The organism is Desulfogranum marinum (assembly GCF_963675105.2).
Classification (GTDB): domain Bacteria; phylum Desulfobacterota; class Desulfobulbia; order Desulfobulbales; family Desulfobulbaceae; genus Desulfogranum; species Desulfogranum marinum.
On record NZ_CAXXRO010000004.1, the window covers coordinates 2,624,803 to 2,682,039 of the forward strand.

Below are 57,237 nucleotides of genomic sequence, written 5' to 3' on the forward strand. Positions count from 1 at the left end.
ATAGGGGAGGAGGGCATGAAGATGGAAACGAGCAGCTCATAGCAAAGCCTCGCGTCGAGGCGGAACCCTGTTTCAATGTAGTCCCGCAAGCCTGTCTCTCGCTCAATGACAAGCAGCGCGCCAATTTTGCGCTTGGCCATATAGGTTGCGGCCCGTACAATTTCCTCTATGTCTTGCAGAGCTACATCATCTGACTTTTGGAAAGGAGCTTTGCCTACCTGGGTAAGCGCACGCCTGATATCTGCCTGAAAAACAATGATAATGAGGAGCAGGATGGAACTGAGGAAGGTTTTGAACAACCAGTGCAGGGTCTGGAGTTCGAGTTTGCCGGAAATGAAATAAACAATAATAATAACAGCTATACCTGCCAGCATCTGCACAGCTCGGGTACCACGGATCAGCAGCATTATACGATAAATGAAAAAAGAGACTATCAGGATATCGGCAATATCCTGCCATCGTAGTAATCCAAGAGTATCGAGCATAATTTAGGTGGTAGAGTGAGTGTGATTATTTAATACTAAAAATTTAGCATGTTAGCGTGTAAATGAACAGAAGAAACAGAAACTGTGTTGAAAAAAGGAAACCATGCACAGTTTGTGACAGATGGGTGGTGTGTGTGGTAAGAAAGATCCGGTAGAAAAAGCAGTGCCTGAAAAAGAGCATTGCATTTAATTTTTTTTTTACAGGGGAGACAAGTGATGGCAATCGAAGAATTGGTTGGGCAAACCAGGACAGTTAGAAGATTTACAGAAGACAAGCCGGTGCCGGTGGAATTACTCAAAGGGCTTGTTGATACGGCTAGATTGAGTGGGTCTGCCCGTAATGGGCAAGTGCTCAAGTATATGCTGGTGACCGAGCAGGAGCAGCGGGACCTCGTGTTTCCGCTGCTTGGCTGGGCAGGTTATCTCAGCGATTGGAAAGGACCGGAACCTGGAGAGCGACCTGCTGCCTATATTCTGTGCTTACTCGACAAATCGCTTTTGAAAGGCACTGAAAATGAGGCGCATTTTGATTGCGGGATAGCCACTCAGAGCATGCTGCTTGCAGCTGCAGAGCAGGGCGTGTATGGCTGCCGTATCGGAGCCTTTGCTAAAAATATAGATACGGTGCTCAATGTTGCAGAGCCCTTATCTGTGATGCTCGTGCTTGCCTTGGGCTATCCGGCAGAGACCGTGGTGCTGGAAGAGGTTGGTAACGATGGGAAAATACAGTACTGGAGAGATGAGCAGGGTGTGCATCATGTGCCCAAGCGAAGCCTTGAAGAGGTGTTGGTAGAGAGTACCTTTTCAGCGCTGTAACCAAATATGACGACTGTTTTTTTACTTGAGGTGCTGGGGGTTGTGTCACTGCTTACATTTATCGGCAGCCTGATTGCTGTCCCTTGGCTGGTTAACCGTATGCCGGCTGATTTTTTTGTGCGCCACTGGCAGCAGTTGGCTGTAAAAAGGCAGACGCACCCGGCTTTAACAATCCTTATATTTATCGGGCGTAACACGCTGGGGATGCTGTTGGTTGCTGCTGGGATAGCGATGCTTTTTTTGCCGGGGCAGGGATTGCTCACCATTCTGATCGGTTTTTGTACTATGGATTTTCCGGGTAAACAACGAATGCTGCAATACCTGATCAGCAAGCACAGCATCCAAAGGGGACTGAACTGGATTCGACTAAAGGGTCGTAAACAACCTTTTTCCTTTTCCTGAAGGTAGCTGCTCACAGGGCATCAGACTGCTGGCGAAAAATCCAGGCACCCTGCAAGCAGTTACCAATGTACTCGTTTGACGACCTTTGTCGCTTACCCTGTAAGTAGTTACCCTTACAGGGTGGTGTTTTTCTCCGTTTTGCTGGAAGTTGGTTGAGAATTGCCACTCATCTCAGGAGAGAATGGCTGATACAGCGGATCGCCGATTAGGACCATCTGCCAGCTAAGAAAGGGCAGGCTGATCAGATATGTCTCTCCCAGGGTGAGGTAGCCCTCTGTGAGTTTGCTGAAAAAAAGATCCGGCAGGGGGAATGCCTGCACATAGGGCTCATACACGGGGCCGACAGTCGCTGCCACGCCTTGTTCCAGCATCCTTTTGCACCAGCCCTGTGATTTTTCCTGCTTTAAAGTGGCGCATTCGCCACTGGCAATATGAAATCCCACAGCGCCCTGCACCCAGGTAAAGGCATCGATATATTTTGACAAACTATACCAGCCGCAGTACAGCGCAGCTTCCGGACAATCACCGGCTGTGAAAAGAGCGCTTTTATCGTTGAGCAGGACCTCCAACCCTCTCTCTTGCTTGACCAGTTCCGCCGCTTTATGAATGGCAGCATCATACAGGGCGTAGCCGCTGAGCTTTTTTTGGGGATCAGGCCTGGCCCAACGGGCATCAAAGTAGGCTTTGCCCTGCAAGCCTTTTTGTTCAACCGCGATGGAATCATCAATGATTCTGCGAACAATGTCAGGGGTTGGGCCGTCCAAACGACTGACCATCAGCACCGTATCGCGCTGAAGAAGGGTCTTTTGTCGTTGGAATCCTAAAAAATATGGGTTAGGCAGCCAATTTTCGAGCGGGTAGGTGTCTGTGAGAACCAGGGCTAACTCAGAATCAACGGCAGCTCTGGTGTCAGTTTGCTGGAGCAGCTTTATTTGCAGTTTCAGTGAATCGATCAGGTTCTTCAGTTGTGAGTGCTCATTTTTTTGCGCTGCCTTGAGTTTTTCTTGTTCCTGGCGTATTTGTTTCTTCAGTTGTTTGACCTGTTCTTCATCATCAAGATCGAGCACAGGGGCCCGTATTTTGAGTGGTACGCCGTACATGGTTACCAGACATCGAATGCGTTTGTTTTGCTGCAGTTTTTGGACGGCTTTTTTTACCGGCTCGGCTATGTCTTCCTGGTATTGTTGCCTGTTGCAGCTCTCTTTCCAGGTTGTTCGGATCTTGATGAGGTTTTCGGCGGGAATAGCGCGTTGCTGCATATAGTATTTTGCCAGCGAGAGGCTATCATTGGCTCTGGTGTTGGCAATTACAACCACCTCATCGGGAGTGAGCGCTAACACGAGATTGGGAAGCGAAAAAAACACATTCATCACAAGGAAGAGTGAGAGAAGGCTGCTCTTGGTATATGATGTGTTCATGAATAGCGTATTTTAAGGTTGATGGCGTCGTAAAAAGTGCGATCTACGGTGTTGCAGGTTTTTCCCGAGGCCTTGACATACCATATGTATAGTCAAGGCCTCGGGAAAAACACTGCGCCTTGTATATCGAACTTTTGTCCTTAGCCATCTTTAGTGTGTGATGGACTTTTTACGAGTCCATCAAGGTTAGCAAGAAAGCAAAACACGCTCATCTTTCATCTATAAGGGAACAGGGAACGCTGTACTGTCGGTTAATGAATGGTCTCATTGTAGACCTAGAAGTTGAAAAAGTCTACCTGTGTAGATAAGTGATACGTATAGGCAGACAAGACGAAGAGAGTATATTGAATTTTATTTGCGCAACACAGCAGTCGAATTTTCAAGATCTATTGTTAACGTGGTTCCACGCCCATATGCGGAGCCTGCCATGGAGAGAAGAGTATATCCCCTATCATGTGTGGATCTCAGAAATCATGGGGCAGCAAACCCAGATGGAGAGAGTGGCAGACTATTTTTTACGGTGGATTGCTCGATTTCCCTCTGTCGCTGCGGTAGCTGCAGCACCTGAGCTGGATATTCTTAAAGCCTGGGAGGGACTTGGCTATTATTCAAGAGCGCGTAATATTCAAAAAACCGCACAGCTTTTAATGGAAGTTTACAATGGTGATGTGCCCGCATCCCACAAAGAGTTGCTTAGTCTCCCCGGTATTGGGCCGTATACAGCGGCCGCTATTCTGTCCATCGGGTTTAATCTACCATGGCCGTTGCTCGATGCAAATGTGGAAAGGGTGTTTTCCAGGCTGGCCGATATAGACCAGCCACTCAAACAAAAAGATACACGCAAAGCATTGGAAAACATGGCAACGGAACTCCTTTATCGAAGAGATCCCAGAAATTGGAACCAGGCATTGATGGAGTTTGGCGCCCTTGTGTGCACACCCAAAAATCCACACTGCGCCCAGTGTCCGGTGCAGCCTTTTTGCCTGGCCAATAAACGCGATACCGTTGACTGGCGACCAGTTCCCAGGGAAAAGAAAAAAATAATCGATATCACCATGGCCTGCGGGATACTGCGCAGAGGTAATCTGTTTTTTATTCAGCAACGACTGGATGATGACATCTGGGGCGGTCTGTGGGAATTTCCAGGTGGCCGTCTTCTGGAAAACGAATTGCCCGAGCAAGCTGTGATTCGGGAAGTGGCAGAGGAAACCGAGTGGCAGGTAACCAATCCTGTCCCATTTCGATCAGTGGTTCACTATTACACCCGTTACCGGGTTACTCTGCATAGTTTTTGGTGCCAGTTGCCTCCAACCCCTGTGCAACCGGTCCTGCATGCAGCAAAAGATGCAAACTGGGTAACGCTTGAAGAGCTTGGAGAGTATCCCTATCCGGCTGGTCACCGGAATTTAGTGCAGCTCTTGCAGCGACAATAATTCCGGAAAATAGGTAAAAATACCTAGTGGGTATTTTTATTGTTTTTTTAGGTTGATATGATCTGCTTTTTGATTTTTTTTCGATTTACCGGAAAAAAAATTGTGCGTTACTGTAAATAGTGCTAACGTGAGGGTTAATGTGTATCTATTATTCACCCCTTGCAACGAGCCTGGTTTGCCTTGACCAATTCAATCCTGAAATCCACAAGTATCCAAGATGAGGTAAATCGCCTCTCCACAAACTGGCGTTCCCTGCTTGACGCCATGCCGGAAATGGTTTTGCTGCTAAGCGAACACCACTCTGTTGAATACATGAACCCGAGTGCGCAAAAACATTTCGGCAAGAAGTGTTCACCCAAGGTTGTTGACGATTTATGCCGGATTGGCGTGGGGTTTCAAAGAAAACAGGCCATTGAGGCCGGCCGACCCCAGACTGTTGCCCAGGAAGCCGTGATCGGTGATATCCCTGTAGAATATTCTTCTGTTCCGTTTGCCGGTTATACCGGCGAACGACTGACCATGTTTGTGATGCGGGATATCTCCAGGCGAAAGGCCAGGGAAGAAGAGTTACGGCTTTTTAATACCAATATCGAAGATATCCTCCAGCAGAAAATTACCGAACTGCAGGAAAGCGAGGAGATGCGGCAGCGGTTGTCTCGTCAGGTAAACAGCCTGAAGAGCCAGCTGGGACATCGGCACAAGGCCGATAAGATGATAGGCTCCAGCCGTAAGATGCGTGAACTTCGAGAGATGATTCATCAAGTCGCCGGTTCAGATGCCACCATTCTTATCACCGGTGAATCCGGGACAGGCAAGGAGCTGGTCGCCAACCTGATTAAAGCGACCAGCGGACGAGACGACAAACCCTTTCTCAAAATTAACTGTAATGCGATCAATGATTCCATCCTCGAATCTGACCTGTTTGGCTATGAAAAAGGTGCCTTTACAGGCGCAAATGCCAGAAAAATAGGTAAATTTGAAGTCGTCAATGGTGGGTCCATTTTTCTTGATGAGATAGGGGATATCAGCCCGCGGATGCAGGCCTCCTTGCTGCGAGTACTGCAGAATGGTGAAATTGTCCGGGTTGGCGGAACAGAACCGGTCAAAGTGGATGTACGGGTTATTGCCGCCACTAATGTGGAGCTTGCTAAAGCCGTCAAAGAAAAAGAATTCCGGCTTGATCTCTACTACAGACTCAATATCATCAATATCGATATGCCCCCCTTGCGGGACCGTAAAGAAGATATTGTTGAACTCGTCTCCCACTTTGTCAACCACTACCGGGTAGCGTTTAAAAAGGATATCGATTTTGTGCCCAAATCGATTATTAATCGTTTGCTGCTCCATGACTGGCCGGGCAATGTTCGCGAATTGGAAAACTTGATTCAGCGCGCGGTGCTGATGACTAAAGGCAAAATGATCACTGAAAAAGACCTCTTTTTTGATCAAAACCTCGGCGAGCAGCAAAAAGAAAACGGCAACATCAATATCCAGAATAAATTGGGAGAAGAGTCTCTCAAAATCATTCTCTCCGAATTCGAAGGTGAGATCATCACCCAGGCATTGCGTAAGTTCAATGGCAATGTCGCCATCGCTGCCGATAAACTCCAGGTCGGCAAGACTGCGCTGTATGATAAGATGAAGCGGTATAATATCTCTGCTAAGTCGATCAAGAAGGGGTTGTAGGTTTTTCCGGTTTTCAGATCACCGAAAAAAGCTCTTTATTCGATTGATTGGAATGTTTTTTGCTAGTCTTAAGCTATGCAAAAAGTAAAGGCCAAACAACCTGTTATTTCACCTGATGGTGAGTCTTGCCCTGGTGAAGCGATCTCCTGTCAGTACTGGACCGTTACCACCAAGAGTTGTTCTGTCGTCCAGGATGGTCTGTATCTTCCCTCCCCCGAGCACTTAGCTACCTATTGTACCTCCCGTTTTTTCGCCTCATGTAGTTTGTACCAGGAGTTCCTTGAGCAGCAGGATAAAGGAAACGTTACTTTTCAAAGTCTTTGAAAAGGTTATGATTTTTTAAGGAAAATTCCGGATTAAAATTCATTTTTTCGGAAATTCGGAAGATTTTGGATGGTGTTTTTGAGTTGTTCTGGAGGATCCCGAAAAGGAAATTAGCATACCTTATCCTGATGCACGCTGTTTTGATTTTTTTCTGCCTGTGATTTTATACTTTTTATTATCCCACAAAAAATAGGGGACAGACCTCGGTTAATTGTTGAAAAGATAACAATTAAACGTGGTCTGTCCCCTATTTTTCGGAATTCCGGAGGTGAGTCGGGGGCGTTTGTAGTTTGGTTTTGGGAGTGGGGGATAGATAGCTGATGTGGCTTCCAAGAAGAGACTTGGTAGGTCTTGGAACGGCATTGAGAATGTTTTATCCTGAAGTTTCTATCTATCTGTTTTTGTGTTTATTTGTTGTTGCCCATGTCTAGGTAATGAAAACGTGATCTGTCCCCTAGTGTCCCCTAGTAGTACGGAAGATCGGTTGAGGGTCCATCTGATGAAACGCCATAAGGTCAGGGACAGGAAAGCGGCTCGGAATAAAAATCGGTTTTTCGGAAATTTGGAAGGGTGTTAAGGAGTGAGCTGGAACGCTTTGTTTTAAAGTGGTTTGCCATGTTGTTCTCATGTCCTCCTGTTTACTGCACATTTTTTAAGTTCGTATAATTGCTATTTGTAGGGTTTTAATCAGTTCTAAAAAGGTAAAGCTGCTTTTTGAGAGGTAATTGAAGGGTAGGTGTGGCTTTTTTTAGGGGTGTACTTCCGGATTAAAAAACTGTTTTTCGGATTTTTGGAATCTCGGAGATTGTGAGGGGGGCGCTTTGGGTCTGGTATGGGGGGCTTATGTGGCTTTAGGTTTAGCTGGATGTTATGGATGGGAGAATCGCTTTTTCTATCAATTTTTGTATTATTTTACTGTTCGTTAGGTTTCTGTGGTTGAAATGCGGTCTGTCCCGTGTTCGGTAAAAATTAAAAATTGCAGTCTGGCGTCATTGTTGCATGAAAAGTTTATTGAATTTTTAGTGGGATAAACTGTTTAGTAAAAATTGGAGAATGCAATGAGAAAAATTTTAGGAAAAAGCGCGTTGTTTTCAGTTTTAAGTGTAGGATTGTTAGTGGGAGCTGCAAATGCCGACATGACTGATTATTTTAACAATATACATGCGAGTGTTGCTATAGAGGTCTTAGACAATGGAGCTTTGACCAACCCTATCGACTTAAGCAATTTTGATCTTGGCATATATTGGGTTGATGATATTGCCACTGCTGACGATGCCGCAGACGTGAATTCTTTCCTTTATGCTACATTAAACCCTGACCAAGTGATAGGAACTACAGTAGTGTCATATTATGGAGGTTTCACTTTTAATTCTCTTCTTAATACCGTTACGGATGATTTAGGAGGGGGAGAAGTTGCTGACCCAGGTGATCCTTTTGGTTTTTTCTTGACTGTTGGTGGGCAGGATTATTATGTTGATGAAAGACTTAATGGAGGTACGGATTACTTTGATTATAATCCCACTGGAACCTCTGATACATATAGATTCACTTTGAATAATGGAGTTTCTATTTCCGTAGACGTTGAATTAAAAGCACATGATATAGCACCTGTTCCAGAGCCAACAACCATGCTCTTGTTTGGCACAGGATTAGTAGGTCTTGCAGGGATTGCTCGGCGTAAAAGAAGTTAACTTAGTACTATTTGTTGTTAAGTAACTATATAGTTTTCAACCCGCTGGATTTGCCCAGCGGGTTTTTTATTGTGATTACCAACGTAGAATTAGGGGACAGACCACGTTTTTTTAGTTGTTTTCGAAAAAGGTAGCCGTTACGTGCAATAAAAACGTGGTCTGTCCCCTAATTTCGTGTCCCCTAATTTCGTAATTTCTTGGTTACTGGAAAAGACGGTTAAGCATGACTAAGCAGGAAAAAGCACGTTTTTACCCTTTGACCGGTTCAAGTTCCTGGGACAGTATACCTATCCTTTGACCTTCTTTTGAGGGCCTGGTTTTTGCGGTCTTAACCTCCGCCCAGGTTCAACCTCTGGTTCATCTATAAAATCTCCTTTCCCTAAAGGGCGACCGGTTCGTTCATGGAGATGGAGCAGGTCAACTTCATCAGACGAGGGCAATTTCAAAAAACTGCACCAATCGGGAACCCGTTCAAGTAAGGGCGCTACCTTTCTCAGCTGGTCATCCTTTACAAGTAAGAAATTAAGCAACCACTTCTACCGAACCATGTAGGAATATGTTCATCTACCTCCTAAAAACAATAACTACATGAAAATAGGGGCCAGTCTAAACCCTGCTGCCTTTGCACGGTTTAAGTAATCATCGACTGTCGCCCTGCCTATACCGCAACTTCGACTGATTTCACGATTGCTACAATTACAACCGTATTTGAGACGCAATATCTCTCGTATCTTTCGCATAGATAATCTCTTTTTGGGCATGGAAATCTCCTTGAAGTAGTCGTTCAAAAAGATTTCCGCTACCATCTGTTTCTATGCGTCGCTACCCTCCCTAAAACGACGGGCGGAATCCTCTGGAATCAGTGGCCGGATTGCCTTGGAATACTCAACACTATACCCAGATTGGTCAAAAGCCAGACCATTGTGATTCTTCCCTCTGAAGTACTGGCATCATAATTTGAACCAAATGCCTCGCCTTACCTTACCGTTGGAAACCCCTGATAGCCCTACAGTAATGACTCTTTTTCTGTGTCTTAAGTTGCAAAGAAAGAGAAAATTACCCTTTCCTCTTTACCCGCCTTCCATAATCGTCCCTTAAAACTAACACAATTCCGCAAATAAATCCTCTTTTTCGGAATTTCGGAAGAACTGGGAGGCGCAGATGGATAACACTAGCAACGCCTTTGAGTGGGCAGAGACAGATTTTTTTCCCATTGCGAAATCCACTTTGTGGCACTTAAGTGGCCTACATTGTGGTACTTATGTGGGGTGGTAATTTGAGAAAGAAATTACAGGTTAGAGAGCATTTTTTATTTGGCACGATAGATGAAAATGTAATAATAGCAGTACTTAGGGGATTGTTTAACTAGGTTAGGATTCATAATATGCTAGCCAAAACCCTTGGAGATAAAAAATGAAAAAAAGAATGCTAAAATCAACTATTATTGGTTTCTTTATTTGTAGTATCACCGCAGGCAGTGCACTGGCACTTCCCGGGTATACAGGATTCGACGAGTTTGAACTGTTAAACCCCGACACGGTAGCGAATATAGATCCATTTAACATCGCTCAATTACCTTTTGATGCTACAGACACTGACGCAGACGGCTTTTATATCTGGACTAATAGCACAAGATCAGAAATGACCATTTTGTGGACAGGTGATCAAGTCAATGGTGACACCCGGTTTAAAGGGGAAGTCAGCCTGCTAGGACTCACAAGTACTCCTGCTAGCAAAATTCGTTTTGAATCTGGTACTGGTACAAACCAAGACGACCTTAGTCAATTCGGTAACGCAATTGATTTTAGAGCTTGGGCAGGTTCGAGTGGCAGTAGATGGTATGATGGGTTCAGTATCGCTGTTACGCAAAATATGACCCCTTCTTATATTGCTTTTGATTTACAAACAAGTAAGGATCATCCCATTAGTTTTTCACATGAAGAGACTAAGATTTTCTTTGGTGAGTCAGGAAAAGCAATTGGATTATATGATTCAGACACAGATGGTACATTTGCTATTACGGCACCCATTCCAGAACCGACAACCATGCTTCTTTTTGGTACGGGACTTGCTAGTCTTGCGGGAATAGCGCGACGTAGAAGGAAATAAGAGAGAAATTAGGGGACAGACCACGTTTAACGGTTTTAAAAAAACCGTTAAACGTGGTCTGTCCCCTAATTTAATTTCAAACGGCAAACATTTCTTTCAGTGTTTGAAGTGTTTTTTCTTGAGTATTTTTGTTTATCGTACCAAGTTTCTTAACAAGCCTTTTTTTATCTACTGTTCGTATTTGATCCAGTATTATTTGACCTTTTTTTCCTTGAAATGAACAAGTAATCCTACTTTGGATATTTTCTGCCCTTTGTTGTCATGGGAGCAACTATAACTGTGGAAATATGATGATTCATTTCATCAGGGGAAATAACGAGACAGGGACGAGTTATTTTTATTTCATGCCCAAGTGTAGGGTCCAGGTTAATGAGATAAACATCAAATCTGTTTACTACCATTCCCACTCCTTATTGTCCCACTCAGTTTCAATTGGATCTATAAGGGTATCTTCTCCATTTTGTGCCATTTCCTGAAATGATTTTGCCCAGTTTTTTCTTGGATGTTTAGGACTTCTGATTATCAATTCTTGATTGTGTATTTCCAGCTCAACTTCCGCGCCAAAACCACATTGGTCAAGAATAGGTTTTGGTATTCTAACTCCCCGAGAATTAACAATTTTTATAATCGCAGCTTTCATAATTAACTCCCTTTTGAATGTGGTTACATTGTATGTACATGTGGGTGATAAGGGACAGACCACGTTTAATGTGGTATGGTCAAGACAATTTAATCCTTTAACCAAGAAATTGAGCGACTATCATGCCCAGACGCCCCCGAATAGTAATGGCCGGAGTGCCGCTCCATATCATCCAGCGAGGTAACAATCGACAGGCCATCTTTTATGCAGATGAAGATTATTCATTTTATCTGGAATGGCTGCAGGAGTATGCTATTTTGGCTGGATGCGAAATACATGCCTTTGTTTTAATGACAAACCATGTCCACCTTTTATTGACCCCGAAGAAAAAAGAGAGCGCTGCCCTGCTGATGAAAAAACTAGGGCAGCGGTATGTTCAGTATGTCAATCGCACATATAAAAGAACAGGGACACTGTGGGAAGGGCGGTTTCGGTCATGTATTGCTCAAGAAGATAACTATTTGCTTACCTGCCAAAGATACATTGAGCTCAATCCTGTTCGTGCCGACATGGTAGAACATCCTGGGGAGTATCGATGGTCGAGTTACCGTGCTAATGCTGATGGGGAAACCATGGAATTATTAACACCTCATCCTCAGTATATGGCACTTGGCAAAATAGCAACCGATAGGCAGCATGCTTATAAAGAATTGTTCCGGTATCAGTTGGAGCCAGGGGTAATTGATGAAATACGTAAAGCCACAAACGGTAATTTTGTACTCGGTAACGATCGATTTGCAGATGAGATCGCATCCAAGCTCGGAAGGCGGGTAACTAGAAGCCTGCCTGGAAGACCACGAAAAGGGGATTGAAATACCTGTTTATAAAGTGGTCTGACCTCATTTAACAATTACTAAACTTATACAGCTTCTTTAAGTTTCTCAGCTATCCAAACTTTTACTAGAGCTTGACGACTTATACCAAGCCGTTTTGAATGTTTATCAAGGTCTTCTACTACCCAGGTAGGAAAATCGATGTTTACTCTCTTAGGCTCTTGGTTTACTCTTCTAGCTTTTGAAAAATCTAGGTCGTTGGTCAAATCCTCGCCAGATTCAAATTTTTCGTCAAATTTTTTAGCTTTCATAATAATAGACCTCCTTGCTTCTTGAACGTCTTACTGAAATTATTCTAACAGTCTCATTTCGATAGGTTATTACTGCCGACCAGTGTTTTCTCCCAATCTTACCTATGAAAAGATATCTATTTTCGTCATCCACATTTTTAGCGGGAATCTCAAGTAAATCAGGATCATTCCAAAGGGCTTGAGCCTCTAAGAAGTCGATCCCGTGTTTTTCCTTGTTGGACTCACTTTTATAGGGGTCAAATTCAAATTTCATAAGGATAATATATATCAAACAAGAACTTTTGTGAATATTAAATATACCATTTTTATACCTGTATCGCTTTTTGTTCGTGGGGAGATCACGCTAAAGCAATATGGGTAAGAAATAATTTTTTATTAACCAAGAGATTGAGCGACTATCATGCCCAGACGCCCCCGAATAGTAATGGCCGGAGTGCCGCTCCACGCTAGAATTAGAGAATTAGGGGACAGACCACGTTTAACGGTTGTTTTTAAAACCGTTAAACGTGGTCTGTCCCCTAATTCTTTGGCAAAACAGCAACCCATAGGCAGCATGCTTATAAAGAACTGTTCCGGTATCAGTTGGAGCCAGGGGTAATTGATGAAATACGTAAAGTCACAAACGGTAATTTTGTACTCGGTAACGATCGATTTGCAGATGAGATCGCATCCAAGCTTGGAAGGCGGGTAACTTGTCAGGGGCGTTCTGAAAGTGTAGCCTCCCGGGCGGTTTGATAATGCCCCCATCTTCTTCCTTTTCTTTCCTACCCTTTTTTTAAAAATCTTTTCTTCCCCCCCTCCTTTTTCTTCTTTTTTCTTTTCTGTTTTTACTCCTTAGCTGAGAGCATATATCTGAGGAGGAACCAGGTGTATGTCAAAACCAAGAAAGCGTAAGTGTCTACATTGCTGGGATTTTTTCTCCCGGACCACAGGAACGTCGGGAAGCAGAAATACTGTTCAAAACAGGGATGCCGCAAGGCAAGCAAGGCAGCCAGCCAAAGGAAGTGGTTGGGCAAGGAAGAGAATGCCGACTACTTCAAGGGCCCTGAGAATACAAAACGCGTACAGCAATGGAGAGAGTGCAACCCAGGTTATTGGAAAAAACAAAAAGCGTTACAAGAAGACTCAACTCCAGTAACGACCAAAGAACAATGTGATGCAGTACAATTAGGTGATAGTGCGTTACAAGATCTCTTCGAGTCGCATCATGCCGTATTTGTGTGCTTATTGGCACAGTTAACTGGTTCATCGTTACAAGATGACATCGTCATGACCGGGCATCGTCTGCGACAATTGGGGCAGGATATTCTCTTCTCACCTCACCCCAACAACGGAGGACAGTATGACCATCAAGAAACACCCCCTTGTTCCGCACATGGTCCGCCAGGTACCTGATCAGTTCAGCTGGGTGGACCATCGCCTTGTACGTGAACGCTACATCGACCATATCAGCCACTCGGCAGCCTGTCTGTACCTGTTTCTGGTCACGGTCAGTGATGCTCAGGGTGTAAGCTACTACAGCGACCAAACTCTGCAGCAACGCCTTGGCATGGATGGCAGCGGGTTGGCCTCAGCACGCAATGCGCTGATGGAACAACAATTGATCGCCTTTCGTAAACCGCTTTACCAGGTCCTGGCGTTGGATTATCGGCGGGGAGGTTACCATGATCAGCTATGAACAGTTTTGTCAGATAAAACACTACCGTGAAGAAGGGCTGAAGGCTGGCCAGATTGCAGCTAAAATTGACCTTGATACCCGTACGGTCAGGAAATGGATGGAGCGGGATGCTTTTCAACTCCGTCTTCCCGGTAACCGTCCGAGCAAACTCGACCCGTATAAGGACTCCATTATCAGTATGCTGGAACGGCACCCCTATACCGCCAGGCAGGTTTTCCAGCAGATAAGTGAGCAGGGTTTTGACGGCGGCTATACCATTGTCAAAGACTATGTGCGCAAGGTCAGGGCCAAACGGGAAAAGGCCTATTTGAAACTTGCCTTTGCTCCCGGGGAATGTGCCCAGGTTGACTGGGGTTCCTATAAGTCTGTCGCTGTGGGGAGCACCCGCAGACGGCTGAGTTTTTTTGTCATGGTGCTGTGCTATAGCCGCATGATGTATGTGGAGTTTACCGTATCCCAGACCATGGAGCACTTCCTCGGCTGCCACCAGCGGGCACTGGAATACTTTGGCAGGGTACCAGCCAAAATCATGGTGGACAATCTCAAGTCAGCGGTACTGCGCCGAACACCTGGTTTTGAGCCGGTTTTCAACCCAAAATATCTCAACTTTGCCAACCATTACGGCTTCCATATTGTCCCGTGCGCAGTGGGCAAGGGAAACGAAAAAGGTATTGTTGAGAATGCCGTTGGCTACGTTAAGAAAAACTTTTTAGCCGGGCTGGAGCCAGGTGAGTTCAAGATCATGAATCCGGCTGTAGAGAACTGGCTTGCCACCATAGCCAATGTGCGGACTCATGGTGAGACGCGAAAACAGCCAAAGGAGATGCTGCGCGATGAACTCGCCAGCCTTTTACCCCTGCCGTCCATGCCGTATGACATCGCCAGAGTATTGCAGGTGCGGGCAAGCAGGCAGTTCCGGGTCACTCTGGATAGCAACCGCTACTCAGTGCCGGCTGAATATGCAGGAGTTGGCCTGACAATGAAGGTATATCCCGACCGGATATGTATTTATCACGACAACACCCTGGTTGCCAGGCACACCAGGAGTTACGACCGTTACCAGGACCTCGAAGACCCCGACCACCCCAAGGCGTTGCTGCAACAGCGAAGGAAAGCAAAAGATCAGAAAGCCATGCAGCGCTTTCTTACCTTGTCCGCCAAAGCAGAACTATATTACCAAGGGCTGCGTGAACGAAAACTGAACCTTATGCACCATATCCGGCAGATCGTCGGCCTGAGTGATATTTACGGTGAAGAAGAGGTGGCCAGGGTCCTGGAGGATGCACTCGAGTTTCAAGCGTTTTCCTGTGAGTATATTGCCAATCTACTGGAGCAGAGGAAGCATATCAATGCGCCCCCTGGAGCCCTGCACCTGACCAGATCCGAAGATCTGTTGGAGATCGAGCTCAAAGAACCTGACATTTCTATCTATGCAAAAAGGGGGAATCATGAAGAACAAACCGCAAAAGGTTGAAGAGCAGATTGATTATCTCAAGTTGCGTTTCATGGGGGAGCAATACACGGACTTTGCAGCCACAGCCGCTGCAAAAGGGTGGGGGCATGCAGAGTATTTTGAACGCCTTCTCCAGGGAGAAACCGACATTCGCTGGGACAATGCCATCCAGCGCCGAATTCGAATGGCTCGTTTTCCTGTTATCAAAACCCTGGAACAGTTTGTATGGAACTGGCCCAAGAAGATAAATCAGCAACAGGTCAAGCATCTGTTCAGGTTGGACTTCATTGCCGACAAAGCCAACGTTATCATGCTCGGTGGCGTTGGTCTGGGGAAAACACACCTGGCGACAGCTATCGGTTACGAGGCATGCCTGCGGGGGTATCCAGTACTTTTTACCACTGCCGTTGACGTCATCAATACCTTGTCTGCGGCACAGAACGCCGGACAACTGAAAAACGGCCTGAAAAAATACCTCAAGCCTTCCCTGCTTATATTAGATGAGCTGGGATACCTCCCTATTGATAAACGGGGAGCTGATCTTCTTTTCCAGGTGATTAGTGGCCGCTATGAAAAGGGTTCTTTACTGATTACTTCAAATCGCGCGTACAAGGACTGGCCGGAAATATTCAACAATGACGCGACACTGACTTCAGCCATGCTGGACAGATTACTGCATCACGCGGATACGGTGGTTATTGAAGGGAAAAGCTATCGGATGAAAGAACAGGTCGATATCTGAAAACAAAGGTAGACCGTCGCCATGGGGTCTCTCCCGGGCGGCGGAATAAGAAACGAACAAAGGGGAAGAAAACAAGCATTTTCAAAACGCCATTTTTCTACACTTTCACGCCGCCGCTAACATAACTCGAAGCCTACCAGGTAGGCCCAAAAAAGGGGATTGAAATACCTGTTTCTATAGTGGTCTGACCCCGTTTTCTTCATTCCAAAAGCGCAAGTGGGATGCGCCCTATGTATTGGTGATGATAGCTTGATTAAGACATGAAATTAACTCTTTATTTCCTGCGTCATTGTAGTAGACTGTGTTGCCGTTTATCCCAAGAATTATGTATCCGAATTTCTCTATTCTTATATCCTTTAAATCAGAAAACGAGATGATCTCTTCATGGTCTGCTCTAAACATAGATATATTTATAGTTTTGCTAGAAAAATTTATTTCAATTTTGTGAGCAAATTTTCTCATTATAAAAACAAGTGCTATGCATGATATGCAAAGCAAGGTACAGGATATGGGAATCGCAATAAATCTAATATTTTCTTGGTTAAATAAATAAACTATCACCAGCATAAATATTAAAGCTAGTGTGATTTTAATTGAATTGTTCACAATACAAACTATAAAATGAGGTTGTTGAAAAATACAATTTGATTTGTTTTTTTTATTCATGGCTACCAGGTATAAAGCAATTTTCTATAGAAAAAGATAGCGCTCCACTGCCTAGGTCTGTTACAGCAGCGTTAACCCTCAGTGACAGTGCTCCTGTCTTGTAAAGACCTCCTGCTGCTCCAGAGGTTGCTCCAGCAAGCATGCCTTTTCCAGTATTATACAAAATATCATTTGCAGAATTATTGGGATTCGCTAATGAAGTTACAAAAGAACCCGCGCCACCTCCATACATTCCCGAAACAGCACCAGCCAACGCGCCTCCAGCATAACTACCTGCGACTCCGGAAAGTTGAGGCATTGCCAAGCCTGTAATACCTCCTACCGTCGCACCCACAACCCCACCTATTATTCCTGAGCCTGTTCTAAAGTGGTCTGACCCCTATTTCTATGCATTTTACTCCCTCCTCGTTATGGGAAAATTCATGCTCTTGTCCTGACTGCTAATCTTGTTTTTTTTGGATTTTAAATCCTTTATTCATCAGTACAATTCCAACCGCTAATAGTAAAAAGCCGATAGAGGAATAATTATTATTCATGAGAAAAATTGAAAATAGGCCTAATATTAAACCAAAAATTATTAAATACATCTCAGCATATCTCTCTTCTGGAATTGTTTATTTTCATATAATAACCAAGAAGTTTACTTGTAACCTTCTTGGTTATTCACATTGATTCAGCTGATTGATAACTTCTCCAAAAATCAAATCTAAAGGGTTGCCCAAACTGCAAACTGACCCCACACATGATTGAACAGTATCGCGAAGTTTGTTGACACTATACAATGAAATGTCGAGCCCTTCTGCTCCAGCAGCAATAGCACCAAATACAACAGGGCCTGCGAGACTCTCTGAAGAAGCCATTGCTGCAATTGCTGCACTATTTCTTGTTATCACAAGCGTTTGGTGCCCCCCTGCACTATCAACTATGTCCCTCACTGTGACTCTTTGTAAAGGTTCTGGACTATAAATAATTGCTTCAGAACCAGTCACTGTGCCATTTGTATATATTATTGCAATCGCAGGAACTGACCCAGCAAAGGGGACTGTCTCCAACCCCCACGGATCAATCGTATTAACCGGATCATTTTGAACATACACATAAAGATCGATACCTCCAGCTAGCCCAATCGGATCGGCGGTAAGATACCGTCCAGTTTCAGAATCATAATACCGATTCCAATTATAATGCAAACCGGTTTCTTGATTAAAGTATTGACCGGGAAACCGGATATTGTTGGTAATTGTCTCGTTTGTTACTTGAGCCTTTCCAAAGGGCAGGTAGTTTGCTTGCCAGACAATAGAACCTGTATCTGTAATCAATTGCTGAGGTGTACCAAGATGGTTGTTGAGATAGTAGTAGATGCCAGGATTGATTTCATACTCTTTGAGTGCCACAGGCTCGTTGTCTAGGTAAATATATTCTCGTAACGAGGTGCCATTAGCATCTGTTTCGGCGATGAGCATGCCGTTTATATCGTAATGATAAAATGTGGTTAAACTATCCGCTATTTTATAGATTCTTCTGTTTTCTGTGTCGTACCCATATTCGGCGATGATGGTTTCGCCTTGTTTTACCTCAATCAGTCTGTTGAGGGCGTCAAAGGTAAAGTCGAAGGTGCCGTCTGAGATAATATTGCCGACCGCATCGTGGGTATAAGTTTTGGGTGCGTTACCTGTTTTACTGTGAATTTGGTTTGTCCCTGCTTCATAGTTGTAGTTTGTTGATTCTGGAGTAACTGCTGGCGGCGATATATTGTCTATGCCTGTGACGTGACCTTCAGCGTCGCGGCTATAAATGTATTGCATAGGCCCGGCGCTAATGGATGTCAGGTTGTAGCGCTGGTCAAAGTTCCGGTTAAGATTGGTCAATCCCAGGGCAGCACTTTTCAGTGGCCCGAACGGTAGGTGTGTTACGGCATCTATAATAATCTGGCCGTCGATAGAAAGAGATTCTACCTGTCCGTTATTATTCCTATTATATTCAACCTGCATACCGCTGGGATAGGTGAGGGCGTTGAGTTCACCTGTTTCATTGCTCCATTGGTAAGAGATGGCTGATTCTGTACCGTTGATTGAGCGCGAATCCGTGGTGAGTCGGCCAGAGCTGTTGTACTGCAGGGTTCTGGTACCGTGTTCATCGGTTACCGTTGTCAGCCGGCCAATCCCGTTAGTTGCTGTATCGTAGATATATGTTTCAAGGATCCCTTCATACGTTCTTTGAGTTAACCTGTTGAAGCTGTCATAGGTGTAATCGATGCTCCTTCCTAAAGCGTCAATCGAGCTAATGAAATTGCCTGCTTCGTCGTAGCTATAATATATAATGCCGGTGTCGGGGGCTATGCGGCTAGTTTTTCTGCCTAAATCATCATAGGTAAAGGTCGTGATGTGACCTTTTGGGTCGGTGAATTGAGTAAGATTGTCATCCTGGTCATATATATAGCCAGTGCTTTTTCCGGCTTCCGCTAGTCTTGTTAACCTGCCAAGCGGGTCGTATTCCATGGTCGTATGGAGCCCGGTGGCGTTTATGGTTTCTACGAGATTTCCAGCTATGTCATAGTCGGCTGATCGTTCAGCAGGCCCGGGAAGAAGTGTTTTGCTGAGTTTTCCGGCATCGTTGTATTCGAATTCCGAATATTTAGTGAGCACCCCCTCTGGGTCATGTATATCTTCTCCAATCCTTTGCCCTTCGCTATCATAAGTGTAACTGATGCTGTTGCCGGATTGATCGATAATGTTTTCCAACAATCCTGACGAGGTATAGGAATAAGCAATGGATCTATTTCCAGGGAGCTGGATGGCGGTAATATTGCCTGCTGAGTCATAGGTATAGCTGGTAGTGAGGCCGTTTGCGCTCACTGCAAGAAGGCGATTGTTTATGTCATACGTGCGAGTGGTAACGATCCCGTTAGCATCGGTAATCGTTGTGGGGCTACCGAATACGGTGTAGTCGTCATAGGTGATGGTATGCCCCAGGCTATTGGTAACAGTGTGTAGCCGGCCTCGATTGTTACCCTGTGTTTGCTCATTCGGATAGTAACTTAAGGAGATGGTATCATTGACATCGTTTCTTGGCCCATCAACAGCGAGAAGCTGGCCGTTGTTGTCATAAGAAAAGGAAGTGGCTTTTGAAATCAGGGTTAAGCCGGAGTAGCCGGTTTCTGTTTTGCTTGTCAGGTTATGCTGATCGTCATAAACAAAGGATGTCGTTTTTTGCTCGCCCGGATTGGCAACTGAAGGCTCGGAAATACTGCTGATCTTGTTAGCAGCTGTATAGGTTTGGGTTGTGGTGTGTTCTACCAGGGTGCCCTGGGCAAATGTTTTAGTAAGCAGATTTCCTTGTTCATCATATGTGTATCCTGTACTGACGCCATTGGCGTCAGTTGCCGTGCTGATCTGCAACCGATCATTAAAGGTATACGCCGTGTCGGCCGTTGACCCGCATGATGAACAACCAGGACCCTCAAAATGATCAATGACTACCTCGCCCTTGAGGGCTTTTAAGGCGTAGGTAGTGATATTGCCAAGGCTGTCGGTTACTGTCCTTTCCCAAGGCGTGCTGTAGTGAATACTTACAGCCTTAAGTCCACCCTCAAGGGCAGCGGTTACCACTCTGTCCTCTGCATCATAGGCAACAGTCAAATTTTTTCTGCCTTCTTCATCCAGTCGGCCTGTCAGATTATGTGCATCATTGGGATCGGCATAGAGATATTGGATGGACGTACCATCAGGTTTGGAAACTGTTATAAGGTTGTCGTTGGCATCGTAAGTATAAGAAAACGTACCTGCAGGGGTCTGGACAGCGCTAAGTTTTTCTCCGGTATAGGTAAAAGAGAGCGTTTGCCCGAAATTGGTGGCTATTGAGGCTATTTTTTCGTCTGCATAGGAGTAGCTTAAGCTGTTATTATTAGTATCTGTAACGCTGGTCAGTTTGCCACTGTTGTCATACTTTTTCAGAGAACCATTTGGTTCTTGCAACTCATATCCATCGGTCGTTTTGGTGACTATTCGTTTTTGGCCGTTTTCCGTTGACCATGTATCGACTCCCTGGCCGGCAAAATAGACCATCCGCCCGTTAGCCTGACGGAGGTGCAGCGTTTCCTGGGTGATAACGAGCTGTTCGGTGATATTTGCAGACCAGCCGTACCCAACAGTTGCTGAGTCTGTACTCTGGCTGTTGTAAGTGCGTTTAAATGAGAGGGAAAGTCCTGGTCCGTTAAGAGCGATGTCTCGCTCCTGGTGATATTTGTTCCCGGTCCCAAAGTTGACCTGGTGAGCGAAAAGATAGGGTTGGGGAGAACCGGTTGCAGGAGGAGCAGCGAAAAATTGCAAACCAGCCAGGAGAAGGAGCGAACAATAGTTTTTTGCAGTAGCCAGTGTATTCATAGTCAAAGAGGGCTGAGGTTATGGTCGTTTCAATATATTGTTAGCGTGAAATAACGTCAGGTTGGCAAACAGGCGGGCCATTGCTTTTACAATAGCCGTTGCAGGTTTCGCTATCAAAGGCAGCTATATTTTTTTCGCCTGCGCAGCTATTTATCAATGCAGCGTGTTCTGTGGCACAGGTCGGACAGTCAGTAGACAGCTCAGGGTCATCAGTGGAGCAGTCAAGGCAGTCTGGAAATCCATCGCTGTCTGCATCTGCTAACTGAGTGGGATGGGTACAATATTGATTGAGATCCTCACTGACATACGGTGTTGGGAGAGAAATTGCCGATACAGCCTTTCCTGCCACCTGTCCGTTGAAATTTTTATGCACAGCAATGATATGTGTCCCGCTTGGATTGGTGAGTATTTTGTATCCTTGGTCCTGGTAAAAGCTGATTGTTAGGGCAGGGGGCAGGTCTGCGTCACCATATGATGTTATTTTGCTGATAGAAGAACCTCCACATTTGATGGGATCAGTCAGATACAGAACCCTTGTAGTTGTATTGGTATAGGATAATCCCTCAGGCGGGCATGATACTGCGGTGAATTCCATGCCGATGGTGGAAATGTAGTTGCTGCCAATTTTGCAACTGCAATCGGCGTAAACGTTCAGGGTGAGGGCGCTCAGGAACAGCACGCCAGTGAGGATCAGAGGTTTGATGGACGTCATAAGATGTTTATTCATACTTTTTGAGTGGGTTGATTTGCGTATTGATACCATGGCTTTTCCTGAATGATAGGGACGTTTATGAGGCAATTGAAGCAAAGATGGGGCATCTGGAGTCTTCATTTGCGATAAGCCTTGACGTCATCGATCCTTCCGTTACCGCGTATAAGAAAGGCGTCAATGGAGAGGAGTTCATTATCTGGTTGTGCCTCTTTCAGGTCATTTTTCAGATCGCGACTCACCGTATTCCAGTTACCATCGAGTATGGAAGTACCAAGGCCGTGATGGATATAGGTGCTGTCTCCCAGTTTATTTTCCGTAGCTGGGGTGTAGTAAAGATACCTGAATCCATCCGTGGTTTGGGTGGCAAAGTAGATCACGAAATTCTCAGTATAGCGCATCTTCCATTCAAGTATGGGGAAGTTGCGGTTGTTCCAGTAGCTGCCATCCTCATTTTTAAGACGAAAACCGTTTTTGGTGCCGACCCCGTTAAACTCAATGACCTGACTATTTAATTGATCGTCAAAGACATTGGCGATGGCTGCACCCGCCGGATCATTGTCATAGACCTGCCAACCTTTTAGATCCGTGTCTTGCGCATCTTCAAAGGTGATAACCTCTGGGATTATTTCCGGGTCAGCCGGGTCGGTTCCGGCTTGCACTTCAAAACCATCGCTCACTCCATCGTTATCTGCATCTTCATCGAGAATATTGATACGTGCGTCTCCGTCAGGATCACCGTTCCAGTTACTTCCCCAGTAGGTGAGTTCTGCAAAATCTGTAAGACCGTCATTGTCTGAATCATCATAGTAGGGGTGAGTTGTGTATGTGTTGATTTCATCGATGTCGGAAATCCCGTCATGGTCGGAATCTTGTTGCGCAGGAATAGAATGGTATACTTTGATATCATCGACCCTGCCGCTTCCACGAATGAGGAAGGCATCAATGGAGAGAAGTGTATTATCTGGTTGCGCCTCTTTCAGGTCATATTCCAGATCACGGATAACGGTCTGCCACGAACCGTCCTTGAGAGAGGCGCCAAGACCATGATGGATATACGTGCCATCTCCAAGTTTGTCGTAATCTGCAGTAGTGTAGTAGAGGTAGCGAAAGCCATCGGCGGTTTGTGCTGCAATGTAGACAATACAGTTTTCCTGGTATTGCATATTCCACTCAAGTACCTTGAAGTGTGTAATATTCCAGTTGCTACCGTCTTGATTTCTCAGCCGGTAGCCATTTTTGGTTTGGCTGCCGATAAATTCTATGACACGGCCTGCTTTTTGTTCATCAAATACATTGGTGATGACAGCACCTTCAGGATCGTTATCATAAATTTGCCAACCCAGGGTATCGCTGTCTTCTCCATCCTCAAGCGTAATAGACTCGGGAGTTGATTCCCCGTCAGCCGGGTCAGTTGCAGCCAGCATTTCAAAACCATCTCGGACACCATCATTATCAGCATCAGCATCGAGAATATTGATGAGGGAGTCACCATCCGGATCGCTGTTCCAATCGGTGCCCCAGTAGGTGAGCTCTTCAAAGTCTGTCAGGCCGTCATTATCTGAGTCTTCGTGGTAGGGATGAGTAGCATAGACGTTGATTTCTTCATGGTCTGAGATACCATCCAGGTCAGAGTCGTGGAATTCAGGAATAGCATCGTGGGCCCTGATATCATCGATTCGTCCGCTACCACGGATAAGAAAAGCATCAACGGAAAGCAGGGTATTATCTGGTTGGGCTTCTTTCAGGTCATACTCCAGGTCACGGATAACCAGGTGCCAGTTGCCGTCTTTTAAGGATTGACCAAGCCCATGATGGATATAGGTGCTATCTCCAAGTTTGTCCTCATTTGCAGGAGTGTAGTAAAGATAACGAAAGCCTTTGGTAGTCTGTACTGCAACGTATACAATGAAATTCTCAGAATATCGTATGTTCCACTCAAGCACCTTAAAGTCTAGATTATTCCAGGTGGTACCATCTGCATTTTTCAGCCTATAGCCATTTTTGGTGGTAGTGCCGATAAACTCGATTGCTCTGTCGTCTCGCTGCTCATCAAATACATTGATTATGGTAGCACCGGCAGGATTGTTGTCATAAATTTCCCAACCTGCGGTGGTCATATCCTCGCCATCTTCATAGGTCATCTGAACAGCACCACTGGTGATCATTTGTACACGGTTGCCATTCGGATCATACGCATAATTGATGGTCGCACCATCCGCATAGATGACGCGGACCAACTGATGTTGAGCATCGTACTCATATTGCACTGTTGCTGCGTGTCCGGCGAGAGTGTTTAGGCCCAGTGCGAAAGCGACAAGGAAGGGCAATTGATAAAGTGTGGTAATGGAACAGGTGACGAGTGTTTTCATGCAGTGAATCCTCTTGTGCTGGATGCAAATTGTGCAAACGGCACTTTCGCGGATGGATGTAAATGGCAGGTTCAGCATTTTCTTTCGTTTTAAGAACCGTTTGCAATGGTGCCTGATCAATCGAGCTTGTTGTAAGTTATGGTTTTTTATGGTTGTTTTCTGTTGTTTATGGTTTGAAAAATTTTTGTTGTCCTGTTATTCAATTACAACATTGAAACTCGCATAATCAAGGTCTTTTTTTCAACTCGCTGAAAGCCGTTGTGCCTCAATAATTAAAAATTTTCATCGGAGTCGCTTTTGGCTCGGTTGCTCAAGAATTTAATGCAACCATTCCCATCAAAAGCAGCATGTGCATCCTTTTGTAGGAGGTGCCGACCCTAACCAAGGCCTGACTGGAATTTTTTTATATGAAAATAGTGGGTGTGTACGGTGACAAAACTCAGGGCGTTGGATGCTTATGCGGCAAAACATTGGGATTGGAAATCTTGTGATCAGGATGAGGCGCTTGATTGAAAATCTCTTTTTCCTGCAAAACTTTGTGATAAGATGAACAGTGACTGATCAGCAGCACCAACTCTTTACGATCTGCCCGTCCAGTATACCGGTGTATCGAAGTCGGGGCTTGTCCGCTAAGTCGTTCAGTTGGTGAACATTTAAAGCACTGCTGAACAGTTAAAGTTCGAGCGAGATTGACAGTTTTTAGATCTTTGCTGAATTATGACGATAAACTTGAAGATTTTGAATATTGATGGAAATCGGATACCATGAAGAAAAATATGGTTTTTAGATAAAACAAAATTATTGAGTAGGAAGTTTTATGAGTCAGTCTGTATTGGATGCCTGTATTTCCCCAAACGGGCATCTGGATGTATTATCTCGGTTGGAAATCAGCAAACTGCTGGATACCAGTAGGGGAGATCTGTACCCTCTTTTTCGCAGTTGTTCTCTTGCTGTTTTGAATTACGGTGAATACCTGGATGATGGGAAAGAGTTGCTTGAGCGATTCAGTAGTTTTGACATCAGTGTTATCCAGGAGGAGCGGGGTATAAAGCTCGATCTGATAAACGCACCGGAAAATGCTTTTGTGGATGGCGAGATGATCAGAGGCATACGGGAACATCTGTTTGCTGTGCTTCGTGACATCATCTATGTCGATGATGAGATCAACACCAATCCCAAATTTGATCTCAACAACTCAGGTGATATAACCAATGCCGTTTTTCATATATTGAGAAACGCCAACATTATGCGGCCGCGCACCAATCCCCGTCTTGTTGTCTGCTGGGGTGGGCACTCCATCCCGGAACATGAATATGATTATACCAAGGAAGTAGGGTATCAACTCGGCCTCCGTGGTATGGATATTTGTACGGGATGTGGCCCCGGAGCAATGAAAGGGCCTATGAAGGGTGCGGCAGTCGGCCATGCAAAGCAACGTAATTACAGTGGCCAGTATCTTGGCATCAGCGAACCCGGAATTATTGCTGCGGAATCACCCAACCCCATTGTGAATGCATTGGTGATTATGCCGGATATCGAAAAACGGTTGGAGGCATTCGTCCGCGCCGGGCATGCGGTTGTTGTTTTTCCCGGTGGCGTCGGTACTGCAGAAGAGATTTTGTATCTCCTCGGCATTCTGATGGCGCCGCAGAATATGCATATGCCTTTTCCGGTTGTTTTTTCGGGACCGGAAAGTGCGGCTTCTTATTTTGAACAGATTGATGCGTTTATCGGTGCTACTCTGGGCCCGGAAGCCCAGCAAAGGTATACAATTATCATTGATGAGCCGGAAAAGGTTGCCCTCACTGTTAAGGAAGGGATTGAGCGGGTGCGTCAATTTCGCAAACTCAATGATGATGCCTACTATTACAACTGGTTACTGCATATTGATCACAATTTCCAGCATCCGTTTGTGCCAACCCATGAGAGCATGAGCCAGCTGAATCTTTCCATGGATCAGGAGAAATATCAGTTGGCCGTTAATTTAAGACGCGCCTTTTCCGGGATTGTGGCAGGCAATGTGAAAGATGCAGGAATACGAGCAATAGAGGAAAAAGGATTGTTTGAGTTGCGAGGGGATTGCGAGATTATGGATCCACTGGATCAATTGCTTGCAGGTTTTATTGATGCCGGAAGGATGAAGTTAGCCACAACCTCTTATTCTCCCTGCTATCGATTACAGTCCTGAACAGCTGTCTTGCATCAATTTTTTTTGTCGATATATTTAGGGGATATGTCGATAACCTGATGTGGAGTATGTCTTTTCTCGACCAGCCAAAAATACTGGAAAAAACGCGGCATGAAAAGGCTTTCACGTTGGCCTGTAAATGTTTTCACAAGGTTATAAAGTTACAAAAGAAGAGTTCTTTATTCTGAGAAGTTATGGAGGTCTCGAGAAAAACTATTGTTCAGAAGGTATCGTTTAAAAAGGAATAGAAATTACATATTATCGGATATAACATCAACATTTCTAAAAACTATTTAACGCTAAAGGGAGTACCATGTATTCCGGTAAATTTATAGATAAAACCCAAGAAGAGCAGCAGGCACATGTCCGGCAGAACTTTGCGTATACAGACAATCAAGGCTGGTTTTCCCTGGACGGCGAATTTGCAGGGGCTACCCTTGAAGATGTCATAAAAGCGTTGATAGATCTGGAAGACGCTGAGATCAATTCCATTGGTGACTGCATGAGTGGCTTTTGTGTTACCCCTCCCAAATTATCTGACTTTGTACGTAAACCCTGATAAAAAATTAGGCCGAAGGAGCTTGTTTCAGCTCATGGTGCTCTGCAGCATCTTGGATGATTGTTATCAACTTTGAATCAGGAGAGTAAGCTTTCTGCTTGAATTTTTCCTGAAAGCCGGGCAACTGGTCAAGCAGCAGCGTGTAAAATTGATCATTATCAGTCTCTGATAAATGTTGATCCCCGATTGAGATGATACTTATGGGGGCGGCTTCTACCTGTCCATCCAGAAGGCGTAGAGCTGTCAATATGACACAATACTTATCCTTGTCTTTTTGCTGCTGATACTCTTCCCACCTTCTCACCACCTCATGAATGACTGAGGTCAGCACTTCTTGAGGGCCTGGAAAAAATTCACCTTTACCAAAGACATTACCAATCACCAGTAAAAGCTCCTCTGTATTTATCTCACCCATATTGGTACTGGTAAATTCCATCACTTCTGGATTTTCAGGAATAATGGCAGATTGCTCTTCACCGATGACATAGATATAATTTTGCATGGATGCTCCCGTGGTGTTCTGCTTTTATATTTGTATGGAGGGTGTGACTGCTGTCTGAGAAGGCCAGAAGCTATGCTCCATTTAAGACGGTGAGTAGGTAGTAACTACCAGGTCAAGCTCATAGCAAAATTTGTCGTTTCCTACAACCATTTGGCGTAAAAAGGTGTTGCTTGCCTCGGTTACGTGTCGTTGAGCTGCCAATCGTACTCAAGGTAGCGTATGTCAATTTCTCCATTTTTCATTCGTGAAAGTTGATCTGCGGGTATCTGCAAGGAATCGTGATACAAGGCCAAAAAATGATGCAGTGTCTCCGCCCCTCGCCAGCCTTGCGCGAAATCTTTTTTGTACCACTTGAAAAGAGACGAAATGTATAACGTATCATTTTCATAACGATTGCGCTGATGGTCCTGGAGAAAGGTTGTGGCTGCTTCTTCCAGTTGCTCTTCAAGTTTGTCTGCTCTATATGCTTCAGCTCTCAATGCCGGACAGCCAATGCTGGCGCAATTAACAGCAAAGTGAATCCGCGGTTCATTGTATCGCCCAGACCCTCTGATAAGGTTATGCTCAATATCATCCAGGCTACGTTCTTTTCCCAGCAGCGGAATAAACTTTTTTTTCCATGGGGTTTGAAAAAATGAGCCAAGATCCTTGATTGACGACAAATCTGGATATTTGGTTAGAATCAAATCAACTGTCCACGCATTGTAGCTGTTAATGAGAAAGGCGAGTTGTTCGTTTTTTGACCAGCTATCAAATTCTTTCACCGTGATCAATGACATGTGTTGCAGGTATTGCTGGAGTGTATCATTTTCCTTGGCAATACCTGCATAGTCGACCTGGGTACTGTTGCCGTTGTTTATTGCGCGAACATGTTTTTTGAGAAGTCCGTCCCAGAGATGATGGTCAACTGCTTGTGCTTTTGGTGACCAGCAACCGACAAGTGATATGATACAGAACAAAATTGCTACTTTCATGATGAGTCCGCTGTGTAGTAATTACCTATTATCTCCATTTAGGGGGATCATTTACGTACAGAATATAAACAGCTTTGCAAAGATTGTGTTTTTTGAGAAGAATTTTTATAAAAAGGTACGGAAAGTAAGGTATAAGGAAAGAATACAACAGCCTTTACCTGTAACCCGTGACAAAGGGATATGAGTCATGAGACATGGATATTTTGCTGGATGGACCGTACGTTGGCTGACGGCAGGGACTATTCTTTTGTGCATAGCTTCCGGGTGTGCGAAGTTACCTGACAACAGTGCGTTAGTACCAACAACTGTTATTTCTGCAACAGAGCAAACCCACCTTGCCACCTTATTTGCAGATGACAAAAAGCAGCACCCAGGTCAGTCCGGCTTTTATCTGCTTGATAACGGACTTGACGCCTTTGTAGCAAGAGCAGTGCTTGTCCTGGCGGCTGAGAAAAGTATCGATCTGCAATATTACCTGTATCATCCCGATTTGGTTGGCGGGCTCCTTGCTGATTTGCTTCTCCAGGCAGCCGATCGAGGAGTCAGAGTACGCCTTCTTCTGGATGATATGGGCCTGGAAGGGCGTGATATAAATTTATTCACTATTGCCCAGCATCCGAATATTTCAGTTCGAATTTTTAATCCATTTATTCGCGGTAGTTCCAGGGTATCCCAGTTCATCACTCGATTTGGCAGCGTAACTCGTCGGATGCACAATAAATCGTTGACCATCGATAATCAGGCCACCATCGTAGGCGGTCGTAATATCGGTAACGAGTATTTTGCTGCAGACCCTGAACTTGCTTTTGGCGATATGGACGTTTTGGCAATAGGGCCGGTAGTTAACGAAATTTCAAGCTCTTTTGATTCCTATTGGAATAATCCACTTTCCTACCCTGTGGAATTAATATCTTCTCAAAAGCCTGATCCAGAAGCCCTTGAACGAGCCAGGCCATTGCTGGATGCATATACAAAGAGGCCTGAAGCACAGCAATACGTTCAAGCCCTCAACAATTCACAATTAGCGAGAGAATTGAAAAACGATGTGCTGCCTTTTTCGTGGGGTAAAGCGGTGGCTGTTTATGATGATCCGGAGAAAATCACAGCTGCTTTGGACGCAAAAGATTTGCACCTCGCCACCCAGCTCAATCCATTGGTAAACGAGTTAAGCTCTGAATTTTTAATGCTCAGTGCCTATTTTGTTCCTGGGAAAGAAGGGGTCGATTTTTTTAAAAAATTGCAGAGCCAGGGTGTTCAGGTGCGTATCTTAACCAATTCACTTGCCTCGACCGATGTCGCTGTTGTCCATTGCGGGTATGCTAAATATCGAAAGGAATTACTACGGGCTGGGGTGGAGTTGTATGAAGTCGCAATTGATGCTTTGCCGGCAGGGAAGAAAAAACAGCAAGTTTTCGATGGGGCATCTAGGGCAAGTCTGCATGCAAAATCCTATATTTTTGACCGGCAGATCTTGTTTATAGGTTCCTTTAATTTTGACCCACGTTCAGCAGATCAGAACACGGAACTTGGGATTGTTTTCGATTCACCGGAGCTTGGCCGGAAAATAGGAAAGCGTTTTGATGAGCGGAAAAGTACAAACGTCTATCAGTTGCGGCTGGTCCCGGATAATTATGGTGGCGAGGATGTGGAGTGGGTCCGAAAGGAGGGGGGCAGAGAGGTGGTGCGCAGAGTGGAACCGGACACCTCTTTTTTCAAACGATTGCTGGTCAGTGTAATGGCCTTGCTGCCTATAGAGTCGCAATTATAGAAAGAGGGCAGGGAGATTCCTGCCCTCTTAGCAATACAATGTACGGTTGAGCTTGTTTATTTGCTAATTTTCACGATGGCCCGACCTCTGTTTTTACCTTGCAGGATCAGATCGATTCGCTCATCCAGGGCTTCCATGTTGGGTAATTCAGTGGTTATGTCTTCCAGGTAGTCGAGCTTCCAGTCAGAAGCGATTTTGTTCCAAACCGCCATCCTGGTGTCAACCGGACAGTTTACCGAATCAATACCCAGCAGGCTTACCCCATTAAGGATGAATGGGTAAATGGAAGAAGATAGCTCCGCAGACCCAACATTGCCGCAACAGGTGACGGAACCACCATATTTGGTTGTTTTGATAGCGGTAGAAAGGATGTTGCCGGCTACCGTATCAATGGCTCCTGCCCAACGGGGCTTTAGCATGGGGCGTCCACTCTTGTCATCTGCCTCTTCGATAGAGATAACTTCTTTAGCACCAAGTTTTTTAAGATATTCTGTCTCATCAACAATACCGTTGACAGCCACCACCTCGTAGCCTGATTTGACCAGGATGGAAAGCGCTATGCTGCCCACTCCGCCGGTGGCACCGGTTACCAGGACTGGTCCATTTCCCGGCACGACCCCATTATTAATCATCTTGTAACAAGAAAGAGCTGCTGTAAAACCGGCAGTGCCGTAGATCATGCTCTCGCGCAGGGTAAGGTTTTCCGGCAGCTTCACTATCCAGTCGGCCGGTACCCTGATGTATTCCTGATATCCACCAGTGGTATTCATGCCCAGGTCGTAGCCGGTAATCAGCACCTCTTCACCTGGGGTAAACTTACTGTTTGTGCTCTCCACAACCACCCCGGCTGCATCGATTCCAGGAGTGTGCGGATAATAGCGGCTCACCCCTTTGTTGCCGATCGCAGAGAGAGCATCCTTATAATTTAAGGAGGAGTATTGGACGTTGATGATAACCTCTCCTTCGGGGAGGTCACTGATTTGCTTTTCCCCTATTTTGCGGGTGAATTTCTTGTCGTCGGACTCCGTAACGATCATTGCCTTGAATGTGATGTTTTCCATGCTCTGCTCCTCTTTTAATGTGGCCATTTGTTGTGGTGGATGGAACGTGTGTATCCTGCTTAACTTCAGTATTTATGGTTAACAAAGAATAATGTGCCGCAGGGTCTGGTGAAAACTTTCCAGTGGTTGCTGGTTTTTGTTAGCCTTCATAATCACCAGTGCCCCCAGCCAACTGTTGCGCAGCAAATCAGTCAATTGCTCAATATCCCGATCAGCCGGCAAGTCGCCTTTGGCCTGCGCTTCCTTGAGGCACTCAATAATCGGTTGATATTCTTTGGTAAAAGCGGTTGAAGCCTCGGTGGCAATAAGTTCGCTCACATCAGCCATTTCCAAGGTGATGTTGCACAGAAAACAGCCAAATGAAAATCTTCCTCGGTTAATAAAGTGGTCAATCTTCATCCGGTAGAGGTTTTCAATGCGTTGAAGAGGCGGTGTTTCGGAATCGGTAAGGATCTCCTCCATCACTGACAGTTCTTTACCTGTGAAGTACTGCATTGCTGCAACCGCAAAGTCCTCTTTGGAGTGGAAATAATTGTAAAAGCTCCCTTTCGGAATACCGGCAGCATCTGTAATTTCCTTAACTCCCGTGGCATTGTATCCTTTTCTATACAGTGCCTTGAGTCCTTTCCTGATAATGAGACGTTTTTTTTCTTCCTGCTTTTCTTTCATGTCGTTACAATATGACCGGTCGTCTTAAAAAGCAACTTGTTTTTATGGAGTTGTAAGTGTTTGTAACTAAATTTTTTTAATTACGGAGGGTTACTTGTGTCGTTTTTTGGGTAAGTCAAATGTCCGACGACCGCAAGCGAGTGAAAGAGGTGGCTCAAGAGCGCACAAAGAAAATGAGGGTCATAATAAAACCTATACTCACAATGCTCAATCGCAACAGCCTTGCAGGCATAGCCTTGGCGAGAAGTGCTCCCAAATATCCACCAATGGTAGTTGCCGCCATCATAACAACTGCCTGCGGCCACTGGACAATGCCTGCAACGGCAAAGGTGATCACCGATACAGTAGATAAAACCAGTGACATGCCATTTTTCAGCCCGTTCATTAAATGCAGGTCCTGCATGCCGAAAGTGATAAATGCGGCGAGAAGAATTATTCCAAGCCCACCGTTAAAATATCCGCCATATATGGAAACAGCGAGCAGGATTGGTGTTTCTGCCTGGTGCAACGGTTTATGTGCAGTTGCAAGCCACTCTGTACAGCGCTTGCCAAAAGCAAAAACCAGTGTAGCAAAAAGCAGTAGCCAGGGAACAATTGAAGAGAAAACTGCATTGGAGGTCACTAAAAGCAAAAGTGAACCAACAAGGCCGCCGACAATGGAAAGAAAGAGGTAATGGCGTAGTACTTTTCGGTCAAAGGCGAGGATTTCTTTTCTGAAACCTGCAGCCGCGCCCAGATATCCAGGAAAGACAGCCACAGCGCTGGTAGCGTTGGCACTCACCGGCGGGATACCTGCATAAACAAGGGCAGGGAAGGTGAGAAAACTGCCGCCTCCGGCAATAGCATTAAGAATACCTGCAAAAAAACCAGCGACTATTAAGACGAACCATTCAAACATGATGTGCTTTTTTTAGATGAATTGGTGGAGTATGTAGTATGCTCATAGTTTTCACTTTTCCGTCAGCAAGAGGGCCTATGACGAGCAAACCACTTTTTGGCAGAGAGTTTCTAGCACTTTGTGCCATTACTTTTCTTACTCTTTGCAATACTGCCGTTTTTTTTAATTTTTTTCCATATTTGCTGAGTCTTGGATTTTCAACTCAGGAAACAGGCATGCTCATTGGTCTCTATCCTTTGACATCAATGTGCATGTATGGAGGGGTGAGCAGGTTTATAACGTCAAAAAATGCCTGTGTCATCATGGTAATCGGTTTGCTCATTACAGCATGCTGCGGCATCGCCTACCAGTTTTCGGTCTCCATGCTTCCCCTTATCTGCATTCGGATTGCCAGTGGTATTGGTTTGTTTTTTACGATGGCATCGTGCATGACTCTTTTTGTGGCGGTTATCCCTCCCCTGAAAACAGGGCTGGCATTTAGCCTGTATTCGGTGGCGATGCTGCTCCCGTATTCCATCATGCCTGCCATCACAGAGGTAACTCAATCATGGTTCCGTAGCCCGGCAACTATGTATATGCTCACAGCTTTGTTTCTGGTGCCGACAGCCGTTTTTGCAACAGTCAATAAGGCCAAAATGTGCCGCCATAGCAGTGCAGACAAAGAGCCGGCAGCTGAGCCACTGGTGAAAAGTGGGTATCGTCACAATCTGCTTCGCGTGCAGGTTGCAGGAATACTTTTTATTAATGCGAGTTATTTTTTTCTTTTTTCATCTTTGTTTTACTTTCTTAAAGGGTACGGTTTAGAGCAGGGGATAGCTAATCCTGGTTATTTTTTTACCATCCAAATGGGCATTATGGTTACCATGCGCCTGTTTGGCAGCAGAGTCTTTGACTTGTACAGCAAAGAGCATCTTATATTGTCTGCCTTACTTATTACCGGCGTTGGCTATGGCATCCTTGCCGTTGGTGTGAGCGGCCCGCTATTTTTTGCCATTGCTGTACTGTTCGGCATGGGGATGGGGCTTTGCATCCCTCCTCTCAATGCGTTGATGTATCTGAACTCAGAACCACAGTTTCGTGGATACAATGCCAATATGATGATGCTGGCCATGCATTTTGGCTCTTTTGCCGGTCCTTTTGGCGGTTCATGGCTTATTGCAACCGGCGGATACCCTGCCTATTGCTTGGGTACCATCGGCTTAATCTTGTTGGCAGCTTTGGTTATCCTCTCTTTGGTGAAATGGAAACAGCCGGTTGCAGGCGAAAGTCAGGCATAACGCACCCCCTAAAGAGTAGAGCTGCTGCCGGCTTGTGCAGCTTCCACCTGTCTAATCTCCTGCCAAAATCTCAAAAATTTCCGGGAGGGCCTGGCCGCTCGGTTTTTGGACAAAAAAACCTCTCCCACTGCGCAGCGCCATGTCGGAAAAGGTGTTTTCTTCAATGTTTATGTCGATAATGGTGCCGCCCTGCTGGTATACGGCCATTGCCACCTGATTGGGAAGGTTGGTAGCCCCGGCAGTACCCACAATGATCAATAGATCTGTCTTTTGTGCGGCTTCAAGGGCACTGTGGAAATGATAGTGATGCTCATTATAGCTCTCGTCAAAGAGGAGGATATGGGGTCTGCTCATGGATCCGCATCGAGGGCAGCGTAAATAGTGCCTGTCATATTCTGTAAAGGGATCTTCTTTGGCTTTACCAGGGACTTCTTCCGGGATTGGATATACTTCAGGCGTACATTCTTCCAGGCATCGCATGTATGATACGTTGCCGTGAATCTGCATGGTTTTTTCAAGGCTGTTTCCTGCACGCAGATGGAGGCCATCGATATTTTGGGTGATCAGGGTGAAACGATCACCGAATTCCGCTTCCATATCAACCAGGGCAAAATGACCGGGATTGGGTTCTGCACTACGGCAGACTCCCATTCGGTAGAGATACCATCGCCAGACCTCTTCAGGGTACTGGGACAGCATGTGAAAGGTGGCCATTTCCTGTGGATGGTATTCTTTAGAGCCAAAGGTCCAGTATCCTTCGGGACCACGAAAGGTGGGGATACCGCTTTCTGCTGAAATACCGGCACCGGTCATGACGGTAATTTTTCCCTGTTGCTTAAATTGTGCAAGAGCATCAATCAATTGCTGGTCCATGGTCCCTCCGCAGGTTTTTCGCTATAAGTTACAGGTAGTGTTTGTTTTTTGGGTGTCTGATATGGTTGTATAGCAGGGTTGGGCAGACACTCCGGCGTTATGTTTGCAGGATATAGTGCAACATCAAGTTATATAAGGTGTCCTGTATACAACCACGGATTACGATCATGTACAATTGGAGATGAGAAGGTAGTGAAAAAAATAATCAGGCAGATATTAACCTCCCGCGTATATGAGGCGGCCATCGAAACATCGCTTGACGAGGCGGTCGCTCTTTCTCTGCAGACGGAAAATACAATTTTGCTCAAGCGCGAAGATCAACAGCCTGTTTTTTCCTTTAAAATACGTGGAGCTTATAACCGTATATCCCAGCTGAGCAATAAGGAGCGTGCCAAGGGTGTCATAACTGCCTCGGCCGGCAATCATGCCCAGGGCGTTGTTTTTTCAGCCCGTCGTCTTGGTATTCGTTCAGTCATCGTCATGCCGGTTACAACACCGCAGATAAAGGTCGATGCGGTCAAGGGGTATGGGGGCGAGGTGGTGCTGTATGGTAACAATTATTCCGAGGCAGCTGAACACGCCGCTGTTTTGAAGCGTTCCAGCGGGTTAACCTACATCCCTCCTTTTGATGATGAGCTTGTGATTGCCGGTCAGGGGACGGTGGGTGACGAACTCTTGCGGCAGAATCCGGGACAACTTGACTGTGTGTTTGTGCCTGTCGGGGGAGGAGGGCTGATTGCCGGTGTAGCAGCCTATATAAAGAACTTGCGACCAAAGGTGAAAATTATTGGAGTAGAGCCTTTTGACAGTGATGCCATGGCTCGTTCCCTGGAAGCGGGCAAACGTATTACACTGCCTTCTGTTGGCGTTTTTGCAGATGGTGTTGCTGTGAAAACCGTTGGTCGACAGACCTTCAAGCTGTGCCGGCAATATGTGGATGATATTATACGGGTGAATACCGATGAGTTGTGCAGTGGCATAAAAGCAATTTATCAGGCCACTCGCTCCATTGTAGAGCCGGCCGGCGCTCTTGGAATAACAGGATTATTAAAATATATAAAAACAACCGGCTGCAAACAGAAAACCCTGATAGCCATCAACTCCGGGGCAAATATGAATTTTGAGCGGCTACGCTACGTGGCCGAGCGGACCTTGGTGGGTGAACAGCAGGAGGCTCTTTTTGCTGTCACTATTACCGAAAAACCTGGTAGTTTAAAGCGGTTTTGCCATGATATGGTGGGCGATCGTAACATAACGGAATTTAACTACCGGCTTGCTTCACGCCAAAAGGCTCATATCTTTGTCGGCATTTCCATCACCAATGAGGCAGAGCGTTATACCTTTAGTGAACGTTTAACTGCAGCAGGGTACGACAACCTTGACTTGACCGAAAACGATCTCGCTAAAACCCATATTCGCTATATGGTCGGCGGTAAATCGCCGGTTGTGCGCAATGAACGTCTTTTTCGCTTTTGGTTTCCGGAAACGCCTGGCGCTTTGGTTCGTTTTCTTGACGCCACCCGTGGCAACCATAACATTTCCCTGTTTCATTATCGCACCCAGGGAGGTGATTTCGGAAGGGTTCTTATTGGTCTTGAGTGCCCTGAGAAAAAGAGCGGCAAACTTGAGCGCAGGTTGGACGCCTTGGGGTATAGATATCGTGAAGAAACAGATAATTCCGCTTATTCCCTGTTTTTATGATGCGCTTCAATGCTTCAGGTTGAGCAAAGAATACTGGAACGGACAATCAGTGGCGTTGGAAATTTGAGTGGCGATCTTTGGTGATTTTATCATCTGTTGCATGGTCCAGGTTGCGCACCAGTTCCGGAATTTTTCCCCATATACCAATTTTCCCTTCTTTTACAGCCAGAATTCCACTGACGCCCGGAATATCGCCTGCTGCATTAAGAACGGTTTCCAAGTCCTTGTCTTTGCATATTTGATTGCAGGTGAGGGTTGCGACTGAGTCTGCCAGGGCAGCATCCTTGGCAATGACGGTGGCCAGATCGCATTGGCCGAAACTCATGGAGTGTCCCATGTGGCTGGAGGAAGAGCAGATGGCCAGCGGCAATTCGTCCGGCGGTAGTCGAAAAGCCAGGTTGCCGCTGATATCGTTTTTGCCGGCATAGATACCTATGGTAACAGGCTTGTGGGAGAAAATATACATATCACCCCCGTTTTCGACAATAGCCTCGGTTCTGCTTTCGGCCATGGCCGCTTCCACTCCCATCTGCGCCAGAGTACCAGCCACCGAGGCCATGGGACCAAGTCCGGTGAGTCGTGCCGCTGCTGCCATCCGTCGGGCGATGGGGGGCGCATTTTCTTGCAGGTCAACGGGAGTCAGGGACGAACGGAAAGCGGGATGCCGACGAATATACTGCTCCAGTTTTTTTCTCTCCGCCATAATGGTTTGCGTGATCAGCGCAAAGTGGTCGCCTGCGACCCGGAGGTTGGTGTCTTTCCAGGAAAATTTTCGAAACGCTCGCATGTGCCTTTTTATTCTGATCAGTTATGAGTCCGAATTTCTCTGTCTAGCTCGAATTACCGGCAAAGCAGTGGATCAGAACGCAGAGGAACAGACACCGAACGGACAGTTTGTGATACAGGAAAGGCATTCTATACACTTTTCTTCATTAAACATCACCGTCCTGGTTGTACGGTCACTAAAATGCAGAGCGCCGGTTGGGCAGTGAACAATGCAGTTCCCGCAATGGGTGCATCTGTCACTATCCCAGTGGATGCCTTTGTTTTGAATGATAACGTCAAATTCACTGAGAAATTCGTAGGCTTGGTCAATGTGCTCTTGAGTGCCGGTGATTTCAAGAGAGAGATAGCCTTCTTCTTCTGGGGTGACTTTGGCGCGGAAGATATTGATGGTCAGATCAAAATTTCGAATAAGCTGGCAGACAATGGGCTTTTCCGTCTCGCTTTTGGGAAAGTAGAGGTATATTTTTTTGGTGATCATTTTGCCGGTCCTTTTATCTCTAACGAATGCATTCCCTGGTTCAACGGCAACCTTTGGCTGGGCTCGGAAATAAGAAACTTACCATCTTCGATTTCAGCCTTGAGCAAATTACATATTTTTAAGGCTTTGTTGTAGGAAGACATGGAAGAAACCGCTACTTTTTTGCCGTCAAGTTCCACCTGGCCGGAACGAAGTTGTTCGTAGGTAAATTTTGCCAGCACCTTACCTGTTTTCTGGGGATAATCTTCAGCGTAGTCAATAACGCATGCCTGTATGTCGCGATCCCTGACCGTGACCCGTTTCAAGATGGTTTCATTGAGAATCGGGATAGGGATACCAACCCCCAGCGCAAGAGACACGCCATACCCTTTAAGGCTGACGCCCCGTACAAATTCAGGATTCATTTCTTTCATGTTACCGGTCAAGGCAAGGGTTCCCGCGCCTTCAACAGGAACGTCATTTTCATCACGTTCCACATCAGAACAGTGCTGAGTCCCCTGGGCATACACCAACCCTCGAGAACCGGCAAGCCAGACAGACGTGCCCACCCCAATGGTTTCGTACAGAGGATCATTGAGCAGCGGTGAAAGCTGCCCTGCGGAACTGTAGGTCATATTTCGCATCCGCGGTTTAAGAATTCCCAGGTAAGTGTAGACGGTTTTGTTAGAGGTGTTGACCGCTACATTGTAGTTCTGGTAACAGTTACGCGGATTGGTCATGATTGCCTGGTTCAGGTCATTGATATCAAACATGGTCCTGATTTCCCGACGGGGATAGTCGTCTGTGCCGTAGGAAAGGCCAAAAAACTGGAGCTTTTTACCTGCAACCAGATCTTCAATCACATGACCGCCACCGTATCGGAATTCTCCGGGATAGTACATGTTGGCTGAATCATTTTGGCGTAGTTCGGTAGCTCCCAGGTACACATCAACAGCAGCAATGCCGCAATAAACAGGGACATCGGAAATCCATCCCTCTGAAATTCGCATTTTAGGTTTGCTGTGGCCAAAGTTAATAAAACATCCGGAGGAGCACATGGGGCCAAAGGTTGCGGTGGTCACCACATCTACTTCCTTTGCCGCTTTTTCCAGTCCGTTTTTGTCCACATAATCAATAATTTCCTCTGCGGTGAGGACGACAGCTTTTCCGGAAGCAATCTTTTCGTTAATTTCAGCGTATGTTTTTGTCATAGTTTCTTCGTCTGGGAAAAGTACCTGGGTATATAGAACTTTTCACTATAGGAGGTCTCTGTGAAAACAGCAACAAATCCTGAGAGAGATTTGGAGAAAAATGGTGTGCCATGCTGAAAGCAAATATGGATTAACTTCTGTGATTATCAAGCTATGTTGGCAGAGTTTCTTGTCAGGTAAAGCTTTATAGGATACCCTGTTGCTCCCATGGTATTGATTTCATCTCCAATTGCACAAAGAGGCTCTGTAGCATGTTTGACCGTACGTATGTAAATAACCTGATAATCGGCACATTCGGTTTTGTTGTTCTGTCTTTTGTAAGTATTTCGCCGGCCCCGGCAGTAACCGGTTTTCAGCAATGGATAACCGACTTCTACCCCCAGGCAGCCCAGCAGGGCATTTCGCGTGCTGTGTATGAACAAGCCTTTTCAGGCATAACCGACCCTGATGAACGGGTGTTGGAAAAAGCGCAGTACCAGCCGGAATTTACCACCGAGATCTGGGACTATCTTGATGCTCGGGTGACTTCAGGTGCTGTTGCCAAGGGGCAGTCCCACCAGGAACAACGTGGCCGTATGCTCGCTGCTATCGAAAAACAATATGGCGTGAGAAGTTCTGTGCTGCTTGCCATCTGGTCCATGGAGACAAGCTATGGCGCTGCTCTGTTGCGGACCAGTAGATTGCATTATGTGCCCAGAGCCCTCGCCACATTAGGATACGGAGATAAGAAACGTGCCAAGTTTGCACGTTCCCAACTGATAGCAGCCCTGAAAATTTTACAGGCCGGGGATGTCAGCGGCCGGGAACTCACAGGCTCCTGGGCCGGAGCGATGGGGCATACCCAGTTTATCCCTACCAGTTATCTTGCGTATGGGGTTGATATGGACGGCGATGGACGGCGTGATATTTGGAACTCTATTCCGGATGCGTTGGCAACTGCGGCTAATTTATTGAACAAGAATAACTGGCAGACAGGCAAGACCTGGGGTTACGAAGTGCTGGCGCCCTCTACTATCAGTGAACAAGAGATTGGCAAGACGCGCACACTTGTGGAGTGGCAACGGCTTGGATTCTCAAGGCCATTGAATAAACCTTTTCCCCGTCCAGACGACAGAGCGGTGTTGAAAATGCCTGCAGGTGTCAAGGGGCCGGCCTTTCTGGTGTTAAAGAATTTCTTTGTGTTAAAGCGTTATAATAACTCAGATTTTTATGCGCTTGCCGTTGGCCTGCTGGCGGATCAGATTGCCGGATATAATGGTATGGTGCAAAAATGGCCGCGTCCAGCCGGCTCATTGTCCATGGCGGATAAGTATGAATTGCAGACCCGTTTGAAAACGAAAGGGTATTATACCGGTACTATTGACGGCAGTATCGGTTCCGGAACCAGAGGAGCAATCAGGGCCTTTCAACAATACTCCGGGATGGCACAGACGGGAAAGCCGTCCCAAGAGTTGCTGCAAGCACTGCGCGGGAAATAACGCTTTGTTTGAATTGAAAGGGATTTTGCTTCCCATTCAAACATACGGCGGAGGCGTTATTTCTCGGCTTTCGCTGGTACCAGTACCTTCCTTTTAAGGCTCCAAGGCATCTTCCACCCTTTGTGTACCATGATGATATTGCCGGTGAGTATGAAAACAATGCCCATCGCAGCAGATGGCGTCCAGTGATATCCTTCCCATATGGTGGCAATGATCAGGGCAACAATGGGAAAGAGCAGGGTCGCATAAGCAGCCCTGTCTGCTCCGATGTTACCCACCAGAGTCAGGTAACAGCCAAAGGCAATGATCGATCCAAAAACGGAAAGATACACCAGCGAGCCGATATAGAGGGGCGTCACTTCAAATAAGAACGTTTTTCCTGAAAATACAGCAACAGCCAACATTGCCAAAGCACCGTACCCCATCCCATAAGCATTGGTCTGTATGATAGGGAGTTTGTTGCTTTTTTGATTGTATGCCGAAGTGATATTGCCAAAAGAGGCAAGCAAGGTAGCAGCCACACAGAGCAGCACTCCCCGCAGGCCATGATTTTCCAGAGAAAAAGCCGTGATTTCCGGCCGAAACACCAAAACGATCCCGGTCAATCCGAACAGCCCTGCAATAATCACCTTTTTATCAATAGGTTGTCCGAGAAATATCGCTCCATTCATGACATTCATCAGCAGAATGGTTGAAAAAAGGACTGCGGCCAGACCACTGTTTATGTAGAGTTCGGCTATGTAAAAAAGGAGGTAGTTAAATCCGAAAAGCAGGAGTCCCTGAGCAGCCATAAACAGATGCTGGCGCCTGGAAAAAGACATTTCCAAGCGAAAAAGCTTACACCAGGCTAAAAGCAGGAGTGTTGCCAAGCCAAAACGATACGCAACCGAGACTATTGGATCAACGGTACCAAGCTGCATTTTTATCCCTATCCAGGTCGATCCCCAGATGAGAACGGTAGCAAAGTAAAAAAAGAAATTTTTCATACAATATTCGCTTGATTGTCCATTATGATTGTTGGGTGTTATAATACGACGCCAACATCTAACCTATTTGCAATTTGTTCTCCACTGGTATTCTCCAAATTCCAGTTGTTCATGAATGAATGAGGCCTGTTCAAAGCAGTATAGACCCGTCGACATGTCGGACGGCCGACACCATGCCCAAAAAATGAACCATTAGCTGTCGAATTGCGGGCGGATTTTGGCGTCATGGTGACAGTCGCTAGTACGGAGATATCAAGAGTGATCATCGGCAATGTCGCCCGCCGAAACTATTCTCGATCAGCTTACGTGTTTCGTACTTGGTATAAAACTTCCTGGGTTTAAGATGGTGGTGAAGCTTGAAGAATGACAGTTTTGTGTGTTCTTCTATGGCTGGCATAAAGTCAGAAAAATCACATAATAGGGTAGGCTGCACCAACACGTTGAGAGAGGTTGTTTTTGGTCAGTGGAAGCCTGCATACCTTTTTGCCTTTTCGAAGGACCACTGTTATTGATACAATTGGCTGAAAATACAAAATCTCCCGAACAAAAAAACATATTGTCAGGAGGGGGCCAAGGAAACTCAATAAGCAAACACAACACTTTGACCCAAAGAGGAAGGATATTGCTCCATGAAAAATAATTGGTTCACCTCTGTTTTACAAAAGTTCGATCTGTCACCGGTAACGGTAGAACTTTTGGCCTACATACTGGCAGTCTTTGCTGTTATCCTGACAGCAATTGTGGCAACCCTGATTGTCCGCAAAGCCCTCTTAACGTTTCTCGTCACCTGGATCCAGTCGAATGACTACAGGTGGGATGATCCTCTGGCAGCAAACAAATTGCTCACCAAAATCAGCTGGTTCGTGCCGGTGACCATCTTATCTCTCGCAATAGATATGTTTCTTGATTCAGGGGGAACAAGCTATCTGCCGGCAAAACGACTAATAACCGCCGGCTTTGTCATTGTTTCCGTCCTCAGTCTCAATGCTTTGCTCTCTTCTGTCAATGATATTCACCGAATTGTCAGAAAGAATAAGGGGGTGAGCCTTCGTGGTTACACAGATGCAGCGAAAATAATCACCTATGTTTTTGGGGCAATTTTTCTAATTTCCATTTTCACTGGAAAATCTCCATGGGGGATTCTATCGATCCTTGGCGGGTTAACCGCCGTAACTCTATTGGTTTTCAAAGACTCGATTCTTGGCTTTGTCGCATCCGTTCAGATCAATTCCACCGGAATGGTAGGTCTTGGTGACTGGGTAGAGATACCCCAATATGGTGTCGACGGTGATGTTATTGATATGTCCATCCATTCTATTCGAGTACAGAACTGGGACAAAACCATTTCAACCATCCCTACCTATGCTGTTGTCTCAAACTCTTTTAAAAATTGGCGAGGAATGTCCGAATCAGGTGGTAGACGAATAAAACGAGCCTTGAATATAGACATTCACTCTATTCGGTTTTGTGATGAACAGATGTTGGACCGATTCTCCAACATTTCATTGATAGCTGATTACATAAGGAATAAAGAACTGGAAATTAAAGAATATAACCAGAAGCAGAACTATGACCAAAATCTCAACATCAGTGGCCGTCGTCAGACCAATATCGGCGTTTTCCGTGCTTATATTATTGCCTATCTGAGAAACAATTCCAAACTCCATCAAGACATGACGTTTCTGGTCCGACAACTTGCCCCGACCGATCGTGGCTTACCTCTTGAAATTTATGTTTTTTCAAAAGATCAAGCCTGGGCGAACTACGAAGCTATCCAAGCTGATATCTTCGATCACCTGTTGGCTGCAGTTTCTGAGTTTGATTTGCGAATTTTCCAAAGCCCCAGCGGTTATGATTTACGCTGTCTAAGCAGCGTGGAGACCCCTGATTGATAAAGAGTAAGCACACATTGGTAAATGTGCCTTTTACGCTTAGAAATAAGTGGATCTAACTTCATGGCCGAAGTCTCAATGTATTGCAGAATCCAAAATGGAGAATATATCGGGAATAGACTTGTGCTTTGCCCTGCGAAAAACTGTATTGATGAGAAATCCTGGTTGATGGCTTTCTAGAAGGAAAAAAGGAAAGGGATGATTGTATCTATAGCCTCCCTTTTCTGACCTTTAGTAACATCTTGCGCTACCTTATAATTACTCAAGTCTAAAGGCTCAAAAAATCAGCGAGGGAGAGTCTTTTATAACAAAACAAGAGTGGCATTGGCAAAGAAATTTGATGGGGAAGTAAAAGGCTCTTCCGGTAAACCCGTACTGTATAGACGCGGGATATAGAGCCTGAGCTTGAAAAAGTCAAAATGACAGGGGACGTAGCAAAAAAAGTAAAGTTTACATCAATGAAGAGCTAACTTCTTGTGAGACACAGGTCCCAGGGAGATATCTCCTCTTGCCAAGTCACATCACCTTGGATTTAATCACTCCTATATTGCATATAGGGCAAGTTTTCTCTATATGCTGCGTAATAATATAAATATCCTCAGAGCCGCATTGAGAGCATTTGGGTACATCTCTTTTAATGTCCAAGCCGAACTGCGTTTTGCATGCTGCACAAGCCATAGGAATATAAGTAACCAGCCTTTCAGCAAGCGACTTTGGATCATACCCTTCACCCAAAACATCTTCTAATATTTGTCTTTCTCCAGGATATTTTAAAGGAATATACTTACCGTTGTCGTCAATAACGAAGTCTGGGATAGAGGGAAGGACGGCGGTCAGTTCACAGTGGGTGCAACGTGCTTCTACTATTTGCATGATACGCTCCTTGGAGGAAAGAGGATAGGGGGCTACGCAATAGATGTAAAACCCTCTTTTTGTTTTAATAGGCTTATCTCGTCGATTTCACGAGTGAATAAAGTACTGACTTCCAGCCAGCCATGGGCCGGTCAAAGCTCACGGCTTATGTGATGGAAAAGTTGAGCAAAAGGAAATCGACAATTACCTCCGGTTGGTTCAGGTCCAGCTGCGGGACATCGACCTGTAGCTCTCTGTCAGTGGCGACGGCGATCAGGTTCGGGTCGTGTTTTTTTTCCGCGGCAGAGTAGGCCGCTGGTGTGTTGGTGGCGATGGATTTCAATTTTCGGTAGGCTGACCCGTTTGAACCCTTCGACCAAGATAATGTCGACATCCGGAAAATAGGTGGCCAGTAACTCTTTGAATGTCGGCGGTTGCTCGACTTGCTTGACCAACGCCAGTTTATTGTCAGCGCTTATGAGCATGCTATCTGCACCAGCCTCGGCAAGGCGATGGCTGTCTTTACCGGGGCGATCGATTTCGAAATCAGGAGGGCCATGTTTCATGGCACCTACTGTATAACCACGATTTTTTAACTCGGCGATCAACTTTGTTAACAGTGTTGTTTTGCCTGACCCGGAGGGGGCAATAAAAGAGACGGCTGGTGGATGCTGGCTAACGATAGTCTCTTCAGCCATGGCCTGAATGTTGACGTTGAACCGTGGAATGGTGTCCGTGGCCGGCCGAGGAATCGGATTGATGATCGGATTTCTAGCCTGATAATAGTTGAGCATATGTTTTCCTTTTACCAAGAGTTACGAAACACCGCGTTCCGGAGTCAGGACGATAAGTAAAGGTATTTTCGTTGAGCCGTTTACCGTTGCCGGAATAAGTCTACAGGTAAAAGGCCCGGCCGTTTCCAGCCAGGCCATTGACTGCTCGCCATGAGGAAGGGGGAACCTGTTAGGCGATACGTTTCAGTGAAATAGTTACTCAGTTCTGAGTCTGTTGGTTTACTAGAATTTTCGTTCAAGGTCAGGTAAGCGTTAGACTCCGAGAGATTGGGCGAAAAGGCAGTAAGTCAACTGGCTCAGTTATTGCCTTGCTTGAGCTGTAACTGTGGTTGCTCCGTTGCAACCACGGTGGCGCGCAAGCGGAAATAATCCTCAGGCGTGTTAATATTTTTAAAACTTTTTTCTTCAGGATCATATTGCCGTATTTTACTTGCAGGCAATTCCACCTGTTTCACCTTTTCAAAGAAAGTTATTATTCGTTTTAAACCGGCGTCAAGCACTTCCTCCATCGCTGGTAAACAGCTTTTGCTGTAAAGCGCGTGCAGGGGTTCATGACCGTTGCTGCTGAACGGAATCACTAAATCCCCTTGATCTGCGTGAGCACAGATTTCTTTCACAACTGCAGCGGAAATAAACGGCATGTCGCAAGCAACCACGAAGATTTTTTCGCACTTAGCGTGCGCTAAACCGGAGTGCAATCCGGCCAGTGCACCTTGGGCATAGTAGATATCCGGGACTTTGCGACAGGGGATTTCTTTGTACAGGTCAGGGGTGTTGGTGACGATGATGACTTCGTCAAACAGACCTGCCATGCGTCGGTAAACCTGATCAATAAAGCGAGCGCCGGCAAGTGGGAGCAGAGATTTGTTACTGCCCATACGGCGACTCTCCCCACCGGCGAGAATAACCCCGGTCACACCACTGATCCGGTCCCCAGTGCCGGTTACGTTCAGCTGTTCGGGATGGGCGTAAATATCCATGTTTTTCCCGCGCACATAGCCGACCAGGGTGATGCCGGCTTGTTCGCAGAGTTCAACGGCTTTGTCGGTTGGCGAGGTGCGCGAAGCGACCAGGCCGACGCCGAGTTTTGCAGCCTTGGCCACCATCTCGGTGGAGACCCGTCCGGAGGTGACCAGCATTTTGTCATGCAGGTCGATTTTGCGGACCAACGCCTCACCGGCAACACGGTCAAACGTGTTGTGACGGCCGATATCTTCGGCGTGCAGGATGAGCGTGCCGTCGCTGTCGCCGATCGCTGCAGAATGGATACCGCCATGGCTGCGGTAGTGCTCGGTCAGATCGTTTAATTCGTTCATCAGTTGGAGCAGGGCGCGGGTGTTATAATTGCGCGGCCGTTGCCTGTTTTTACCGAGCAGTTGAGTGGGCAGGTTGTAGGCAATACCAGTGCCGCAACCGGAAGTGAGAGTTGGCTGCAGCCGCTCGGGCAGTTCGCCTTTCAGGTGTACGTCGGCCAGACCGTATTTGTCGCAGACTTCGAAGGAGGAAATATCGTCGAGTGATTCAATAAAACCCTGCAGACGGAAAAAACCGAACAGCAGGAAATTGAGTTGGTGCGGGGAACAGACCAAGGTCGCCAATTCGCGATCATTAACCCGCAGGCGCAAGGGGTATTCGGAGACGGTATGACGTTGGAGTTGTTCGCTCCGACCCTGCCTGACGCGAACAATTTCATGTGCCTGGTTAGTATGCATTGTTAATCCATCCGAAAATTTTTAATGCCTGTTTTTGCTCTGTTTTCAGTGTGATTACCGCCACCGCATTGGACGAATGCGGTGGCGGTGGTTGGTGCCTCTTGCCGGAAACCGTTCGGTTTTCGGCAAAAGCATATTACGCACCCTTTGGTACGGCGTCGTCTACCTTGCCGAACGAGTCCGGAATAGAGTAGTCAACGGTTTCGGGGTGATGCTCGAAGATCGGGAAGTACTTGGCGATCAGCACGAAGAGCAGGATGTGTGCGGTAATGATGCCTATGGTTACCACCGTTTCGATCAATGATGGATAGTAGATATGGGTAGAGTCCATCATGCCGAACATGGAGACATTAAAACGATTAAGCACCAGACCGAACACCACTAACAGAGCGGCGTGTGACCTGAGGCGATCGTCGTTGCGGACCGTGTGGCTGATGAACATGAAAAAGGGGAGGATAAAGCCGATGCCAAGCTCCAGGACAAACAACAGGGTGAGGGTCGGGTTGTTAAAAAGCGGCCCTTCCGAGAGCGCCAGCAGGGAATAGGTGCGCAGCGCGATGTAAAGACCGAGGGTCCATGGCAGAATTTTCGCCAGGGTGCGTAACAGCACGCCCTCGTTCGGCTGTCCCATCCATTTATGGGTGGCGGTTGCTTCGATAATGATAATGCACATACCGCTGCAGATGGCGCTGACCCAGAAAAGCAATGGCAGCATCGGGTTGTACCAGAGACTGTGCAGCTTATCGACCGCGATCAGGAAAAAAGTACCCAGCGACGATTGGTGCAGGGTCGAGATGGCAGCAGCCAGGATGACAAGCGGCATCTCCAGCCAACGCAGGATGCGCAGTGGAATGTTCCAGCCGAACTTCTCCGCCACCGGCGAAAGAAACTCAAGAAACAGCACCGTGGTGTAGGCCATGACGCACATGGAGACTTCAAACATCGGCGAATGCAGGTTCCAGTAGCGCAGCACGTGCCAGCCTTTGTGCGGTTGTCCCAGGTCAAGCAGCAGGCCGACGCAAACCAGCGAGTAGCCGAGAAAACCGGTGACAATCGCCGGACGAACCAGCGGTTCAAGCTTTTTTATATGAAAACAATGGACGATGGCGCCCAGAGTAAAGGCCCCGGCAGCCAGCGGCACGGCGGTGACCACGTCGAAAGAGACCCAGAGCCCCCAGGGATAGGTGTCATCCATATTGGTGGTCGCCCCCAGGCCAAAGACAAAACGGACCATTGCGGCGACACCGCTCAGAGCAACAATGAAAATCATGAATTTGATAAATCCGTGATATCCTTTGACCTCTTTGATAACTGTACTAGCTACGTTCATTTTATTGCTCCTTCTCTTCAGCAGGAGTCTCAGCCTGCTCAACGGTTGCTTGTTTTTTCATCAGGCGCTCACGGCGGTGGGTTATCCAGGAGAGGGCTGAAAGCGTGCCGCCGACGGCGAGAAACGATGCCGGTACAAAACGCAGCGCCTGCCAGGTGTACTCCGGTAGAGCCCGCTGGGTGACTTCTTTGAAACCGAGTTCGTCGAAGGGCAGGTTGGTCAGGTAGAGGACAGTGGTGCCGCCCGCTTCTTCCAGACCATAAATTTTACGGATGTACTTGTCTGGATGATTTGCAAGCCGTTCCTCGGCGATTTTGATCATCTCATCACGCGGACCATATTCGATAGCGGTAGGGCAGGCGGTGGCACAGGCAGGCTTCATCCCTTCTTTGATGCGGCTGTAACAACCGGTGCATTTCCTGACCAGCGGCAACCCTTTACTCCATTCATATTTGGGAATACCGAATGGACAGGCGATCATGCAGAAGCGGCAGCCGATGCAGCGATCCGCTTTATAGATGACCGGACCTTCGGCGGTCTTCTCGAAAGCGTTGACCGGGCAGACCGAAGCACAGGCAGGGTCATCGCAGTGCATGCACATCTCTTTGTAGAAAGCGAACTCGTTTTGACCGTTTTTCTGATAGTCGCGGAACTTGATCCGGGTGAACGTATACTCAGACATTGCCGGCGGATTCTGATATCCTTCGCCGCTGAAAAATTCGGTATTCTCCGCTTCCAGCTGATTCCATTGCTTGCAGGCAACCTGGCATCCACGGCAACCTGTGCATTTGGTCAGGTCGATCAGAAAGGCATTCTGTTTCGGGCTCTTGTTGCTACTCATGACTTGATACCTCCTTTCTCGATATTGCAGAGGAAGGCCTTGTACTCCGGAATGGTGGTATTGGCACAACCGACTGCTGCGGTCAGGGTGTTGGCAGTTCCACCGGTGGCCATGCCGTTAAAGCCGAAATGCCATGGCATGCCGACCTGTTCAACCAGCTTACCCTGCACCCGAAACGGTTTGATCCGTTCGGTGACAAGTGCCCGCGCTTCGATCTGACCACGTTCTGAGCTAACAGTGACCATATCGCCGTTTTTCAGGCCTTTCCATTCTGCCAGCTGTTCGCTGATCTCGACGAACATGTCGGGAACCAACTCAACCAACCACGGCAGGTTACGGGTCATGGCGCCGGCCTGCCAATGTTCGGAGACCCGGTAGGTGGTACCGACATAGGGATACTTACCGCTGTTGTCGATCTTTCCGGGGACTGATACCGCTGGGTTGCATTGCTGTCCGGTCATGAAGTTGGCGACCGGGCTTTCCATCGGTTCATAGTGTTCGGGAAGCGGTCCGTCTGCCAGCCCGGCTGCAAACAATCGCCCGTAGCCTTCGGCAATCATGATGAAGGGTGACTTGGTTCCATCTTCGCTCATCGGCACCCAACCGCCGTCCGGCACATCGCCTTCCCATTTGCGGGTCAGCTTGTTCCAACTGATAACCGGCTTCTCCGGATTCCAGGGGCGACCATTAACATCGACGGAGGCGCGGTTGTAGAGCACTCGCCGGTTGACCGGCCAACACCAGGCCCAGTCGTGGTAAAAGCCCATGCCGGTCGGATCTTCCAGTCCACGGCGCTGCATCTTGTTGCCCTCCTCGGTGTAGGAGTTGCAATAGAGCCAGTTGCCGCTGGAGGTTGAACCATCTGCCTGCAGGTAAGCGAAGCTTGGTACCTGTTGCCCTTTTTTGAAAGCCTTTCCCTTGACCACCACGTCGCGGGTGAACCGGCCGTTGCATTCGCGGGCAACCAGATCGATATCCGGTTCGTGGCCGTCACCATAGTTCCAGGCCAGATCGACGATCGGCTCGGGAAAAACACCGTCCTTGCTGTACAACTCTTTGAGGCGCTTGATCCACTGGTCAACTATGTAGGCGTCGCTCTCGGCATGTCCCGGAGGGTTGACCGCTTTGTAACGCCATTGAGCCCAGCGCCCGGAGTTGGAGATAGAACCTTCCTTTTCCACCGAGGAGGCGGCCGGCAGCAGGAACACTTCCGTATCGATGTCTTTAGGATCGACGCCGGGCCGTTTCCAGAAGACCGAACTTTCCGTTTCCCACAGATCAACGGCGACCAGCCATTTAAGATTATCCATCCCCGAGGCGATGGCATTGACATCAGGTCCACCAACAATCGGGTTGGTTCCCATGAAGATCATTCCCTCAAAACCGCCGTGTTGCAATCGCTCCATCAGTCGTATGTAGGAGTAGTTGCCGCTGCGCTTGGGAAGATAATCAAAGCAAAAATCGTTCTCTTTCGTAGCAGCATCTCCCCAATAGGCCTTGAGCAGGCTGGTCATGTACTTGGGGGTGTTACTCCACCAGTTGGCGCTTTGCGAGTCGTTGGTTTTCGGGGTCCACTTATCGAAGTAGGTGGCCAGATCAACATTGTCGTAGGTCGGTACTTTCAGGTAGCCGGGCAGGATGTGATAAAGGACGGCGTAATCGGTTGATCCCTGGACGTTGGACTCACCGCGTAAGGCGTTGATTCCGCCACCTGCCATACCGATGTTGCCGAGGAGCAGCTGCAGCATGGCGTAGGAGCGTACGTTCTGGGTTCCATGGGTGTGCTGGGTGGTGCCCATGGCATACATGATGGTTGCTACCTTATTGGCTTTGTGGGTCGATGCGAAAGCACGCGCCACTTCCATGTAGCTTTGTATTTCGGTGCCGGTTATCTCACAAACCTTTTCCGGAGTGTAGCGGGCATAGTGTTTTTTCATTAACTGGTAGACACTTTGCGGATGCTCGAGACTGTCGTCGCGCTTCGGCATTCCGTTTTCGTCCACTTGGTAGGCCCAACTCTCTTTGTCGTAACGGAAACTCTCGGCGTCATAGCCGGAAAAGATCCCATCGTTGAAATCAAAATCTTCGTTAACCAGAAAAGCAGCATTGGTGTAATTGACTACGTATTCTCTTTGGATCAGGTCGTTTTTGAGCAGGTAATTTATCAGACCGCCCATAAAGGCGATATCGGTTCCCGGGCGAAGCTGGGCATAAAGATCGGCTTTAGACGAGGTCCGTGTATACCGTGGATCGATGGAGACCAGCTTGGCGCCTTTGTCCATCGCCATCTCGACGTATTTAAAGGATATTGGGTGATTTTCTGCAGGGTTGGAACCAATGCTGACAATGACATCGGAATGCTGGATATCATTCCAGTGGTTGGTCATTGCACCACGACCGAATGTTGCCGCCAGACCGGCGACTGTAGCGCTGTGTCAGATGCGCGCCTGGTGTTCGATATAGCCGACCCCCATGGCACGGCCGAACTTGCCGAGCAGGTAACATTCCTCGTTGTCCAGCGCCGCCGCGCCGATCATGGCCATGCCATCGTTACGGTTGACCGTGTACGTTTTCCCGTCGATCTCTTCCTGCTTGACAAAGTTACGGTCACGGGTCTCTTTCATCAGCTGGGCCATACGCTGCATTGCCCATTCCCAAGATTTTTTTTCCCATCGTTTGCTGCCTGGTGCGCGGTACTGAACATGGGTCAGACGACGTTCGTTGTTGGCCACCTGAAACAGGGCGCTGCCTTTGGAACAGAGTGAGCCCCGGTTAATCGGATGCTCTGTGTCACCCTCGATGTTGACGATTTTGCCGTTCTTGGTATGGACGATCATACCGCAGCCGACCGCACAGTAAGGACAGACGGTGGTGCTGGTCTGCAGCCCTTTGATGCGCAACTCAGGGGAGTCAACACTTGCTTTGGCCGCTTTACCGGTCAAGGCAACGGTCCCTGCCGTTAAGGCACTCCCTTTTAAAAAATTACGTCTCGATATTCCCATGCTTTGCTCTCCTTGCGTGGAATTGTTGCTGTCAATTAAAGGAAAATTGACCCTGCTTTGCAGAGGTCGTACCAAGCCGGTCACTTTTTTGAAATGTGTCTCAATATGGCTGAAAAAAGGGGCTAAAAATGGTTTTTACTGCTGAGGGCAAAGGCCTGTTAAACGTCTTGGTAGAACAAACTTTCCGGGACATCCTGTCTCGCGACGGGACAGCAATGACCGCCTGGGGTAAGTATGTCGGCAGGGAGGAAGTTCCAGGTTAATGATCAAAATTGAGGATTATTGGTATGCAGGTCGATTCCACAGTACTTTTTGTTTGTTTTCGTCTCGAATTACATTAGAAGGCGTACTTGTCTACAATCATTGTTTTCCTTATTATACTTATTAAGTGATGAGGAACTATGGGGCTTTATCTACCCATCCTCTATCCGTTGAACCGAAAAATGGGTGTACCGTAACTCCCCAAAATGTCACTCTTAATCCAGCCTCACTTATGATGATGAAATTTCTGCCTAGTGATTCAATAGATACGATATGACCACAAAGATACTGATTTGTGATGATGAAGAAGGAATGCGGCGTTATCTCAGCAAGATGCTTACCAACTGGGGGTACCAGGTTGAGAGTTTTGCCGACCCGCTGCTGTTGCTAAAGAGCCTGAAGGACTTTGACGGCGATGCCGATATGCTGCTGCTGGATGTCAAGATGCCGCAAATGGATGGCATTGAAGTCTTGCAACGATTGCAGGTGAAGTGTCCGCAACTGCCGGTCATTATTATGACCGGACATGGTACCATAGACTCGGCGGTCGAGGCGATGAAGATCGGTGCTTATGATTACCTGACCAAGCCCTTTCCAAAGGAAAAACTCTCCGCCGTTGTCAAGCATACCCTTGAGCAACAGCGCCTTCTTGAAGAGAACAATTCTTTGAAGAAAGAGCTGCAGGAACAGAAAGTTTCTGCCGAACCGATATTTTGCAGCAATACATTCCGTCAGGCCTATGATCTTGCACTGAGTGCTGCCGACAGTGATCTGAGCGTCCTGGTGCTGGGAGAAAGCGGCACCGGCAAGGAATTGGTTGCCGCTGCCATCCATTACGCCAGCCCGCGTAAGAATAGCCGTTTTCTGGCTCTGAACTGTGCCGCTCTATCGGAAACTCTGCTTGAAAGTCAACTGTTTGGTCATGTCAAAGGTGCTTTTACCGGTGCTGTCCAGGCTCAGAAGGGATTGCTTGAGGAGGCTGATCAGGGAACCATGTTCCTCGACGAGGTCGGCGAACTGAGTCAGGTGCTGCAGGCCAAGTTGTTGCGTGTGCTGCAGGAAGGAGAGTTTATCCCGGTTGGCTCGACCACTGTCCGCAAGGTGGATGTCCGTTTTGTGGCTGCCACCAACAAAGATTTGCAGCAAGAGGTCGCCGCCGGAGCATTCCGCGAAGATCTCTATTATCGCCTCAACGTCTTTCCTGTTGAGTTGCCGCCACTGCGAGAACGCGAGGAAGATATTGAACCCTTGGCCGAGCATTTTTTACAGAAAATCGAGCAAAAAACCCGCCGTGCAGTGGCAGGAATTGAAGCAGAAGCGCTGGCAGCGCTCAAGAAATATCACTGGCCCGGCAATGTTCGCGAGCTGGAAAACATGATGGAACGGTGTTCCATTATCGCCCGTGACGGGATGATTAAGCTAGCCCATTTGCCGTTTGCCAACCAGGAACCGAAGCCGGCAGATGGTCCAACGTTACCGCTTAATCTGCGTGAGACGGAACGTCTGCAGGTGATTCGCGCACTCCGGGAAACCCGATGGAATAAAAGCCGGGCTGCTGAACTTCTGGGGGTGACACGCAGAACAATCAACCGCAAAATCAAAGAATTCGACCTTAACCAAGACGAGTCGCTCGACTGATGACCAACCCTTTTTATGCCGCCTTCAACTCGATACGCGGTAAATTAACGCTGGCGATTGTAACGCCGCTGGTTTTGATTCTGGTGCTGGTGGCGCTTGCCGCTACCTTTTTGATTAATGCTTCAATTGTGGACCAGACCCAAAAGCAGATTCGTAACGACCTGAACGCCGCGCGGACCGTTCTGGAAAGGGAGCAGCAACGGCTGTATGAGGTGGTACGTTTTACTGCACGGTCGTTGCCTTTGGTCGGTGCCCTGCAGACCGCTGACCGTGAGTCGCTCGCGAAATTACTGGCCGAAACACGGCGGCTGGAACAGCTGGATATGCTCAATATCAGTGATCTTCAAGGGAAGATGCTGTTGCAGACCGGCGACGAGCAGTTGACACGCGCAGCTGACTTTGTCCTCAAGGCTTTGGCCGATGGACCCTTCCAAGGGACGGTGTTGATGAGTGAAGCGGAGCTGGAGCGTGAAAGTCCGGAGCTCGCATTGCGTGCCGCGATTTACGGTCCTGCAGCCGAGGATGAGCCGCTGGAGCGGCGCGGCATGTTTCTGGTTGCGGCTATCCCGCTGCTCGATCGCTCAGGGCTACCTGTTGGTTGTCTCTATGGTGGGGTGATGCTCAATAATAATTTGGGCCTGGTCGATAGGATTAATGAACTGGTGTATGGCCGGGATGAGTATGCCGGTGTTGCCGTCGGCAGTGCAACAATTTTCCTCGAATCACTGCGGGTTGCCACCACGGTGCGTCTAAAAAATGGTCAACGAGCCTTGGGCACGTTGGTTTCGCCGCAGGTGGCTGAAGCTGTCTTGCAGCATGGAGAAACCTGGCTTGATAGAGCGATTGTGGTCAATGAGTGGTACCTGACCGCCTACGAGCCGATCTTTTCCGGCAAAGGGGACGCGATTGGCGCTCTGTACGTCGGCATGTTGGAAAAACCGCTGGTCGCCGTGAAAAAACGGGCATTTTTACTCCTCTCCGGTTTATTGGTCTTGGGTTGTTTGCTCGGCGGCCTTTTGGCCGGCTGGTTTGCTCGGCGTTTATCCGAACCGGTCCTAGCGTTGGCCGGGTCGGCGAAAAAAATTGCCGGTGGCGAGCGGGATGTATCTTTACCTGCCGCCGGTCGAGACGAAATAGGGCATCTCACCACCGCCTTTGCCGACATGACCAATGCCCTGCGGATCAGTGATCTGGAGCTGCAGGAGCTTAATCGCCAGCTAGAGAAAAAAGTCGAGAGAAGAACTTCGCAGTTGGAAGAGAAAAGTCTGGAACTGATTCAAACCCAGGAACAACTGCTCCATCAGGAAAAATTGGCGGCTATCGGCTCTCTGGCATCCGGGGTGGCACACGAGATCAATAACCCGGCAGCGATTATTCGCGGTAACGTTGAAATTCTGCAGATGGGCTTGGCAGATGACGCTGACGAGCACGAGGAACTGGCCGAGATCATGAAACAGGTTGACCGGATTTCCTTGATCACCCGGAATCTGCTCAGCTCATCCAGGGAGCAGAACCTCAACACGGAACCGGTGCAGATACCAGCCCTGTTGGGCGAGATACTGGACCAGCTCAGTCATCATGCGCCCATGGTCGGCATCAAGGTCAAGAAAACCTTTGCCGCAGAACTGCCCGCTGTCCAGGGGGATCGTGAGCGATTGCGGCAGGTGTTCACCAATATTCTGCTCAATGCTGCGCAGGCCATGGCAGGTAAAGGGGAGCTGCGTCTTTCCGGGAGCGTGGAGGACCGCTGGGTACGGATTCTGGTTGCCGATACCGGTCCTGGTATGAATGAATCGACGCGGGTGAAAATTTTCAATCCTTTTTTTACCACCAAAAGTAATGGTACCGGCCTGGGACTTTCAGTCTCTTACGGCATTATACGAGCCCACGGTGGCTCAATCGAAGTCTCTTCCAGGGAAGGAGAAGGTACGGTTTTTCAGATCGACTTGCCGATCAAACGACGGTTCGTTGAATAACGGAGCCTGTTGCCAATGGTAGCCATCGGACCCCGCGTGGATGCGCTCAGCTCACCCACCTTAAGCCTCATCGGTGTAATTGCTACTTTGAGCTGCCCCAATAACACCAAAATTCATCGATGTGGTGTGCAGGTTGTAACTTAACTTCCAGCAGGCTCAAAAACGATGCTTTGTTGATTCTATGATGAATCTCCTTATAATGGACCTTATGGTATGAATAATGAGGGGCGACAAATGTTATGCTCTCTAAAGGATACATTACAAGTCACGTTGTACATTAAGAAAAGGGTATAGACGTACTATGGAAAATTATGACTCCAACATGCGGGCAGCCATTTTAAAGGTATTGGTATCACAACGGCTTGCGGTGTTATCGACTGTAAGAGGGGAACAACCTTATGCAAGCCTTATGGCGTATGCCCATACACCTGATCTGGAAACGCTGGTGGTGGCTACCGGTACCGCAACCCGAAAATTTATCAACCTCTCTCAGCAGCCGCGCGTATCTCTGCTTGTTGACACCCGCAGTAACTGTGAAGCAGATTTTCATGCGGCTGAAGCTCTTACTATCATAGGGCGTGCCGGCCAGGTGGAACCGAATGAGTTGGAAATGCTGCGCAGTTTATACCTGGAGCGCCATCCCTATCTTGTGGATTTTCTCTCTTCCCCGGCAACAGTCTTGATCAAGGTAAAAGTTCACCATTATCTGTTGGTCAACCGTTTCCAAAACGTCATGGAGTATCATCCCGGTAATGAAAAGGATATTTTTTCTTGAACATGAAAAGACGGCCACGGTTCAGCAGGTAGGAGGCAAGGGGGTAGGGCTGCGTGACTTGCTGGCGGCAGGATGTAATGTACCCAAAACAGTGTGCATTACCAGTGATGCCTATGACGGTTTTCTTGACTTTCATGGACTTCGAGAAAAAATCGGCCTGGTGCTGAATCGAAAACAGCAGCAGGACATGCGCTGGGAGGAGATCTGGGATACAGCCTTGCGCGTGAAGGCACTTTTTCTTGCAGCATCGATCCCGTCAGAAGTAGAAAACGAATTATCCCTTTTACTGAACAGTGCTTTCGCTAACTCGCTGGTGGCAGTCCGTTCATCTGCAACAGACGAGGATCAAGTGGCCGGTTCCTTTGCCGGTTTGCATGAGTCGTATCTCAATATTCCCTGTGACAAAATTATAGATCATGTCAAAAAGGTCTGGGCTTCCCTGTGGTCCGACCGGGCACTGCTGTATCGACAGGAACTTGGGCTATCGGTCGAGACAAGCAGAATGGCCGTGGTTGTTCAGGAGATGGTAAGCAGTGATGTCTCCGGTATCTGCTTTACCCATGATCCCATGGGGAGCAGCCATATGGTAGTCGAAGCTGTATACGGCTTAAATCAGGGACTGGTTGATGGGCAGATAGAGCCCGATCGATGGTTTGTAGACAAAGCAGACGGTGCGGTAAGGCAGT

General features: G+C 47.1%; 53 protein-coding genes and 1 pseudogene (2 of these 54 cut by a window edge). 24 read left to right on the forward strand and 30 right to left on the reverse strand.

The window, feature by feature from the left end:
* Positions 1-485 carry the 5' portion of a diadenylate cyclase CdaA gene (gene cdaA / locus ACHZCY_RS20170; RefSeq protein ID WP_319550158.1) on the reverse strand. Its footprint begins 328 nt before the window's first position, so 485 of the gene's 813 nt are visible here — the first part of the coding sequence; it begins with the start codon at positions 483-485; its stop codon lies beyond the left edge, outside the window.
* A 216-nt stretch (positions 486-701) separates the two neighbouring features.
* On the opposite strand from cdaA, the gene ACHZCY_RS20175 reads away from it, so the two are divergent.
* On the forward strand, positions 702-1,301 hold the full coding sequence (locus ACHZCY_RS20175; protein WP_319550159.1) for a nitroreductase family protein: 600 nt from the start codon (positions 702-704) through the stop codon (positions 1,299-1,301).
* A gap of 6 nt (positions 1,302-1,307) precedes the next feature.
* Positions 1,308-1,703, forward strand: a complete 396-nt coding sequence (locus tag ACHZCY_RS20180) for a PGPGW domain-containing protein (protein WP_319550160.1) — start codon at positions 1,308-1,310, stop codon at positions 1,701-1,703.
* A 113-nt stretch (positions 1,704-1,816) separates the two neighbouring features.
* On the opposite strand, the gene ACHZCY_RS20185 is transcribed toward ACHZCY_RS20180, so the two are convergent.
* Complete coding sequence (locus ACHZCY_RS20185) at positions 1,817-3,121, reverse strand: TIGR03790 family protein (RefSeq protein ID WP_319550161.1); 1,305 nt, start codon at positions 3,119-3,121, stop codon at positions 1,817-1,819.
* 344 nt (positions 3,122-3,465) lie between these two features.
* Here ACHZCY_RS20185 and mutY point away from each other — a divergent pair, with 344 nt between their 5' ends.
* The 4 genes from mutY (at position 3,466) to ACHZCY_RS20205 (ending at position 8,255) form a co-directional block, all read left to right on the forward strand.
* Positions 3,466-4,554, forward strand: a complete 1,089-nt coding sequence (gene mutY / locus ACHZCY_RS20190) for an A/G-specific adenine glycosylase (protein WP_319550162.1) — start codon at positions 3,466-3,468, stop codon at positions 4,552-4,554.
* Between the two features lie 180 nt (positions 4,555-4,734).
* Positions 4,735-6,240, forward strand: a complete 1,506-nt coding sequence (locus ACHZCY_RS20195) for a sigma-54 interaction domain-containing protein (protein WP_319550163.1) — start codon at positions 4,735-4,737, stop codon at positions 6,238-6,240.
* Positions 6,241-6,315: 75 nt separating this feature from the next.
* Positions 6,316-6,564, forward strand: coding sequence for a hypothetical protein (locus ACHZCY_RS20200; protein ID WP_319550164.1), 249 nt, complete (start codon positions 6,316-6,318; stop codon positions 6,562-6,564).
* 1,058 nt (positions 6,565-7,622) lie between these two features.
* On the forward strand, positions 7,623-8,255 hold the full coding sequence (locus ACHZCY_RS20205) for a PEP-CTERM sorting domain-containing protein (RefSeq protein WP_319550165.1): 633 nt from the start codon (positions 7,623-7,625) through the stop codon (positions 8,253-8,255).
* 584 nt (positions 8,256-8,839) lie between these two features.
* Here the strand turns inward: ACHZCY_RS20205 and ACHZCY_RS20210 are convergent.
* Positions 8,840-8,995 carry a sigma factor-like helix-turn-helix DNA-binding protein gene (locus ACHZCY_RS20210; protein WP_394713421.1) on the reverse strand — a complete coding sequence of 52 codons (156 nt, stop codon included), beginning with the start codon at positions 8,993-8,995 and terminating at the stop codon, positions 8,840-8,842.
* A gap of 673 nt (positions 8,996-9,668) precedes the next feature.
* Here ACHZCY_RS20210 and ACHZCY_RS20215 point away from each other — a divergent pair.
* Complete coding sequence (locus tag ACHZCY_RS20215) at positions 9,669-10,364, forward strand: PEP-CTERM sorting domain-containing protein (RefSeq protein ID WP_319550166.1); 696 nt, start codon at positions 9,669-9,671, stop codon at positions 10,362-10,364.
* A gap of 76 nt (positions 10,365-10,440) precedes the next feature.
* Here the strand turns inward: ACHZCY_RS20215 and ACHZCY_RS20220 are convergent.
* Positions 10,441-10,765 (reverse strand): annotated as a pseudogene (locus ACHZCY_RS20220) (type II toxin-antitoxin system PemK/MazF family toxin).
* Positions 10,759-11,004 (reverse strand): AbrB/MazE/SpoVT family DNA-binding domain-containing protein, encoded by a 246-nt coding sequence (locus ACHZCY_RS20225; RefSeq protein WP_319550168.1) that lies wholly within the window; start codon positions 11,002-11,004, stop codon positions 10,759-10,761. The pseudogene ACHZCY_RS20220 and the gene ACHZCY_RS20225 overlap by 7 nt, the downstream one beginning before the upstream one ends.
* 122 nt (positions 11,005-11,126) lie before the next feature.
* Between ACHZCY_RS20225 and ACHZCY_RS20230 the strand changes: the two genes are divergently transcribed.
* Positions 11,127-11,816, forward strand: a complete 690-nt coding sequence (locus tag ACHZCY_RS20230) for a transposase (protein ID WP_319550169.1) — start codon at positions 11,127-11,129, stop codon at positions 11,814-11,816.
* Positions 11,817-11,863: 47 nt separating this feature from the next.
* Here ACHZCY_RS20230 and brnA read toward each other — a convergent pair whose 3' ends face one another.
* The 3 genes from brnA to ACHZCY_RS20245 all read right to left on the reverse strand — a co-directional run bounded on the left by brnA (position 11,864) and on the right by ACHZCY_RS20245 (position 12,835).
* On the reverse strand, positions 11,864-12,088 hold the full coding sequence (gene brnA / locus ACHZCY_RS20235) for a type II toxin-antitoxin system BrnA family antitoxin (RefSeq protein ID WP_205222477.1): 225 nt from the start codon (positions 12,086-12,088) through the stop codon (positions 11,864-11,866).
* On the reverse strand, positions 12,078-12,341 hold the full coding sequence (locus ACHZCY_RS20240) for a BrnT family toxin (protein WP_319550170.1): 264 nt from the start codon (positions 12,339-12,341) through the stop codon (positions 12,078-12,080). The genes brnA and ACHZCY_RS20240 overlap by 11 nt, the downstream gene beginning before the upstream one ends.
* A gap of 122 nt (positions 12,342-12,463) precedes the next feature.
* Positions 12,464-12,835 (reverse strand): hypothetical protein, encoded by a 372-nt coding sequence (locus ACHZCY_RS20245; RefSeq protein ID WP_319550171.1) that lies wholly within the window; start codon positions 12,833-12,835, stop codon positions 12,464-12,466.
* Positions 12,836-12,982: 147 nt separating this feature from the next.
* On the opposite strand from ACHZCY_RS20245, the gene ACHZCY_RS20250 reads away from it, so the two are divergent.
* From ACHZCY_RS20250 to istB, 4 genes are read left to right on the forward strand one after another with little or no spacing between them, the layout of a single operon-like run.
* The gene (locus ACHZCY_RS20250; protein ID WP_394713422.1) at positions 12,983-13,483 is read left to right on the forward strand and encodes a hypothetical protein; all 501 of its coding nucleotides are present in this window, start codon (positions 12,983-12,985) and stop codon (positions 13,481-13,483) included.
* A complete protein-coding gene (locus ACHZCY_RS20255) occupies positions 13,431-13,766 on the forward strand; it encodes a hypothetical protein (protein WP_319550172.1) in 336 nt (111 codons plus the stop codon). The genes ACHZCY_RS20250 and ACHZCY_RS20255 overlap by 53 nt, the downstream gene beginning before the upstream one ends.
* The gene (gene istA, locus ACHZCY_RS20260; RefSeq protein WP_319550173.1) at positions 13,753-15,240 is read left to right on the forward strand and encodes an IS21 family transposase; all 1,488 of its coding nucleotides are present in this window, start codon (positions 13,753-13,755) and stop codon (positions 15,238-15,240) included. Before ACHZCY_RS20255 ends, istA begins: the two co-directional genes overlap by 14 nt.
* Positions 15,215-15,961, forward strand: a complete 747-nt coding sequence (istB, locus tag ACHZCY_RS20265) for an IS21-like element helper ATPase IstB (protein ID WP_319550174.1) — start codon at positions 15,215-15,217, stop codon at positions 15,959-15,961. Before istA ends, istB begins: the two co-directional genes overlap by 26 nt.
* Positions 15,962-16,189: 228 nt before the next feature.
* Here the strand turns inward: istB and ACHZCY_RS20270 are convergent, their stop codons facing one another.
* From ACHZCY_RS20270 to ACHZCY_RS20295, 6 genes are all read right to left on the reverse strand, one after another.
* Entirely contained in the window at positions 16,190-16,627 is a 438-nt protein-coding gene (locus ACHZCY_RS20270) for a hypothetical protein (RefSeq protein ID WP_319550175.1), read from the reverse strand.
* Positions 16,620-16,961: a hypothetical protein gene (locus ACHZCY_RS20275; protein WP_319550176.1), complete on the reverse strand. Its 342-nt coding sequence runs from the start codon at positions 16,959-16,961 to the stop codon at positions 16,620-16,622. The genes ACHZCY_RS20270 and ACHZCY_RS20275 overlap by 8 nt, the downstream gene beginning before the upstream one ends.
* Positions 16,962-17,067: 106 nt before the next feature.
* On the reverse strand, positions 17,068-17,238 hold the full coding sequence (locus ACHZCY_RS20280; protein ID WP_394713455.1) for a DUF373 family protein: 171 nt from the start codon (positions 17,236-17,238) through the stop codon (positions 17,068-17,070).
* A gap of 48 nt (positions 17,239-17,286) precedes the next feature.
* Entirely contained in the window at positions 17,287-21,009 is a 3,723-nt protein-coding gene (locus tag ACHZCY_RS20285) for an RHS repeat-associated core domain-containing protein (protein WP_319550177.1), read from the reverse strand.
* Positions 21,010-21,049: 40 nt separating this feature from the next.
* Positions 21,050-21,772 carry a hypothetical protein gene (locus tag ACHZCY_RS20290; RefSeq protein ID WP_319550178.1) on the reverse strand — a complete coding sequence of 241 codons (723 nt, stop codon included), beginning with the start codon at positions 21,770-21,772 and terminating at the stop codon, positions 21,050-21,052.
* Positions 21,773-21,837: 65 nt separating this feature from the next.
* Complete coding sequence (locus ACHZCY_RS20295) at positions 21,838-24,090, reverse strand: hypothetical protein (protein ID WP_319550179.1); 2,253 nt, start codon at positions 24,088-24,090, stop codon at positions 21,838-21,840.
* A gap of 817 nt (positions 24,091-24,907) precedes the next feature.
* Here ACHZCY_RS20295 and ppnN point away from each other — a divergent pair.
* On the forward strand, positions 24,908-26,278 hold the full coding sequence (ppnN, locus tag ACHZCY_RS20300) for a nucleotide 5'-monophosphate nucleosidase PpnN (RefSeq protein WP_319550180.1): 1,371 nt from the start codon (positions 24,908-24,910) through the stop codon (positions 26,276-26,278).
* A gap of 313 nt (positions 26,279-26,591) precedes the next feature.
* Complete coding sequence (locus ACHZCY_RS20305) at positions 26,592-26,837, forward strand: RidA family protein (protein WP_319550181.1); 246 nt, start codon at positions 26,592-26,594, stop codon at positions 26,835-26,837.
* Positions 26,838-26,844: 7 nt separating this feature from the next.
* Here ACHZCY_RS20305 and ACHZCY_RS20310 read toward each other — a convergent pair whose 3' ends face one another.
* Both ACHZCY_RS20310 and ACHZCY_RS20315 read right to left on the reverse strand, forming a co-directional pair.
* Entirely contained in the window at positions 26,845-27,339 is a 495-nt protein-coding gene (locus ACHZCY_RS20310; RefSeq protein ID WP_319550182.1) for a hypothetical protein, read from the reverse strand.
* A 179-nt stretch (positions 27,340-27,518) separates the two neighbouring features.
* Positions 27,519-28,313 (reverse strand): DUF547 domain-containing protein, encoded by a 795-nt coding sequence (locus tag ACHZCY_RS20315; protein ID WP_319550183.1) that lies wholly within the window; start codon positions 28,311-28,313, stop codon positions 27,519-27,521.
* Positions 28,314-28,500: 187 nt separating this feature from the next.
* Here ACHZCY_RS20315 and ACHZCY_RS20320 point away from each other — a divergent pair, with 187 nt between their 5' ends.
* A complete protein-coding gene (locus tag ACHZCY_RS20320) occupies positions 28,501-30,081 on the forward strand; it encodes a phospholipase D family protein (RefSeq protein WP_319550184.1) in 1,581 nt (526 codons plus the stop codon).
* 56 nt (positions 30,082-30,137) lie between these two features.
* On the opposite strand, the gene ACHZCY_RS20325 is transcribed toward ACHZCY_RS20320, so the two are convergent.
* From ACHZCY_RS20325 to ACHZCY_RS20335, 3 genes are all read right to left on the reverse strand, one after another.
* Positions 30,138-31,142: a YhdH/YhfP family quinone oxidoreductase gene (locus ACHZCY_RS20325; protein ID WP_205222466.1), complete on the reverse strand. Its 1,005-nt coding sequence runs from the start codon at positions 31,140-31,142 to the stop codon at positions 30,138-30,140.
* A 78-nt stretch (positions 31,143-31,220) separates the two neighbouring features.
* Complete coding sequence (locus tag ACHZCY_RS20330; protein WP_205222465.1) at positions 31,221-31,811, reverse strand: TetR/AcrR family transcriptional regulator; 591 nt, start codon at positions 31,809-31,811, stop codon at positions 31,221-31,223.
* Positions 31,812-31,965: 154 nt separating this feature from the next.
* The gene (locus tag ACHZCY_RS20335) at positions 31,966-32,709 is read right to left on the reverse strand and encodes a sulfite exporter TauE/SafE family protein (RefSeq protein ID WP_319550185.1); all 744 of its coding nucleotides are present in this window, start codon (positions 32,707-32,709) and stop codon (positions 31,966-31,968) included.
* Between the two features lie 77 nt (positions 32,710-32,786).
* On the opposite strand from ACHZCY_RS20335, the gene ACHZCY_RS20340 reads away from it, so the two are divergent.
* A complete protein-coding gene (locus ACHZCY_RS20340) occupies positions 32,787-33,986 on the forward strand; it encodes an MFS transporter (protein ID WP_205222463.1) in 1,200 nt (399 codons plus the stop codon).
* Positions 33,987-34,037: 51 nt separating this feature from the next.
* On the opposite strand, the gene ACHZCY_RS20345 is transcribed toward ACHZCY_RS20340, so the two are convergent.
* Positions 34,038-34,859 carry an SIR2 family NAD-dependent protein deacylase gene (locus ACHZCY_RS20345; RefSeq protein WP_319550186.1) on the reverse strand — a complete coding sequence of 274 codons (822 nt, stop codon included), beginning with the start codon at positions 34,857-34,859 and terminating at the stop codon, positions 34,038-34,040.
* Between the two features lie 192 nt (positions 34,860-35,051).
* Here ACHZCY_RS20345 and ilvA point away from each other — a divergent pair, with 192 nt between their 5' ends.
* Positions 35,052-36,560 (forward strand): threonine ammonia-lyase, biosynthetic, encoded by a 1,509-nt coding sequence (ilvA, locus tag ACHZCY_RS20350; RefSeq protein ID WP_319550187.1) that lies wholly within the window; start codon positions 35,052-35,054, stop codon positions 36,558-36,560.
* A gap of 46 nt (positions 36,561-36,606) precedes the next feature.
* On the opposite strand, the gene ACHZCY_RS20355 is transcribed toward ilvA, so the two are convergent.
* The 3 genes from ACHZCY_RS20355 to ACHZCY_RS20365 form a co-directional block, all read right to left on the reverse strand.
* A complete protein-coding gene (locus ACHZCY_RS20355; protein ID WP_205222460.1) occupies positions 36,607-37,347 on the reverse strand; it encodes a UPF0280 family protein in 741 nt (246 codons plus the stop codon).
* A gap of 72 nt (positions 37,348-37,419) precedes the next feature.
* Complete coding sequence (locus ACHZCY_RS20360; RefSeq protein ID WP_205222459.1) at positions 37,420-37,824, reverse strand: NIL domain-containing protein; 405 nt, start codon at positions 37,822-37,824, stop codon at positions 37,420-37,422.
* Positions 37,821-39,014, reverse strand: coding sequence for a homocysteine biosynthesis protein (locus ACHZCY_RS20365; protein WP_205222458.1), 1,194 nt, complete (start codon positions 39,012-39,014; stop codon positions 37,821-37,823). Before ACHZCY_RS20365 ends, ACHZCY_RS20360 begins: the two co-directional genes overlap by 4 nt.
* Positions 39,015-39,265: 251 nt before the next feature.
* On the opposite strand from ACHZCY_RS20365, the gene ACHZCY_RS20370 reads away from it, so the two are divergent.
* A complete protein-coding gene (locus ACHZCY_RS20370) occupies positions 39,266-40,492 on the forward strand; it encodes a lytic murein transglycosylase (protein WP_205222457.1) in 1,227 nt (408 codons plus the stop codon).
* Positions 40,493-40,548: 56 nt separating this feature from the next.
* On the opposite strand, the gene ACHZCY_RS20375 is transcribed toward ACHZCY_RS20370, so the two are convergent.
* Positions 40,549-41,478: a DMT family transporter gene (locus ACHZCY_RS20375; protein ID WP_319550188.1), complete on the reverse strand. Its 930-nt coding sequence runs from the start codon at positions 41,476-41,478 to the stop codon at positions 40,549-40,551.
* A 629-nt stretch (positions 41,479-42,107) separates the two neighbouring features.
* Between ACHZCY_RS20375 and ACHZCY_RS20380 the strand changes: the two genes are divergently transcribed.
* The gene (locus ACHZCY_RS20380; RefSeq protein ID WP_319550189.1) at positions 42,108-43,370 is read left to right on the forward strand and encodes a mechanosensitive ion channel family protein; all 1,263 of its coding nucleotides are present in this window, start codon (positions 42,108-42,110) and stop codon (positions 43,368-43,370) included.
* Positions 43,371-43,886: 516 nt separating this feature from the next.
* Here the strand turns inward: ACHZCY_RS20380 and ACHZCY_RS20385 are convergent.
* From ACHZCY_RS20385 to fdnG, 6 genes are all read right to left on the reverse strand, one after another.
* Positions 43,887-44,243 carry a hypothetical protein gene (locus ACHZCY_RS20385; protein WP_319550190.1) on the reverse strand — a complete coding sequence of 119 codons (357 nt, stop codon included), beginning with the start codon at positions 44,241-44,243 and terminating at the stop codon, positions 43,887-43,889.
* Positions 44,244-44,479: 236 nt separating this feature from the next.
* Positions 44,480-45,016: a molybdopterin-guanine dinucleotide biosynthesis protein B gene (gene mobB / locus ACHZCY_RS20390; RefSeq protein WP_319550191.1), complete on the reverse strand. Its 537-nt coding sequence runs from the start codon at positions 45,014-45,016 to the stop codon at positions 44,480-44,482.
* A 296-nt stretch (positions 45,017-45,312) separates the two neighbouring features.
* Positions 45,313-46,728 (reverse strand): formate dehydrogenase accessory sulfurtransferase FdhD, encoded by a 1,416-nt coding sequence (gene fdhD / locus ACHZCY_RS20395; protein WP_319550192.1) that lies wholly within the window; start codon positions 46,726-46,728, stop codon positions 45,313-45,315.
* A 136-nt stretch (positions 46,729-46,864) separates the two neighbouring features.
* Positions 46,865-48,058 carry an NrfD/PsrC family molybdoenzyme membrane anchor subunit gene (gene nrfD, locus ACHZCY_RS20400; protein WP_319550193.1) on the reverse strand — a complete coding sequence of 398 codons (1,194 nt, stop codon included), beginning with the start codon at positions 48,056-48,058 and terminating at the stop codon, positions 46,865-46,867.
* A 1-nt stretch (position 48,059) separates the two neighbouring features.
* Positions 48,060-48,899, reverse strand: a complete 840-nt coding sequence (locus ACHZCY_RS20405) for a 4Fe-4S dicluster domain-containing protein (RefSeq protein ID WP_205224800.1) — start codon at positions 48,897-48,899, stop codon at positions 48,060-48,062.
* Positions 48,896-51,901 carry a formate dehydrogenase-N subunit alpha gene (fdnG, locus tag ACHZCY_RS20410; RefSeq protein ID WP_319550194.1) on the reverse strand — a complete coding sequence of 1,002 codons (3,006 nt, stop codon included), beginning with the start codon at positions 51,899-51,901 and terminating at the stop codon, positions 48,896-48,898. Before fdnG ends, ACHZCY_RS20405 begins: the two co-directional genes overlap by 4 nt.
* Positions 51,902-52,029: 128 nt before the next feature.
* Here fdnG and ACHZCY_RS20415 point away from each other — a divergent pair, with 128 nt between their 5' ends.
* The 5 genes from ACHZCY_RS20415 to ACHZCY_RS20435 all read left to right on the forward strand — a co-directional run.
* Positions 52,030-52,164, forward strand: a complete 135-nt coding sequence (locus tag ACHZCY_RS20415; protein ID WP_319550195.1) for a hypothetical protein — start codon at positions 52,030-52,032, stop codon at positions 52,162-52,164.
* Positions 52,165-52,435: 271 nt separating this feature from the next.
* Positions 52,436-53,800 (forward strand): sigma-54-dependent transcriptional regulator, encoded by a 1,365-nt coding sequence (locus tag ACHZCY_RS20420; protein WP_319550196.1) that lies wholly within the window; start codon positions 52,436-52,438, stop codon positions 53,798-53,800.
* The gene (locus tag ACHZCY_RS20425; RefSeq protein ID WP_319550197.1) at positions 53,800-55,776 is read left to right on the forward strand and encodes a cache domain-containing protein; all 1,977 of its coding nucleotides are present in this window, start codon (positions 53,800-53,802) and stop codon (positions 55,774-55,776) included. The genes ACHZCY_RS20420 and ACHZCY_RS20425 overlap by 1 nt, the downstream gene beginning before the upstream one ends.
* A 301-nt stretch (positions 55,777-56,077) precedes the next feature.
* A complete protein-coding gene (locus ACHZCY_RS20430) occupies positions 56,078-56,551 on the forward strand; it encodes a pyridoxamine 5'-phosphate oxidase family protein (protein WP_319550198.1) in 474 nt (157 codons plus the stop codon).
* On the forward strand, positions 56,529-57,237 hold the 5' end (the start) of the coding sequence (locus ACHZCY_RS20435; protein ID WP_319550199.1) for a PEP/pyruvate-binding domain-containing protein. The gene runs 1,487 nt beyond the window's last position; the window shows 709 of its 2,196 coding nt (coding positions 1-709); the start codon lies at positions 56,529-56,531; its stop codon lies beyond the right edge, outside the window. Before ACHZCY_RS20430 ends, ACHZCY_RS20435 begins: the two co-directional genes overlap by 23 nt.

Bases quoted from the DNA above. Each gene is read 5' to 3' on its own strand.
- ACHZCY_RS20175 (WP_319550159.1), top strand. From the start codon at position 702: ATGGCAATCGAAGAATTGGTTGGGCAAACCAGGACAGTTAGAAGATTT.
- ACHZCY_RS20180 (WP_319550160.1), top strand. From the start codon at position 1,308: ATGACGACTGTTTTTTTACTTGAGGTGCTGGGGGTTGTGTCACTGCTT.
- ACHZCY_RS20185 (WP_319550161.1), bottom strand. From the start codon at position 3,121: ATGAACACATCATATACCAAGAGCAGCCTTCTCTCACTCTTCCTTGTG.
- ACHZCY_RS20200 (WP_319550164.1), top strand. From the start codon at position 6,316: ATGCAAAAAGTAAAGGCCAAACAACCTGTTATTTCACCTGATGGTGAG.
- ACHZCY_RS20205 (WP_319550165.1), top strand. From the start codon at position 7,623: ATGAGAAAAATTTTAGGAAAAAGCGCGTTGTTTTCAGTTTTAAGTGTA.
- ACHZCY_RS20210 (WP_394713421.1), bottom strand. From the start codon at position 8,995: ATGCGAAAGATACGAGAGATATTGCGTCTCAAATACGGTTGTAATTGT.
- ACHZCY_RS20215 (WP_319550166.1), top strand. From the start codon at position 9,669: ATGAAAAAAAGAATGCTAAAATCAACTATTATTGGTTTCTTTATTTGT.
- ACHZCY_RS20225 (WP_319550168.1), bottom strand. From the start codon at position 11,004: ATGAAAGCTGCGATTATAAAAATTGTTAATTCTCGGGGAGTTAGAATA.
- ACHZCY_RS20230 (WP_319550169.1), top strand. From the start codon at position 11,127: ATGCCCAGACGCCCCCGAATAGTAATGGCCGGAGTGCCGCTCCATATC.
- brnA (WP_205222477.1), bottom strand. From the start codon at position 12,088: ATGAAAGCTAAAAAATTTGACGAAAAATTTGAATCTGGCGAGGATTTG.
- ACHZCY_RS20240 (WP_319550170.1), bottom strand. From the start codon at position 12,341: ATGAAATTTGAATTTGACCCCTATAAAAGTGAGTCCAACAAGGAAAAA.
- ACHZCY_RS20245 (WP_319550171.1), bottom strand. From the start codon at position 12,835: ATGGGGGCATTATCAAACCGCCCGGGAGGCTACACTTTCAGAACGCCC.
- ACHZCY_RS20255 (WP_319550172.1), top strand. From the start codon at position 13,431: ATGACCATCAAGAAACACCCCCTTGTTCCGCACATGGTCCGCCAGGTA.
- istA (WP_319550173.1), top strand. From the start codon at position 13,753: ATGATCAGCTATGAACAGTTTTGTCAGATAAAACACTACCGTGAAGAA.
- istB (WP_319550174.1), top strand. From the start codon at position 15,215: ATGAAGAACAAACCGCAAAAGGTTGAAGAGCAGATTGATTATCTCAAG.
- ACHZCY_RS20270 (WP_319550175.1), bottom strand. From the start codon at position 16,627: ATGAATAAAAAAAACAAATCAAATTGTATTTTTCAACAACCTCATTTT.
- ACHZCY_RS20285 (WP_319550177.1), bottom strand. From the start codon at position 21,009: ATGAATACACTGGCTACTGCAAAAAACTATTGTTCGCTCCTTCTCCTG.
- ACHZCY_RS20290 (WP_319550178.1), bottom strand. From the start codon at position 21,772: ATGGTATCAATACGCAAATCAACCCACTCAAAAAGTATGAATAAACAT.
- ACHZCY_RS20295 (WP_319550179.1), bottom strand. From the start codon at position 24,090: ATGAAAACACTCGTCACCTGTTCCATTACCACACTTTATCAATTGCCC.
- ppnN (WP_319550180.1), top strand. From the start codon at position 24,908: ATGAGTCAGTCTGTATTGGATGCCTGTATTTCCCCAAACGGGCATCTG.
- ACHZCY_RS20305 (WP_319550181.1), top strand. From the start codon at position 26,592: ATGTATTCCGGTAAATTTATAGATAAAACCCAAGAAGAGCAGCAGGCA.
- ACHZCY_RS20310 (WP_319550182.1), bottom strand. From the start codon at position 27,339: ATGCAAAATTATATCTATGTCATCGGTGAAGAGCAATCTGCCATTATT.
- ACHZCY_RS20315 (WP_319550183.1), bottom strand. From the start codon at position 28,313: ATGAAAGTAGCAATTTTGTTCTGTATCATATCACTTGTCGGTTGCTGG.
- ACHZCY_RS20320 (WP_319550184.1), top strand. From the start codon at position 28,501: ATGAGACATGGATATTTTGCTGGATGGACCGTACGTTGGCTGACGGCA.
- ACHZCY_RS20325 (WP_205222466.1), bottom strand. From the start codon at position 31,142: ATGGAAAACATCACATTCAAGGCAATGATCGTTACGGAGTCCGACGAC.
- ACHZCY_RS20330 (WP_205222465.1), bottom strand. From the start codon at position 31,811: ATGAAAGAAAAGCAGGAAGAAAAAAAACGTCTCATTATCAGGAAAGGA.
- ACHZCY_RS20335 (WP_319550185.1), bottom strand. From the start codon at position 32,709: ATGTTTGAATGGTTCGTCTTAATAGTCGCTGGTTTTTTTGCAGGTATT.
- ACHZCY_RS20340 (WP_205222463.1), top strand. From the start codon at position 32,787: ATGACGAGCAAACCACTTTTTGGCAGAGAGTTTCTAGCACTTTGTGCC.
- ACHZCY_RS20345 (WP_319550186.1), bottom strand. From the start codon at position 34,859: ATGGACCAGCAATTGATTGATGCTCTTGCACAATTTAAGCAACAGGGA.
- ACHZCY_RS20355 (WP_205222460.1), bottom strand. From the start codon at position 37,347: ATGCGAGCGTTTCGAAAATTTTCCTGGAAAGACACCAACCTCCGGGTC.
- ACHZCY_RS20360 (WP_205222459.1), bottom strand. From the start codon at position 37,824: ATGATCACCAAAAAAATATACCTCTACTTTCCCAAAAGCGAGACGGAA.
- ACHZCY_RS20365 (WP_205222458.1), bottom strand. From the start codon at position 39,014: ATGACAAAAACATACGCTGAAATTAACGAAAAGATTGCTTCCGGAAAA.
- ACHZCY_RS20370 (WP_205222457.1), top strand. From the start codon at position 39,266: ATGTTTGACCGTACGTATGTAAATAACCTGATAATCGGCACATTCGGT.
- ACHZCY_RS20375 (WP_319550188.1), bottom strand. From the start codon at position 41,478: ATGAAAAATTTCTTTTTTTACTTTGCTACCGTTCTCATCTGGGGATCG.
- ACHZCY_RS20380 (WP_319550189.1), top strand. From the start codon at position 42,108: ATGAAAAATAATTGGTTCACCTCTGTTTTACAAAAGTTCGATCTGTCA.
- ACHZCY_RS20385 (WP_319550190.1), bottom strand. From the start codon at position 44,243: ATGCAAATAGTAGAAGCACGTTGCACCCACTGTGAACTGACCGCCGTC.
- mobB (WP_319550191.1), bottom strand. From the start codon at position 45,016: ATGCTCAACTATTATCAGGCTAGAAATCCGATCATCAATCCGATTCCT.
- fdhD (WP_319550192.1), bottom strand. From the start codon at position 46,728: ATGCATACTAACCAGGCACATGAAATTGTTCGCGTCAGGCAGGGTCGG.
- nrfD (WP_319550193.1), bottom strand. From the start codon at position 48,058: ATGAACGTAGCTAGTACAGTTATCAAAGAGGTCAAAGGATATCACGGA.
- ACHZCY_RS20405 (WP_205224800.1), bottom strand. From the start codon at position 48,899: ATGAGTAGCAACAAGAGCCCGAAACAGAATGCCTTTCTGATCGACCTG.
- ACHZCY_RS20415 (WP_319550195.1), top strand. From the start codon at position 52,030: ATGGTTTTTACTGCTGAGGGCAAAGGCCTGTTAAACGTCTTGGTAGAA.
- ACHZCY_RS20420 (WP_319550196.1), top strand. From the start codon at position 52,436: ATGACCACAAAGATACTGATTTGTGATGATGAAGAAGGAATGCGGCGT.
- ACHZCY_RS20425 (WP_319550197.1), top strand. From the start codon at position 53,800: ATGACCAACCCTTTTTATGCCGCCTTCAACTCGATACGCGGTAAATTA.
- ACHZCY_RS20430 (WP_319550198.1), top strand. From the start codon at position 56,078: ATGGAAAATTATGACTCCAACATGCGGGCAGCCATTTTAAAGGTATTG.